Annotated in this window: 52 protein-coding genes, 2 pseudogenes and 2 other annotated features (1 of these 56 cut by a window edge); of the genes and pseudogenes, 46 read left to right on the top strand and 8 right to left on the bottom strand. The window is 37.3% G+C overall.

The features are described 5' to 3' along the window. The first annotated feature begins 125 nt into the window (after positions 1 to 125). The 8 genes from Y7E_RS0107245 to ysxC all read left to right on the top strand — a co-directional run bounded on the left by Y7E_RS0107245 (position 126) and on the right by ysxC (position 10547). Positions 126 to 539 (top strand): group I intron-associated PD-(D/E)XK endonuclease, encoded by a 414-nt coding sequence (locus Y7E_RS0107245; RefSeq protein ID WP_017150617.1) that lies wholly within the window; start codon positions 126 to 128, stop codon positions 537 to 539. Between the two features lie 285 nt (positions 540 to 824). Beyond that, entirely contained in the window at positions 825 to 1073 is a 249-nt protein-coding gene (locus Y7E_RS29405; RefSeq protein ID WP_017150619.1) for a hypothetical protein, read from the top strand. A 248-nt stretch (positions 1074 to 1321) separates the two neighbouring features. After that, positions 1322 to 2320, top strand: coding sequence for a hypothetical protein (locus Y7E_RS0107255; RefSeq protein ID WP_017150620.1), 999 nt, complete (start codon positions 1322 to 1324; stop codon positions 2318 to 2320). Positions 2321 to 2654: 334 nt separating this feature from the next. Then, positions 2655 to 3938 (top strand): trigger factor, encoded by a 1284-nt coding sequence (gene tig, locus Y7E_RS0107260; RefSeq protein ID WP_017150621.1) that lies wholly within the window; start codon positions 2655 to 2657, stop codon positions 3936 to 3938. Positions 3939 to 4203: 265 nt separating this feature from the next. Next, positions 4204 to 5463, top strand: coding sequence for an ATP-dependent protease ATP-binding subunit ClpX (clpX, locus tag Y7E_RS0107265; protein WP_016116501.1), 1260 nt, complete (start codon positions 4204 to 4206; stop codon positions 5461 to 5463). 106 nt (positions 5464 to 5569) lie between these two features. Then, entirely contained in the window at positions 5570 to 7240 is a 1671-nt protein-coding gene (gene lonB, locus Y7E_RS0107270) for an ATP-dependent protease LonB (protein WP_026049131.1), read from the top strand. A gap of 383 nt (positions 7241 to 7623) precedes the next feature. Beyond that, positions 7624 to 9954 (top strand): endopeptidase La, encoded by a 2331-nt coding sequence (gene lon / locus Y7E_RS0107275; protein WP_026049132.1) that lies wholly within the window; start codon positions 7624 to 7626, stop codon positions 9952 to 9954. Further along, the gene (ysxC, locus tag Y7E_RS0107280; protein WP_017150624.1) at positions 9951 to 10547 is read left to right on the top strand and encodes a ribosome biogenesis GTP-binding protein YsxC; all 597 of its coding nucleotides are present in this window, start codon (positions 9951 to 9953) and stop codon (positions 10545 to 10547) included. The genes lon and ysxC overlap by 4 nt, the downstream gene beginning before the upstream one ends. Positions 10548 to 10644: 97 nt before the next feature. Here the strand turns inward: ysxC and Y7E_RS0107285 are convergent, their stop codons facing one another. Together Y7E_RS0107285 and Y7E_RS0107290 are read right to left on the bottom strand one after the other, a co-directional pair. Beyond that, positions 10645 to 11061, bottom strand: a complete 417-nt coding sequence (locus Y7E_RS0107285; RefSeq protein ID WP_017150625.1) for an organic hydroperoxide resistance protein — start codon at positions 11059 to 11061, stop codon at positions 10645 to 10647. Between the two features lie 2 nt (positions 11062 to 11063). After that, complete coding sequence (locus Y7E_RS0107290; RefSeq protein WP_017150626.1) at positions 11064 to 11516, bottom strand: MarR family winged helix-turn-helix transcriptional regulator; 453 nt, start codon at positions 11514 to 11516, stop codon at positions 11064 to 11066. Between the two features lie 439 nt (positions 11517 to 11955). On the opposite strand from Y7E_RS0107290, the gene hemA reads away from it, so the two are divergent. The 8 genes from hemA to ysxE all read left to right on the top strand — a co-directional run bounded on the left by hemA (position 11956) and on the right by ysxE (position 20822). After that, entirely contained in the window at positions 11956 to 13293 is a 1338-nt protein-coding gene (hemA, locus tag Y7E_RS0107295) for a glutamyl-tRNA reductase (RefSeq protein WP_017150627.1), read from the top strand. Positions 13294 to 13310: 17 nt separating this feature from the next. Next, entirely contained in the window at positions 13311 to 14144 is an 834-nt protein-coding gene (locus Y7E_RS0107300; RefSeq protein WP_017150628.1) for a cytochrome c biogenesis protein, read from the top strand. A gap of 15 nt (positions 14145 to 14159) precedes the next feature. Continuing rightward, positions 14160 to 15089 carry a hydroxymethylbilane synthase gene (gene hemC, locus Y7E_RS0107305; protein WP_017150629.1) on the top strand — a complete coding sequence of 310 codons (930 nt, stop codon included), beginning with the start codon at positions 14160 to 14162 and terminating at the stop codon, positions 15087 to 15089. 2 nt (positions 15090 to 15091) lie between these two features. Further along, entirely contained in the window at positions 15092 to 15850 is a 759-nt protein-coding gene (gene hemD / locus Y7E_RS0107310) for a uroporphyrinogen-III synthase (RefSeq protein WP_017150630.1), read from the top strand. 32 nt (positions 15851 to 15882) lie between these two features. Further along, positions 15883 to 16872 carry a porphobilinogen synthase gene (hemB, locus tag Y7E_RS0107315; protein WP_017150631.1) on the top strand — a complete coding sequence of 330 codons (990 nt, stop codon included), beginning with the start codon at positions 15883 to 15885 and terminating at the stop codon, positions 16870 to 16872. Continuing rightward, a complete protein-coding gene (hemL, locus tag Y7E_RS0107320) occupies positions 16872 to 18161 on the top strand; it encodes a glutamate-1-semialdehyde 2,1-aminomutase (protein WP_017150632.1) in 1290 nt (429 codons plus the stop codon). Before hemB ends, hemL begins: the two co-directional genes overlap by 1 nt. Before the next feature lie 318 nt (positions 18162 to 18479). Next, complete coding sequence (gene spoVID, locus Y7E_RS0107325; RefSeq protein ID WP_081584571.1) at positions 18480 to 19574, top strand: stage VI sporulation protein D; 1095 nt, start codon at positions 18480 to 18482, stop codon at positions 19572 to 19574. 222 nt (positions 19575 to 19796) lie between these two features. Next, positions 19797 to 20822 carry a spore coat protein YsxE gene (gene ysxE, locus Y7E_RS0107330; protein WP_026049133.1) on the top strand — a complete coding sequence of 342 codons (1026 nt, stop codon included), beginning with the start codon at positions 19797 to 19799 and terminating at the stop codon, positions 20820 to 20822. Positions 20823 to 20849: 27 nt separating this feature from the next. Here ysxE and Y7E_RS31500 read toward each other — a convergent pair whose 3' ends face one another. Continuing rightward, positions 20850 to 21044, bottom strand: a complete 195-nt coding sequence (locus Y7E_RS31500; protein ID WP_079999563.1) for a hypothetical protein — start codon at positions 21042 to 21044, stop codon at positions 20850 to 20852. 290 nt (positions 21045 to 21334) lie between these two features. After that, positions 21335 to 21566 (top strand) — a binding site (T-box leader). A gap of 37 nt (positions 21567 to 21603) precedes the next feature. Between Y7E_RS31500 and Y7E_RS0107340 the strand changes: the two genes are divergently transcribed. The 24 genes from Y7E_RS0107340 (at position 21604) to pheA (ending at position 46282) form a co-directional block, all read left to right on the top strand. After that, positions 21604 to 24243, top strand: a complete 2640-nt coding sequence (locus Y7E_RS0107340) for a valine--tRNA ligase (RefSeq protein WP_017150636.1) — start codon at positions 21604 to 21606, stop codon at positions 24241 to 24243. 101 nt (positions 24244 to 24344) lie between these two features. Beyond that, positions 24345 to 25646: a bifunctional folylpolyglutamate synthase/dihydrofolate synthase gene (locus tag Y7E_RS0107345; RefSeq protein ID WP_017150637.1), complete on the top strand. Its 1302-nt coding sequence runs from the start codon at positions 24345 to 24347 to the stop codon at positions 25644 to 25646. A gap of 166 nt (positions 25647 to 25812) precedes the next feature. Continuing rightward, positions 25813 to 26772, top strand: a complete 960-nt coding sequence (locus Y7E_RS0107350; RefSeq protein ID WP_017150638.1) for a hypothetical protein — start codon at positions 25813 to 25815, stop codon at positions 26770 to 26772. Positions 26773 to 27050: 278 nt separating this feature from the next. Then, a complete protein-coding gene (locus Y7E_RS0107355) occupies positions 27051 to 27626 on the top strand; it encodes a Maf family protein (RefSeq protein WP_017150639.1) in 576 nt (191 codons plus the stop codon). Positions 27627 to 27673: 47 nt separating this feature from the next. Next, the gene (radC, locus tag Y7E_RS0107360) at positions 27674 to 28351 is read left to right on the top strand and encodes a RadC family protein (RefSeq protein ID WP_017150640.1); all 678 of its coding nucleotides are present in this window, start codon (positions 27674 to 27676) and stop codon (positions 28349 to 28351) included. A 159-nt stretch (positions 28352 to 28510) separates the two neighbouring features. Further along, positions 28511 to 29527: a cell shape-determining protein MreB gene (gene mreB / locus Y7E_RS0107365; protein ID WP_017150641.1), complete on the top strand. Its 1017-nt coding sequence runs from the start codon at positions 28511 to 28513 to the stop codon at positions 29525 to 29527. 41 nt (positions 29528 to 29568) lie between these two features. Continuing rightward, entirely contained in the window at positions 29569 to 30423 is an 855-nt protein-coding gene (mreC, locus tag Y7E_RS0107370; RefSeq protein ID WP_017150642.1) for a rod shape-determining protein MreC, read from the top strand. A 12-nt stretch (positions 30424 to 30435) separates the two neighbouring features. Next, positions 30436 to 30978: a rod shape-determining protein MreD gene (gene mreD, locus Y7E_RS0107375; RefSeq protein WP_017150643.1), complete on the top strand. Its 543-nt coding sequence runs from the start codon at positions 30436 to 30438 to the stop codon at positions 30976 to 30978. A gap of 35 nt (positions 30979 to 31013) precedes the next feature. After that, positions 31014 to 31700 (top strand): septum site-determining protein MinC, encoded by a 687-nt coding sequence (gene minC / locus Y7E_RS0107380; RefSeq protein ID WP_017150644.1) that lies wholly within the window; start codon positions 31014 to 31016, stop codon positions 31698 to 31700. Between the two features lie 2 nt (positions 31701 to 31702). Further along, positions 31703 to 32500, top strand: a complete 798-nt coding sequence (gene minD, locus Y7E_RS0107385; RefSeq protein ID WP_017150645.1) for a septum site-determining protein MinD — start codon at positions 31703 to 31705, stop codon at positions 32498 to 32500. Between the two features lie 177 nt (positions 32501 to 32677). Then, positions 32678 to 33421 (top strand): M23 family metallopeptidase, encoded by a 744-nt coding sequence (locus tag Y7E_RS0107390; RefSeq protein WP_017150646.1) that lies wholly within the window; start codon positions 32678 to 32680, stop codon positions 33419 to 33421. Next, positions 33414 to 34274, top strand: a complete 861-nt coding sequence (locus Y7E_RS0107395; RefSeq protein WP_017150647.1) for a M50 family metallopeptidase — start codon at positions 33414 to 33416, stop codon at positions 34272 to 34274. Before Y7E_RS0107390 ends, Y7E_RS0107395 begins: the two co-directional genes overlap by 8 nt. A 67-nt stretch (positions 34275 to 34341) precedes the next feature. Further along, positions 34342 to 35730, top strand: a complete 1389-nt coding sequence (locus Y7E_RS0107400) for an Rne/Rng family ribonuclease (protein WP_017150648.1) — start codon at positions 34342 to 34344, stop codon at positions 35728 to 35730. Positions 35731 to 35807: 77 nt separating this feature from the next. Further along, positions 35808 to 35885: a sequence feature (ribosomal protein L21 leader region), on the top strand. A gap of 14 nt (positions 35886 to 35899) precedes the next feature. Continuing rightward, entirely contained in the window at positions 35900 to 36208 is a 309-nt protein-coding gene (gene rplU, locus Y7E_RS0107405) for a 50S ribosomal protein L21 (protein ID WP_003200848.1), read from the top strand. A gap of 11 nt (positions 36209 to 36219) precedes the next feature. After that, positions 36220 to 36564 carry a ribosomal-processing cysteine protease Prp gene (locus Y7E_RS0107410; RefSeq protein ID WP_026049134.1) on the top strand — a complete coding sequence of 115 codons (345 nt, stop codon included), beginning with the start codon at positions 36220 to 36222 and terminating at the stop codon, positions 36562 to 36564. A gap of 3 nt (positions 36565 to 36567) precedes the next feature. Continuing rightward, a complete protein-coding gene (gene rpmA / locus Y7E_RS0107415) occupies positions 36568 to 36858 on the top strand; it encodes a 50S ribosomal protein L27 (protein ID WP_017150650.1) in 291 nt (96 codons plus the stop codon). Between the two features lie 64 nt (positions 36859 to 36922). After that, positions 36923 to 37471, top strand: a complete 549-nt coding sequence (locus Y7E_RS0107420) for a sporulation initiation phosphotransferase B (RefSeq protein WP_017150651.1) — start codon at positions 36923 to 36925, stop codon at positions 37469 to 37471. Then, entirely contained in the window at positions 37471 to 38757 is a 1287-nt protein-coding gene (gene obgE / locus Y7E_RS0107425; protein WP_017150652.1) for a GTPase ObgE, read from the top strand. Before Y7E_RS0107420 ends, obgE begins: the two co-directional genes overlap by 1 nt. A 74-nt stretch (positions 38758 to 38831) precedes the next feature. Continuing rightward, complete coding sequence (locus Y7E_RS0107430; RefSeq protein WP_017150653.1) at positions 38832 to 39539, top strand: response regulator transcription factor; 708 nt, start codon at positions 38832 to 38834, stop codon at positions 39537 to 39539. Next, a complete protein-coding gene (locus Y7E_RS0107435) occupies positions 39529 to 40611 on the top strand; it encodes a HAMP domain-containing histidine kinase (RefSeq protein WP_017150654.1) in 1083 nt (360 codons plus the stop codon). The genes Y7E_RS0107430 and Y7E_RS0107435 overlap by 11 nt, the downstream gene beginning before the upstream one ends. Before the next feature lie 93 nt (positions 40612 to 40704). Further along, on the top strand, positions 40705 to 41481 hold the full coding sequence (locus Y7E_RS0107440; RefSeq protein ID WP_017150655.1) for an ABC transporter ATP-binding protein: 777 nt from the start codon (positions 40705 to 40707) through the stop codon (positions 41479 to 41481). Continuing rightward, positions 41456 to 43369 carry an ABC transporter permease gene (locus tag Y7E_RS0107445; RefSeq protein WP_017150656.1) on the top strand — a complete coding sequence of 638 codons (1914 nt, stop codon included), beginning with the start codon at positions 41456 to 41458 and terminating at the stop codon, positions 43367 to 43369. Before Y7E_RS0107440 ends, Y7E_RS0107445 begins: the two co-directional genes overlap by 26 nt. Before the next feature lie 49 nt (positions 43370 to 43418). Further along, a complete protein-coding gene (locus Y7E_RS0107450; RefSeq protein WP_017150657.1) occupies positions 43419 to 45326 on the top strand; it encodes an FtsX-like permease family protein in 1908 nt (635 codons plus the stop codon). Positions 45327 to 45430: 104 nt separating this feature from the next. Beyond that, positions 45431 to 46282, top strand: a complete 852-nt coding sequence (gene pheA, locus Y7E_RS0107455) for a prephenate dehydratase (RefSeq protein WP_017150658.1) — start codon at positions 45431 to 45433, stop codon at positions 46280 to 46282. Between the two features lie 42 nt (positions 46283 to 46324). Here the strand turns inward: pheA and Y7E_RS0107460 are convergent, their stop codons facing one another. The 3 genes from Y7E_RS0107460 to Y7E_RS0107470 form a co-directional block, all read right to left on the bottom strand. Further along, the gene (locus Y7E_RS0107460) at positions 46325 to 46972 is read right to left on the bottom strand and encodes an MOSC domain-containing protein (RefSeq protein WP_017150659.1); all 648 of its coding nucleotides are present in this window, start codon (positions 46970 to 46972) and stop codon (positions 46325 to 46327) included. An 88-nt stretch (positions 46973 to 47060) separates the two neighbouring features. Further along, complete coding sequence (locus Y7E_RS0107465; RefSeq protein WP_017150660.1) at positions 47061 to 47603, bottom strand: transcription repressor NadR; 543 nt, start codon at positions 47601 to 47603, stop codon at positions 47061 to 47063. Beyond that, positions 47603 to 48742 (bottom strand): IscS subfamily cysteine desulfurase, encoded by a 1140-nt coding sequence (locus Y7E_RS0107470; protein WP_017150661.1) that lies wholly within the window; start codon positions 48740 to 48742, stop codon positions 47603 to 47605. The genes Y7E_RS0107465 and Y7E_RS0107470 overlap by 1 nt, the downstream gene beginning before the upstream one ends. 178 nt (positions 48743 to 48920) lie before the next feature. Between Y7E_RS0107470 and nadB the strand changes: the two genes are divergently transcribed. From nadB to nadA, 3 genes are read left to right on the top strand one after another with little or no spacing between them, the layout of a single operon-like run. Next, positions 48921 to 50447 (top strand): L-aspartate oxidase, encoded by a 1527-nt coding sequence (nadB, locus tag Y7E_RS0107475; protein WP_017150662.1) that lies wholly within the window; start codon positions 48921 to 48923, stop codon positions 50445 to 50447. A 19-nt stretch (positions 50448 to 50466) separates the two neighbouring features. Continuing rightward, a complete protein-coding gene (gene nadC / locus Y7E_RS0107480) occupies positions 50467 to 51300 on the top strand; it encodes a carboxylating nicotinate-nucleotide diphosphorylase (RefSeq protein WP_017150663.1) in 834 nt (277 codons plus the stop codon). Positions 51301 to 51329: 29 nt separating this feature from the next. Continuing rightward, positions 51330 to 52436 carry a quinolinate synthase NadA gene (gene nadA / locus Y7E_RS0107485; protein WP_017150664.1) on the top strand — a complete coding sequence of 369 codons (1107 nt, stop codon included), beginning with the start codon at positions 51330 to 51332 and terminating at the stop codon, positions 52434 to 52436. 119 nt (positions 52437 to 52555) lie between these two features. On the opposite strand, the pseudogene Y7E_RS31505 reads toward nadA, so the two are convergent. Beyond that, positions 52556 to 53925 (bottom strand): annotated as a pseudogene (locus tag Y7E_RS31505) (IS1182 family transposase); the annotation flags it as partial. 305 nt (positions 53926 to 54230) lie between these two features. On the opposite strand from Y7E_RS31505, the pseudogene safA reads away from it, so the two are divergent. From safA to Y7E_RS0107505, 3 genes and pseudogenes are all read left to right on the top strand, one after another. After that, positions 54231 to 54399, top strand: a pseudogene (gene safA / locus Y7E_RS34725) (SafA/ExsA family spore coat assembly protein); the annotation flags it as partial. Between the two features lie 458 nt (positions 54400 to 54857). Next, on the top strand, positions 54858 to 56669 hold the full coding sequence (locus tag Y7E_RS35130) for a SafA/ExsA family spore coat assembly protein (RefSeq protein WP_479688695.1): 1812 nt from the start codon (positions 54858 to 54860) through the stop codon (positions 56667 to 56669). A 141-nt stretch (positions 56670 to 56810) separates the two neighbouring features. Then, the gene (locus tag Y7E_RS0107505) at positions 56811 to 57491 is read left to right on the top strand and encodes a YhcN/YlaJ family sporulation lipoprotein (RefSeq protein ID WP_017150667.1); all 681 of its coding nucleotides are present in this window, start codon (positions 56811 to 56813) and stop codon (positions 57489 to 57491) included. A gap of 70 nt (positions 57492 to 57561) precedes the next feature. Here Y7E_RS0107505 and Y7E_RS0107510 read toward each other — a convergent pair whose 3' ends face one another. Next, positions 57562 to 57671 carry the end of a hypothetical protein gene (locus Y7E_RS0107510; protein ID WP_017150668.1) on the bottom strand. It continues 325 nt past the right edge of the window, so only the last 110 of its 435 coding nucleotides appear in the window; its start codon lies off the right edge, out of view; its stop codon occupies positions 57562 to 57564.

Consider the following 57671-nt stretch of genomic DNA (forward strand, 5'->3'; position numbering starts at 1 on the left):
TACGAAAATATACTATCATTTTTTGTGGAAAATTTATATGTTTTTAATGAGAATTTTGAAGAAGGGATTGGAAATGAGTTACCGAATTTAGTTATAGAATAATTTTAAAGGTGTTGAATAGATATATGTATCATCATACAAAAACAAAAGGTGATTTAGGTGTTTTAAAAGCTCAGGTAGATTTGTATGAAAAGGGGTATATGATCTTAATTCCACATACAGAGCATTCTCCGTTTGATCTTGTAATTTATAAAGATGGCTTATTTAAGAGAGTGCAAGTTAAATATCGTGAATTGAATGAGAAGGGAATGCTTGAAATCAGATTTCGTTCTAGTTATTCAACTAAAAATGGGGTAGCTATAAAAAATACAGATAAAGAAGAAATAGATATTTACTGTGTATACTGTCCTCAAACTGATTTGTGTTATTACTTTGATCCGAAAGTATTTTGTAAATCAATTAGTTTACGTATAGACCCTCCGAAGAATCATCAACAAAAAAACATTAAATTTGCTGACGATTATAGAGAAATCCTGTAAAAGCCACTTTCGATTATGTTAGGTGGTTTTTCTTTTCTTTTGAAATCTTACAATTCTGTAAGGTAGATGTAAGGAAGTTCGATGGTAACAAAATGTCAGTTCTTTATAATTAAGGTAACGAAGATGACACGAGGAGGAAAAAATATGAAAGGGTTAGTCGTAACAGCTTTAACAGTAGCTTTTGGATTTGTAGCGTATGAGAAATTAACAGATGTAGTTGAAGTTGTAAAACATTTAGTAGCATAGAGAGAATTGTGATGAGAGGGAAAGGGAATGGGTAAATGAATGGAATGGTTATTCGGAATTATAGGTGTCTGTAGTGTTATATTATTGTTATTTGTCCCAAGTGGAATACTAAGTTCAACTACAAGTTTATTTTTTATGTGTTTACTTGCCTGTATTATGCTCATTATTATGTTTCTAATGAAACAAAGTAAGCCAATCTTCTTTTTTAGCATGATTGTTGTTACAATTATTGTTCTCCAAATTATCACTCTTTTCGTATATCCTACAATTATAAAAGCTTTCCATTAATGAGAAAATCCTCTACGTTATTTGCTGAGGGTTTTTTATCCCGCTATTTGCGGGCAGTAAGCCCCCACTGATGGAAGTTTCACTTTATATGCATAAAGAGATTTTGTTGATGTAAATTTTTCATTTTTAATTATAAAAGTTAAATATTTTCATATTTCAAATAAATGTATTTGGAATGTTGTTTTCTTAACAGTCATTTGTTATATTTACTTTGAAGATACTTAAAATCTAAAAAAAGAGGCGGACGTATGGATAAAAAAGAAAATACGGTCGTATTGTTTCCGCAGTTGTCAGGGCGTTATATTGATCAAGGGTTTATGGCGCTGCGAGAGCGGAAGTTCGAAGATGCATTGCGCTGTTTTGAAATATTGCGTCAGTATAATGGAGAAACAGAACAAACAGAATTAGCTTCGGTTATTTGTTTATTAGAATTAAAGCGAATGGAAGAATCAAAAGAACGATGCGAGCAGCTGCTTGAAACAGGAACAGTCTTGTTTGGGGATATTCTTGAAACATACGTGACAATTTTAGTTCAAACAAATGATTACGTAGGTGTAATTGAAACTGTTGAAGAGGTTTTGCAGAAGAAAGAATTGACCGTAGAGCAAAGAGAAAAATTAGCACAGCTTGCTCAGTTTGCGGAGAATATGCTAAACGGTGAGGAAACAACGCCGATAGAATCTGATTTTGATCTGGAAGAATTTTCGAAGAATCTATTTGTAGAAAATTTTGGGCAGCAATTGCAGGTAATTAATGCTCTATTACTTAAAAACCTCGAAAAAGCTTTGCCAGCTTTACAGAAATTTCTTATTGATGGCACGAGACATCCGTATTTAAAAACTTCCATTATATACAAAATGGTGGAGAAGCGTATGGAAGAAGAAATAGAAGTAGAGAAATTTGGCGAAAGAATAGTGATTATCCCAGCTCATTTGGGTCATAATGATGAGTATTCGAAAAAAGTCATACATATATTATCTAATCGTTTAGAAAGTGATAATCCAAATATGTTTGAGGCAATTATTACATATTGGAGAGAAATGCAAGCTAGTATTTTCCCGTTCCCATTACTAATGGATAAGCACGAAGTTTGGGCAGCAGTTTTAGAGAGAATCGGGAGAAAACGTTTCGGGTTGATAATCGATGAAGAGGAACTTATGGTAGCGTATAATATTACCGTTGAAGAGTTTCATATTGCATATCAATGGTTTTTACGTGTGGAGAGAGAAGGGCATTTACCCGTATAATTATGAAAAAGAATCGTTCAGTTATTGAAACGAGAATATTCTATGTTATAATGTAAGGGTTGCAAAAGGCTGAATTATGCCTGTTTGTAAGAGGAGAGAAGTATAATTCTCTTACTTAATATGTTTCATATTATTCTCGAACAAAATATACCGTGTTTGTCTTATAGACAAATAGTAGATTGAGAATCGCATGTCTTAAAGCTTATTGCTAGAAGATTAGAAAGCTTGAATAAAATTGGCTTCTGTGCTTGCATTGTTTCTAAAAAAGAAAGAATGGAAATCTCAATCTGTAGTGGTATGTGCATACATTATTATAGTTGGAGGGAAAGAATAAATGGCTGCAAAATGGGAAAAATTAGAAGGTAACGTTGGCGTTTTAACAATCGAAGTTGATGCTAAAGAAGTAAACAACTCTATCGACGCTGCGTTCAAAAAAGTAGTAAAAACAATTAACGTACCTGGTTTCCGTAAAGGAAAAATGCCTCGTCCGTTATTCGAACAACGCTTTGGTGTTGAATCTTTATACCAAGATGCTTTAGATATTATCTTACCAAAAGCATACGGTGAAGCAATCGATGAAACTGGTATCTTCCCAGTTGCTCATCCTGAAATCGACATCGAGAAATTCGAGAAAAACGAAAACTTAATCTTCACTGCAAAAGTTACTGTAAAACCTGAAGTGAAATTAGGTGAATACAAAGGACTAGCAGTAGAAAAAGTTGAAACAACTGTAACTGACGAAGATGTAGAGAACGAATTAAAATCTTTACAAGAACGTCAAGCTGAACTTGTTGTTAAAGAAGAAGGTACTGCTGAAAACGGCGATACAGCTGTAATCGACTTTGAAGGTTTCGTTGATGGCGAAGCATTCGAAGGCGGAAAAGGCGAGAACTACTCTCTAGCAATCGGTTCTGGTACATTCATCCCAGGTTTTGAAGAGCAATTAATTGGTCTAAAAGCTGGCGAGTCAAAAGACGTTGAAGTATCATTCCCAGAAGAGTACCATGCAGAAGAACTTGCTGGTAAACCAGCAACATTTAAAGTAACAGTTCATGAAATTAAAGCAAAAGAACTTCCTGCTTTAGATGACGAGTTCGCTAAAGATGCAGACGAAGAAGTTGCAACTCTTGATGAGTTAAAAGCAAAACTTCGTGCAAACTTAGAAGAAGGCAAAAAGCACGAAGCTGAGCACAAAGTTCGTGACGAAGTAGTAGAAAAAGCTGCTGCTAACGCTGAAATCGAAATTCCAGAAGCTATGATCGAAACTGAGTTAGATCGTATGGTTCGCGAATTCGAACAACGCTTAAGCCAACAAGGTATGAACCTTGAGCTTTACTACCAATTCACAGGTACTGATGCTGACAAGTTAAAAGAACAAATGAAAGAAGATGCACAAAAACGTGTAAGAATCAACCTTGTTCTTGAAGCTATCATTGAAGCTGAAAACATCGAAGTTACTGAAGAAGAAGTAACTGCAGAAGTTGAAAAAATGGCTGCAATGTACAACATGCCAGTTGACGCTATCACACAAGCTCTTGGAAGCTTAGATGCTTTATCTGAAGATCTTAAAGTTCGTAAAGCTGTAGACTTCTTAGTAGACAACAGCAAAGCTGCATAATAAAATAACAAGGCACGATTTTTGATCGTGTCTTGTTTTATAAATATAGAAATATATTTATAAAACTTTTCGATGAAGAAGGAAATGATCCTTCTAAAGTCGAATATACATATTTCAAAAGTTTTAAAAATTTTTTATTTGTACATAACTAGTCATATTATTTGTATTTCTCGCCACGTAGTGACATAATATGTATTTACATACGATACATTTATCGTGTACATACGAAGGCAAGAGATTAGCACTTTGTAAGGGGTGTGAAAATATGTTTAAATTTAATGATGAAAAAGGGCAATTAAAATGTTCTTTCTGTGGTAAAACACAAACGCAAGTCCGAAAACTTGTTGCTGGTCCAGGTGTTTACATTTGTGATGAGTGTATTGAGCTTTGTACAGAGATTGTGCAAGAGGAGCTTGCGAAAGACGAGGAAGTAGAATTCAAAGATGTACCGAAACCGGTAGAAATTCGTGAAATCTTAGATGAGTATGTCATCGGACAAGACAATGCGAAAAAAGCACTAGCGGTAGCGGTATATAATCATTACAAACGCATTAATTCTAACAGCAAAATTGATGATGTAGAATTGGCGAAAAGTAATATCGCACTTATCGGGCCAACTGGTAGTGGTAAAACACTATTGGCACAAACATTAGCGCGTATTTTAAATGTTCCATTTGCAATCGCGGACGCAACATCTTTAACAGAAGCTGGATATGTAGGTGAAGATGTAGAAAACATTTTACTAAAACTTATTCAAGCTGCTGATTACGATGTAGAGAAAGCTGAAAAAGGAATTATTTATATTGATGAGATTGATAAAGTGGCGCGTAAGTCAGAAAATCCATCAATTACACGCGATGTGTCTGGTGAGGGTGTACAGCAGGCCCTTCTGAAAATTTTAGAAGGTACTGTAGCAAGCGTTCCACCTCAAGGTGGTCGCAAACATCCGCATCAAGAGTTTATTCAAATTGATACAACGAACATTTTATTCATTTGTGGTGGTGCGTTTGATGGCATCGAGCCAATTATTAAACGTCGCCTTGGTGAAAAAGTAATTGGATTTGGTTCAGAGAAGAAAAATGCTGATGTAAATGAAAAGCATGTTTTATCTCACGTATTACCAGAAGACCTTTTACGATTTGGTTTAATTCCAGAGTTTATTGGTCGTCTTCCAGTTATTGCAAACCTAGAGCCGCTTGATGAAGATGCTCTTGTTGATATTTTAACAAAACCGAAAAATGCGCTTGTGAAACAGTTCCAAAAATTATTGGAGCTTGACGATGTTGAGCTTGAATTTGAAGAAGGAGCACTGATTGAAATTGCGAAAAAAGCAATTGAACGTAAAACAGGTGCTCGTGGACTTCGTTCTATTATTGAAGGCTTAATGCTAGATGTAATGTTCGAACTTCCATCTCGTAAAGATATCGAGAAGTGTATTCTTTCAAAAGAAACAGTAGCGGACAATGCACCGCCAAAATTGGTGTTACAAGACGGTACTGTACTTGATACAAAAACATCTGCATAGTGTAAGAATGAAACAGCAATTTTTATAATTGCTGTTTCTTATTATGTTTAGCACTATTCCTCCCAGGAAATACTAAATGGTAAAACATAGCGGGAGGAAATAAATGATGAGCTGGACAAATATATTCTTACTTGTTCAACTTGTTTTTGGTGTAATCGTCGGATTATATTTCTGGCATTTGCTCCGAAACCAGCGAACACAAAAAGTTTCAATTGATCGAGAATCGAAAAAAGAATTAGAACAACTTCGCAAAATGCGCGAGGTCTCTTTGACAGAACCGCTTGCTGAAAAGGTACGTCCTACATCTTTTTTAGATATTGTAGGGCAAGAGGATGGAATTAGATCATTAAAGGCGGCGCTTTGTGGACCGAACCCGCAGCATGTCATTATATACGGCCCCCCTGGAGTAGGGAAAACGGCAGCGGCACGTCTTGTGTTAGAAGAAGCGAAGAGAAATCAAAAATCACCATTTCGTATGAATGCAACATTTATTGAACTGGATGCAACAACAGCGCGTTTTGATGAGCGTGGTATTGCTGATCCGTTAATTGGATCGGTACATGATCCGATTTATCAAGGGGCAGGCGCAATGGGACAAGCGGGAATTCCTCAGCCAAAAAAAGGTGCTGTAACAGATGCGCATGGCGGCATTTTATTTATTGATGAGATTGGTGAGTTGCATCCAATCCAGATGAATAAAATGTTAAAAGTATTAGAAGATCGTAAAGTGTTTTTGGAAAGTGCATACTATAGCGAAGAAAATTCAATGATTCCAACATACATACATGATATTTTTCAAAAAGGCTTACCAGCAGATTTTCGCTTAGTTGGAGCGACAACTCGTTCTCCAGATGAAATTCCTCCGGCTATTCGTTCTCGTTGTTTAGAAGTTTTCTTCCGTGAACTCGATACAGAAGAAATTCAAAAAGTAGCGAAGAATGCAGCAGAAAAAGTAAAGATGGAAATTGGGGAACAAGGTATTGAAATAATTGGAATGTATGCAAGGAATGGAAGAGAAGCCATTAATCTTGTGCAAATTTCTGCAGGGATGGCGATTAATGAGGGCCGCTCATTTATTAAAGATGAGGATATTGAATGGGTCGTTCATTCTAGCCAGCTTACTCCAAAATATGAAAAGCGTATTTATCCAATTCCGAAGATTGGTCTTGTAAATGGTCTTGCAGTATATGGACCGAATACAGGGGCGTTATTAGAAATTGAAGCAACAGCAATTCCAGCTACGGACAAGGGTTCGATAAATGTTACAGGAATTGTGGAAGAAGAGAGCATTGGTAGTCAAACGAAATCAATCCGTCGTAAAAGCATGGCGAAAGGTTCAGTTGACAATGTTTTGACAGTCCTTCGTTCTCTCGATTTGTTGCCAGAAGGATATGATATACATATTAATTTTCCAGGTGGGATTCCAATTGACGGGCCTTCAGCAGGAATTGCAATGGCAACAGGAGTATACTCCGCTCTGCATCGTGTTTATGTGAATAACGAAATCGCAATGACAGGAGAAATAAGTATTCATGGAGAAGTGAAACCAGTTGGCGGCGTATATGCAAAAGTGAAAGCAGCGAAAAAAGCAGGAGCGAAAAGAGTTATCATTCCTGCTGAAAATATGCAACCATTTTTATATACGATAAAAGACATTGAGATTATTCCCGTTCGAAAATTAAAGGAAGTTTTTGAATTAACATTCGTACAAGAAAATTTGCATCGTGAAATCGATGTGCGCCATAAGGTAGATGAAGGCGATGTACAATCGATGTAATATGAATTTGAATATCTAATAGGTGATTTCGTTTTATCCCACATTAACAGGCAGTAAGACCCCTACCTCAAAAATCAGCAAAAGCAAAGAAGTTAGGTGGGGGGGCGGGCTGCCCGTAAAATCCAGATTGGTGAGGGCTAATAATCAGTGAGGGATGAAGAAAACTAACGCTGATTAAAGTTTCATTTTATGTGAGCGTCTACTAGAGCATAATAATATTTGCCAGACTTCGTTTAAGTTTGTATGCTTAAGCGGGGTCCCTTTTTCTTTTTTGGAACAGAAAAAGCAGGGGATTTGCAATTGCAAGGAATCTCTGCAATTGCATCAAGGTGTATTGTAATATAAAATAGTTGAACAGGAGTTTAATTTATTATGGAGGTGCTATGTCTAGTATGAATACGAACGAAAGAATTGTGCCCCTCCTACCATTAAGAGGCGTTCTCGTATATCCAACGATGGTTCTGCATCTTGATGTAGGACGTGATAAATCGATACAAGCACTAGAGCAGGCAGCAATGGATGAAAATATCATCTTTTTAGCAATGCAAAAAGAAATGAATATCGATGATCCAAAAGAAGATGACATATATAGTGTGGGTACAGTAGCGAAAGTAAAGCAGATGTTAAAACTGCCAAACGGTACGCTTCGTGTCCTTGTAGAAGGTTTACATAGAGCAGAAATTGTAGAATTTATTGAAGAAGAAAATGTAATACAAGTTTCTATTCAAACAGTAGCAGAGGAAGAAGAAGGCGATTTAGAAGAAAAGGCTTTAATGCGCACGTTACTCGAACATTTCGAGCAATATATTAAAGTTTCGAAAAAGGTATCGAATGAAACATTTGCGACAGTAGTAGATGTTGAGGAACCCGGTCGCCTAGCTGATTTAATCTCTTCTCATTTACCAATTAAGACAAAACAAAAGCAAGAAATTTTAGAAATTAGATCAGCAAAAGAAAGATTACATACACTTATTTCCATTATTCAAGATGAGCAAGAGCTACTTAGTTTAGAAAAGAAAATTGGACAACAAGTGAAGCGCTCGATGGAACGTACCCAAAAAGAGTATTTCTTACGTGAACAAATGAAGGCAATTCAAACAGAACTTGGTGATAAAGAAGGTAAAGGTGGCGAAGTGGAAGAGCTTCGCACGAAAATCGAAGAAGCCGGAATGCCGGAAGAAACGAAGAAGGCTGCCCTAAAAGAATTAGATCGTTATGAAAAGTTGCCGGTAAGTTCTGCGGAGAGCGGTGTGATTCGCAATTATCTTGATTGGTTATTAGCGATTCCATGGACAGAAGCAACAGAGGATATGATTGATCTTGAGCATTCTGAAACAATTTTAAATAAGGATCATTATGGTCTTGAGAAAGTGAAAGAGCGTGTACTAGAGTATTTAGCTGTTCAAAAGCTAACCAATTCTTTAAAGGGACCAATTCTTTGTTTAGTAGGACCTCCTGGAGTCGGAAAAACATCTTTAGCACGTTCTATTGCAACATCGTTAAATCGTAATTTTGTCCGTGTTTCCCTTGGTGGTGTTCGTGATGAATCTGAAATTCGTGGTCATCGTCGTACATATGTTGGAGCAATGCCAGGGCGTATTATTCAAGGAATGAAAAAGGCCGAGACAATCAATCCAGTCTTTTTATTAGATGAGATCGATAAGATGTCCAATGATTTCCGTGGTGATCCATCAGCGGCGTTACTTGAAGTATTAGACCCAGAGCAAAACCATAATTTTAGCGATCATTATATTGAAGAGCCTTATGACTTATCAAAGGTAATGTTTGTTGCAACTGCAAATACGCTGGCGAGCATTCCAGGTCCACTTCTTGATCGTATGGAAATTATTTCGATTGCTGGTTATACAGAGATTGAAAAGGTACATATTGCTCGTGAACATTTATTACCGAAGCAATTAAAAGAACATGGCTTGCGAAAAGGGAATCTACAAATTCGTGATGAAGCGCTGCTTGAAATTATTCGCTACTATACGCGCGAGGCTGGTGTTCGTACGTTAGAGCGTCAAATTGCAAAGGTTTGTCGTAAAGCAGCCAAAATCATCGTTACAGAAGAGCGTAAACGTATTATTGTAACGGAAAAAAATATTACAGACCTACTTGGTAAACATATATTCCGTTATGGGCAAGCTGAAACGAAAGACCAAGTTGGAATGGCCACTGGTTTAGCGTATACAGCTGCTGGCGGTGATACACTCGCAATTGAAGTATCTGTATCACCAGGAAAAGGAAAATTAATTTTAACAGGGAAACTTGGGGATGTTATGAAAGAATCTGCACAAGCTGCATTTAGTTATATTCGCTCTCGTGCAGAAGAACTTCATATTGATCCAGATTTCCATGAAAAGAATGACATCCATATTCATGTTCCAGAAGGAGCAGTTCCAAAGGATGGTCCATCAGCTGGTATTACGATGGCAACGGCGCTTATTTCCGCACTGACAGGTGTACCTGTAAGTAAAGAAGTAGGGATGACAGGTGAAATTACCTTGCGTGGTCGTGTATTACCAATCGGTGGTTTAAAAGAAAAAACATTAAGTGCTCACCGTGCAGGCTTAACAAAAATTATTTTGCCAGCCGAAAATGAAAAAGATTTAGATGATATTCCAGAAAGCGTAAAAGAAAACCTTACGTTTGTGCTTGTGTCTCATTTAGACGAAGTATTGGAGCACGCATTAGTAGGAGTGAAACAATGAAAGTAACAAAAGCAGATATTGTCATTAGTGCTGTTAGACCAGAACAATATCCAGATGGCGATTTACCAGAAATTGCATTAGCAGGTCGTTCTAATGTTGGAAAGTCGTCCTTTATTAATAAAATTTTAAATCGCAAAAAGTTAGTGCGTATTTCTTCTAAACCAGGAAAAACGCAAACGTTGAACTTTTTCTTAATTAATGAAATGATGCACTTTGTCGATGTTCCAGGTTATGGATATGCGAAAGTATCCAAATCAGAGCGGGCGGCATGGGGCAAAATGATTGAAACATACTTTACAACGCGTGAGCAATTAGATGCGGCTGTATTAGTAGTTGATTTACGTCATGCCCCAACAAACGATGATGTGATGATGTATGATTTCTTAAAGCATTATGAAATTCCAACCATTATCATTGCAACGAAAGCCGATAAAATTCCAAAAGGGAAATGGCAAAAGCATTTGAAGGTTGTGAAAGAAACGCTTGATATTGAACAAGGTGATGAAGTTGTTCTATTTTCTTCAGAAACAGGCCTTGGAAAAGAAGAGGCGTGGAAAGCCATTCATAAGTTTACAAAAACAAAAAACGCGTGACGATTCGTCGCGCGTTTTTTGTTTCTTACAGTATAAGTTCAAAAAGGAGGATAAAGAAATATGACAGCTATCTTTACCGGATTTTTTGAACATCTTCCTACAGTACGTTTAATGTAACTTCAATATTTCCTCTAGTCGCTTTAGAATATGGACATACGCCATGTGCAGCTTCTACAAGCTCTTGTGCTTCAGTATAAGAAACGCCAACTACACGTATATCAAGTACGGCAGATAAACCAAACCCACCGTCAGTATCTTTCCCAATTGAAATATGAGCTGTCACTTCTGTACTTTCTACTTTTACTCGTTTCGTACGAATAACAAGTTGTAATGCACTATCAAAGCATGCTGCATAACCAGCTGCAAATAATTGTTCTGGATTCGTTGCTTCGCCACCCATACCACCTAATGCTTTTGGCATCTTCACATTAAGATTTAGAATGCCGTCTTCTGAAACAACTTTCCCGTTTCTTCCACCTGTTGCAGTTACAGTTGCTGTGTATAATTTTTCCATTTTCATTCCCCTTTTCTATCATTAATTGTTTTCATGGTTTCAATTAATTTATTTAATTGAATTAATAATGATCGATATTCTTGTTCTGTAATTCCTAAATTGGTAGCTATGGTTTTTGGCAATGAACATGCTTTTTCTTTTAAAGCGTGTCCTTGTTCTGTTAGTTCAATGCACACTTTGCGTTCATCTTCCTTAGAACGAACACGTTTAACTAATCCTAATGTCTCCATACGTTTTAACATGGGTGTTAATGTACCAGAATCTAAAAATAGACGTTCGCCAATTTCTTTTACAGTTAATCCATCTTGCTCCCAAAGCACTAATAATGTAATGTACTGTGGATACGTAATACCCATTTCTTCTAAATAAGGTCGATAAAAGCGTGTTACTTCTCTAGAACAGGCATAAATAGAAAAGCAAAGTTGATTATCGAGATGTAAAGGATTCTCTTTCATGAGCATCCCTCCTTTTTAAATTGTGCACAATTTAATTTTATGAAATCAATATAACGAAAAAGAAATGAGATGTCAAATACATTGCAACGAAAAAAATTGAGTAATGTGTCACATGAAAGAAGTTGTTACATTTTGGAACAATCATACATATTTTTCTGTATTATGAAAGAAGATAAAAAAGATAGTTGCTCTATTCTTATGGAATAGTTTCCATCACTTGATTCTGACAGATTTTTTTGGTAACGTACAAATAGAGTTATTATTTTATAATGATTATAAAGTAAGATGTTTATTCTGGAAGATTTGCTTTGTCTCCTGCAAGTAGAAGACAAAACGAACAAAAAAAACCTGTTGTTCACACGATTGTCAGATTCATAACAGGAAAGTTGTATTATGATAGTAGATAAGGTGATAAAACGGGTGAAGGGGGACATGCTGCGTGCATATTCTTGTTGTTGGTGTAAATTATCGAACAGCCCCTGTAGAATTTCGTGAGAAACTCACATTTCAGGCAGCAGAGCTAGAACAGGCAATGACAACGTTACAAAATCAAAAGAGTGTATTAGAAAATGTCATTGTATCAACGTGTAATCGTACAGAAATCTATGCTGTCGTCGATCAATTACACACGGGACGATATTACATTAAGAAATTCTTAGCTGATTGGTTTCAGCTTGAGATAGAAGAGATTTCGCCATACTTGTCTATTTTTGAACAAGATGGTGCCATTGAACATTTATTTCGTGTAACGTGCGGATTAGATTCTATGGTAGTTGGTGAAACGCAAATTTTAGGGCAAATTCGAAATAGCTTCTTAGAGGCGCAAGAAGTAAAAGCAACAGGTACAATTTTTAATGAATTGTTTAAACAAGTGATTACGTTAGCAAAGCGTGCTCATTCAGAAACAACGATTGGTGAAAGTGCGATGTCGGTTAGTTATGCAGCAGTTGAGCTTGGTAAGAAGATTTTCGGTGATTTAACAGATTGTCACGTTTTAATTCTTGGCGCTGGAAAAATGGGTGAACTTGCATTGCAAAACTTATACGGAAGTGGAGCGCGTAAAGTAACCGTTATGAACCGTACATTTACGAAAGCGGAAACAATGGCCGAGAAATATATGGGGCATGCAAAACCGTTAAGTGAATTGCAGTGTGCGCTGTTAGAAGCGGATATTTTAATTAGTTCAACTGGTGCTTCAGATTATGTAATTACGAAAGAAATGATGACAAGAGTAGAACGGATGCGCTCAGGCCGTCCGCTATTTATGGTCGATATTGCAGTGCCGCGTGATATTGATCCAGCAATTGATGAGCTAGAAGGTTCTTTCTTGTACGATATTGATGATCTGCAAGGCGTAGTAGAAGCAAATCGTGCTGAGCGTTTAAAAGAGGCGGAAAAAATTCAGCTTATGATCGAAGAGGAAATTGTTATATTTAAAGCGTGGTTAAATACGCTTGGCGTTGTTCCATTAATTTCAGCTCTTCGTGATAAAGCATTGGCAATTCAAAGTGAAACGATGCAAAGTCTTGAACGAAAAATTCCAACGCTTAGTGATCGTGAGAGAAAAGTGATTAGTAAACATACGAAAAGCATTATTAACCAATTATTGAAAGATCCAATTTTAGTAGCAAAAGAGTTAGCGGCCGAAGAGGGAGCTACGGAAAAGCTCGCGTTATTCGCGAAAATTTTTGATTTAGAAGTGCAAGAAGAGGCCGTGGAACATACGGAAGAACCAGAGCATAAACGAGCGTGGACAGCATCCGTTCCATCTTTATAACCCGAAAGGATGATCGGATGGGCTTTTTAAATAATAGTATAATTTATCATATCGCAATTGTTTTATATGCTTGTAGCATTAGTTTATATTTTATAGATTATTTCCAAAGTAACCGAAAGGCGAATCGAATTGCTTTTTGGTTACTTGCGATTGTATGGGTATTACAGTCTGTTTTTATGTTACTTCGGGCCACGGAATCAGAGACGAATCCGATTTTAACATTATTATCAGGAATTTATTTTTATGTGTGGTTATTAATTACGATGTCACTCGTAATCAATCGATTTATGCGCATTGACTTTTTAGTCTTTTTTACAAATGTCATTGCTTTTGGCGTAAGCGCTTTTTCTATTTTCACTCCGCTCGGAAAAATGTCGCCGGTACTCGCGCAGCAATTAGTTTCAGAACTTGTATACGTGCATGTAGGAATGGCGATTATTTCCTATGCGGCGTTTACAGTATCGTTTATTTTTTCCATTATGTACTTGTTGCAATATCGATTATTAAAACAGAAAAAATGGAATGCGAGATTAAGACGGTTAGGAAACTTACCGAAGCTTGAGTCGATGTCATATGGATTAAATTTATTTTCTGTTCCGTTTTTCCTATTAGCTATTTTACTTGGATGTATATGGGGATATACAAAACTAGATAATTTCCATTGGTATGACACGAAAGTAATCGGGTCTTTTGTTGTTTTATTTGTCTATTGCATGGGTTTATATTTACGAGGATCAGATATATTGCAAGGTAAGAAGATTATAAATTGGAACATTGGAGCCTTTCTCGTTATGTTAATTAATATTTTTCTATTAAGCAGTTTATCCAATTTCCACTTTTGGTATTTATAATGAGGAGAGAAAATTATGCGCAAAATTATTGTAGGTTCAAGAAAGAGTAAGCTAGCATTAACGCAAACAAATTGGTTTATTGATCAATTAAAAGCGCTTGGTTTACCATATGAATTTGAAGTGAAAGAAATCGTTACAAAAGGTGATGTTATTTTAGATGTAACGCTTTCCAAAGTAGGCGGGAAAGGCTTGTTTGTAAAAGAAATTGAGCATGCGCTGCTTACGAAAGAAATCGATATGGCTGTACATAGTATGAAGGATATGCCAGCTGTACTTCCAGACGGATTAACAATTGGATGTATACCAAAGCGTGTCGATCCACGTGATGCGTTCATTTCAAAAAACGGGGAATCATTTGAGGACTTAGCAGAAGGATCGATTCTTGGTACAAGTAGTTTAAGACGTAGTGCACAGTTATTAGCTGCTAGACCAGATTTACAAGTGAAGTGGATTCGTGGAAATATTGATACGAGATTACGTAAATTAAAAGAAGAAGACTATGATGCAATCATTTTAGCAACAGCTGGATTACAGAGAATGGGCTGGGATGATGATGTAATTACAGAACACTTAGATGAAACATTATGTGTACCAGCTGTAGGACAAGGTGCCTTAGCGATTGAATGTCGTGAGGATGATAAAGATTTATTGCAATTATTATCATATATTAATGATGCTGTAACAGAACGAACAGTGGCAGCTGAACGAGTATTCCTTCATAAACTTGAAGGTGGATGCCAAGTTCCGATTGCTGGATATGCAACGCTTGGGGAGAATAATGAAATTGAATTAACAGCTCTTGTCGGTTCTATGGATGGTTCAGTCTTGTTAAAAGAAATAGTTGTTGGCGAAAATCCAGAACAAGTTGGCTTAGAAGCAGCGGATCGTTTAATTAAGCAAGGAGCAAAAGAGCTCATTCTCGCTGCAAATAAGGAGCAACAGTAATCATGGGTGCTCTTGCTGGCAAAACAGTACTGATTACGCGTGCCCAGCATCAAGCAAAACAAATGAGTGCAGCGGTGAAAAAAGAGAGCGGAATTCCATTGGAAATTCCGCTTTTGCATATAGAAGGTGCATCTCAGAAAGAATTTCAAGGTGTATCGCAGCAGCTACACTTATATGATTGGGTTATTTTTACGAGTAAAAATGGGGTAAGCTTCTTTCTAGATGGCTTAGGTGAGAAAATCCCACCTACTGTTCGCATAGCTGTAGTAGGTAGGAAAACAGGGCAAGAATTAGAAAAGCGGGGTTATAAGGTTCAGTTTGTTCCAACGGCGTTTGTCGCTGAAACTTTTGCAGAAGAATTTGTAAGAGAATTGAATGGGACAGAGCGTATTTTATTTCCAAAAGGGAACTTAGCTAGAGATATTATTCCAAATAAACTTCGCGAGCTTGGTATATATTTAGAAGAGTTTGTTGTGTATGAAACGAAAACAAATCATGATAAGCAGCAAGATCTCATCGCAGCTCTAGAATCAGGTAAGATAGATGTTGTTACATTTACGAGCCCTTCTACCGTTACAAGCTTTGTGAAATTACTTGAGGGCACAAACTGGAGAGAATGGATAAAAAAATGTACAATTGCTTGTATAGGACCGATAACAGAGCAAGAGGCAAGGCGTTATTTTGCCGATGTAATCGTTCCGAAAGAATATACGGTAGAAGCGTTAATACAATGCATTTCAAAATATAATCAAAATGCATAATCTAAATAAAAAAGAATGGGAGATAGAAATCTATGAATTCTTTACAATTTAATCGTCATCGTCGTTTAAGACAAAGCGGAAATATGCGTGCGCTTGTACGTGAAACATTTTTACATACAGAAGATTTTATTTATCCTATTTTTGTACTAGAAGGAGAGAATGTTCGTAACGAAGTTCCTTCTATGCCAGATGTATATCAAATTTCTTTAGATCTTCTGCAAGCTGAAATGCAAGAAGTTGTAGATTTAGGTATTCGTTCTGTTATTGTATTTGGCTTGCCTGCTGAAAAAGATGAAGTTGGATCTTCTGCATTTTGTGAGCACGGCATTGTACAACGTGCAATCAAACAAATTAAAGAGCAGTTTCCAGAGTTAGTAGTAGTTGCGGATACATGTTTATGTCAATATACAAGCCATGGGCATTGCGGCGTTATTGAAAATGGAATCATTTTAAATGATGAATCTTTAGAAGTTCTTGCAAAAACAGCAGTGAGCCAAGCGAAAGCAGGAGCAGATATTATCGCACCATCTAACATGATGGACGGATTTGTAACTGCAATTCGCCATGCTTTAGATGAAAATGGTTTTGCACACGTGCCAGTTATGTCATATGCGGTGAAATACTCATCTGCATTTTACGGTCCATTCCGCGATGCAGCGCACGGTGCACCGCAATTTGGTGATCGTAAGACATATCAAATGGATCCAGCAAACCGCATGGAAGCATTCCGTGAAGCTAAATCAGATGTAATGGAAGGGGCAGATTTCTTAATTGTAAAACCAGCTCTTTCTTACTTAGATATTATTCGTGATGTGAAAAATAATTTCAATTTACCGATTGTTGCTTATAACGTGAGCGGAGAATATTCGATGATTAAAGCAGCAGCGCAAAATGGTTGGATTAATGAAAAAGAGATTGTACTTGAGAAATTATTAAGCATGAAACGTGCGGGAGCAGATTTAATCGTTACGTACCATGCGAAAGACGCAGCACGATGGTTACACGAAGGAGGCGCACAATAATGAAAAAGTTTGATAAATCCATTGAAGCATTTACGACGGCGCAAGATTTAATGCCTGGTGGTGTAAACAGCCCAGTTCGTGCATTTAAATCCGTTGGTATGAATCCATTATTTATGGAGCGCGGAAAAGGCTCTAAGGTGTACGATATCGATGGGAATGAATACATCGATTACGTATTATCATGGGGACCGCTTATTCACGGACATGCAAATGAGCGCGTTGTAGAATCATTAAAAGCTGTTGCGGAAAAAGGAACAAGCTTTGGTGCGCCAACAGAAATTGAAAATAAATTAGCGCAGCTTGTAATCGAGCGTGTGCCATCGATTGAGATTGTACGTATGGTAAACTCAGGAACGGAAGCAACAATGAGTGCACTTCGTTTAGCTCGTGGGTATACAGGTCGTAATAAAATTTTGAAATTCATCGGTTGTTACCATGGGCATGGTGACTCATTATTAATTAAAGCTGGTTCTGGTGTTGCAACGCTTGGTTTACCAGATAGCCCTGGTGTACCAGAAGGTGTAGCGAAAAATACAATTACAGTAGCGTATAACGATTTAGAGAGTGTAAAATATGCGTTCGAACAATTCGGTGATGATATCGCTTGTGTTATCGTAGAACCAGTAGCAGGAAATATGGGAGTAGTACCGCCACAGCCAGGATTTTTAGAAGGTCTTCGTGAAGTGACAGAGCAAAATGGTGCACTGCTTATTTTTGATGAAGTAATGACAGGATTCCGCGTTGCTTACAACTGTGGACAAGGTTATTACGGTGTAACGCCTGACTTAACTTGTTTAGGAAAAGTAATCGGTGGTGGTTTACCAGTAGGAGCATATGGCGGTAAAGCAGAAATTATGCGCCAAGTTGCACCGAGCGGACCAATTTATCAAGCGGGTACATTATCTGGTAACCCTCTAGCAATGACTGCAGGTTATGAAACATTAGTACAATTAACACCAGAATGTTATGAAGAGTTTGAGCGTAAAGCTGAAATGTTAGAAAACGGCCTACGTAAAGCAGCTGAAAAACACGGTATTCCGCATCATATAAACCGCGCAGGTTCAATGATTGGTATATTCTTCACGAATGAACCAGTTATTAACTATGATGCAGCAAAAACTTCAAACTTAGAATTCTTTGCAGCTTACTATCGTGAAATGGTAGAACAAGGTGTATTCTTACCACCTTCTCAATTTGAAGGATTATTCTTATCAACAGCACATAGTGATGCAGATATTGAAGCAACGATTGCAGCAGCAGAAATTGCGATGTCGAAATTAAAAGCGTAAAGTAAAAAAGGTTGTCAGGGAGAGTCCTGGTAACCTTTTTTATTTATCCCGCTATTTGCGGGCAGTAAGATCCCCACCTCAAGATTCAGAGAGAAACGAGAAAGATAGGTGGGGGATAACTGCCCATAAAAGCCCGATTGGTGAGGACTAACTATCAGTGGGGGATGAAGAACCCCCCCACTGATGGAAGTTTCACTTTATCTCTGAAAATCATGTTGTATATTGTCGAAGCGCCGATATATGAAAAATCAATAGGAAGCTCTCATGTGCAGTTCGATTTTTTACTCATAAAATGACTCCCGTGCACATAAATCTGTAATGACATACAGTTTGGGAGGGGGAAAAGAAGTGGCAACAGATCATTCATTACGATTTTCATTAAAAGAATCGGTTTGGTTCCAAAAAGGACAGGAAGTCGAAGAACTTTTGTCAATTTCGTTAGATCCAGACGTTGAGATAGAAGAGCTTGAATACGAGGTAATTGTGAGAGGACAATTGGATTTAACGGGGGAATATATTGCAAGGCAAGATGATTCTGCGTTTTCATTACGAGATTTATCCCCTGCGAAATCCATTGATTATGTAGAAATGCGAGAAGATGGTGTAAACGAACTTGTACACTCTTTTCCGTTAGAAATCTCGATTCCGCGAAACCGAGTGAAACAAGTTGAAGAATTGTATGTTTCCATTGAGGAATTTGATTATGAATTAAAGGAAAACGGTTGTTTACAACTATTAGCGGATGTATCGATATCTGGATTATGTGAGGGTGAGAGAATACAGAATGAAGTGCAAGAGGAAGAAGTTGAAAGAGAGCCGGAAATCACGGTAATGAATGAGGAAGAAGTTGAGCGAGCACCGGAAATCGCGGTAGTGAATGAGGAAGAAGTTGAAAGAGAGCCAGAGATCACGGTAGTAAATGAGGATAAAACACCAGTAGAAGTGGAAGAAGTAACAGTTCATACAGAATCAGATGGATGGGAGGATTATGCATTTGAGCCCTTCCAATTAGAGGCGCGTAAAGAACAAGAGTTAGAAGAGGTAGAGGATTTAAAAGAACATGAAGAGGAAGAACGAGAAGAAGCGAAAGAAACTACACCACAGTTTGAATTGTTTGGCCGGAAGAACTTTAAGAAAGAGAAGGAAAAGGAATTACAGGAAGAAGTAGAAGCTGCATACTCACAACGGGATGAAAATGCATTATACTTAACAAAATTGTTTACGAAAGAGCCGGAAGAAGAGTTTACGAAATTACGTATGTATTTTGTGCAAGAAGGAGATACAATTGAATCGGTTGCGGAGCGATATGAAACATCTGTCCAGCATCTACACCGCTTGAATCAAACAGATGAAGTATATTTAACTGCAGGGCAAATTATATATATACCTGTGCCAAGAGTGAAGACAAAGTGAGTGAAGAAGCTTCTCTTCACCTCTTTTCTTTTTATCCCGCTATTAGCGGGCAGTAATCCCACAACCTCAAGATTCAGAGAGGGACGAGGAAGTTAGGTGTGAGGATAGACTGCTGTAAAAGCCCGATTGGTGAGGGATCATAATCAGTGGGGGATGGAGAAAACCCCCACTGATTAAAGTTTCACTTTATCTTACGTGTTTGAATGAGAAAGGATCATTCGTATGGATATAGAATTGCGAGATCGTTATGCCCCGATAGTACAGCGATATCAATTGGATGCCCATCATATGGAAGAGCACGGAAGTGTCATAAAAATTTATACGAATCAAGGTCCATATGCATTGAAAAAATTACCGTCTCATAGATTGAAACGAAATAATTTAATGTATCATGTTCAATTTTTACGTGAAAAGGGATTTACACATTATGCCCCGATTTACCATGCGAAAGATGGAAATCATATTTTGAGCGATGGAACATATAATTATTATTTAATGCCTTGGCTGGAGCGAGCAGAAGGGAACGGAGAGGACAATGATCAATATCATAAAATGTTTCAGACGCTAGCGCTGCTTCATCAAAGGACGGTAAAGGAAGAAACATATACTGAAGAAGCGTTAGAGGAGCATTATACAAATGTCTCTGATCGTTGGGAGAAAGATGGGGAGCTCTTAGAGGAATTCCTTGTAGAGTCTGAGGCAAAATGGTATATGTCTCCGTTTGAACTACAGTATTGTACGTATTTTCATCATGTGATGAGGGCGCGTGAATTTGCAACGAAACAGCTTTCGGAGTGGCATGAAGCGATGAAAGAGAAAGAAAAAACACGCGTTTCTTTTATTCATGGCAATGTATCGATGAATCATTTTTTATTTGATTATGAACGAAACGGTTATTTTATTAGTTTAGAGAGGTCTCAATTTGCAACACCAGTTCAAGATCTTGTTCGCTTTTATTCCCGCTCATTGAACACATATCCAATTGCGAGAAGTGATCGCTTTGAATGGTATCAGGTGTATCAAAAGAATTTTCCGTTTACGAAAGAAGAACAACTCCTTATGTTTGCTTATCTAACATATCCATCCCCATTTATTCGGCAAATCCAATCTTATACAAGCAAGCAGCAGAGCCGTGGTGAAAAGAAAGAACTTCAAGGTGTGAAAATGTTACAGCAAGCGCATTGGCTTGTAAGTAATATAGAATATTTCATTTCACAATTACAAGCTGCGCAGCAAGGAAATGAATAATAGCCGTAGTCTCAAGACGCTGTGAGGCTACGGCTGAAAATGTAAGCGGATTGTGGCTACAACAAAGATGATAAGGATGATGAAATCTAAGAAGGTTGGAAGCAGTAATGTTCGAATTCCTTGGAAAATAGTAAGTGGAATAGCAAAATCAGAAAAAATCGTTTGTAAATTCCTAACCCATGAAGGGGCTGAAAAATTGTAGGTGCGTCGGTATCGTCGCATAATCAATCATTCCTCCGTACAGAAAGCATTTACTACACATTGAGCTTGAAAGGTGAAGGTGCAATATTACAGTATGCAGGATAAGTACCTAAGGTGCTTGTGCTGCTTTTTTCATTTTTCGTACATAGGTTGCAAAAAAATGCTTACGCTAATTGACGATTGTACACTGTTTTTTTGATAATTAGGAAAGAACGGAGTCTATCAACTGTAGAAATTTGATGAAAAATATTTTTATCTTGACGAATATGGTTTCGTTTTTTACACTATTGTATATAATAAATAACAATTATATAAATACGTTGAAGGGGAAGAGTATAACATTAAACGTCTGCAGAGAGGAGAATTATTAGCTGTGAGATTCTCTAGATAGTCATGTTAGAAGGTAGCCCTGGAGTATCTTTTCTGAACGGAGTCATTCTCATTAGGAAAAGACGGACCTGTCCGTTATCCAATTAAGAGTATAAGCAAATTTTGAATTTGTTTGTAAATAAAGGTGGTACCACGATGTCCCTCGTCCTTTTTGGATGAGGGGCATTTTTTATTTTAAGGAGGGAAAATAATGTCAAACACGGAAAAGAATTTACCGACTAAATATGATCATATGTCCGTTGAAGAAGGCCGTTATAAATGGTGGCTTGATGGCAAATATTTCGAAGCAAAAGGAGATGCAGAAAAACAGCCATATACAATTGTAATTCCACCTCCAAACGTAACAGGTAAATTGCATTTAGGGCACGCTTGGGATACGACACTTCAAGATATTTTAACGCGTACAAAGCGTATGCAAGGATACGATGTATTATGGCTTCCAGGAATGGACCATGCAGGTATCGCAACACAGGCAAAAGTAGAAGGAAAACTTCGTGAAGAAGGTATTTCACGTTACGATCTTGGCCGTGAGAAATTCCTTGAAAAAGCATGGGAATGGAAGGAAGAATATGCTTCTCACATTCGTCAGCAATGGGGAAAAGTTGGTTTAGGATTAGATTACTCTCGTGAGCGCTTTACATTAGACGAAGGTTTATCTGATGCAGTTAATAAAGTATTCGTTCAATTATACGAAAAAGGCTTAATTTACCGCGGAGAATATATTATTAACTGGGACCCAGCAACACGTACTGCCCTTTCTGATATTGAAGTAATTCATAAAGACGTTCAAGGTGCATTCTACCATATGAACTACCCATTAACAGACGGTTCTGGTCACATTCGCCTAGCGACAACTCGTCCAGAAACAATGCTTGGTGATACAGCAGTAGCGGTTCATCCAGAAGACGATCGCTACAAACATTTAATCGGAAAAACAGTTACACTTCCAATCGTAGATCGTGAAATTCCGATTATTGCTGATGAGTATGTAGAAAAAGATTTCGGAACAGGTGTTGTGAAAATTACACCAGCTCATGATCCGAATGACTTTGAAGTAGGTAACCGCCATGACTTACCACGCATTCTTGTAATGAACGAAGATGGCACAATGAATGAAAAAGCGGGTAAATATAACGGCATGGATCGTTTCGAATGCCGTAAGCAATTAGTAAAAGACTTGCAAGAAGCAGGCGTATTAGTAGAAATTGAGCCTCATATGCATGCGGTTGGTCATAGTGAGCGTAGCGGAGCGGTTGTTGAGCCTTACTTATCAACACAATGGTTCGTAAAAATGGCACCACTTGCAGAAAAGGCAGTTGCATTACAACAAAAAGAAGAAGAGAAAGTAACGTTCGTACCAGATCGTTTCGAGAACACATACTTACGCTGGATGGAAAACATTCATGACTGGTGTATTTCTCGTCAATTATGGTGGGGACATCGCATTCCAGCTTGGTATCATAAAGAAACTGGTGAAGTATACGTAGGTACAGAAGCACCAGCAGATATTGAAAACTGGAATCAAGACAATGATGTACTTGATACATGGTTTAGCTCAGCATTATGGCCATTCTCAACACTTGGTTGGCCAAATGAAGATGCAGCAGACTTCAAACGTTACTATTCAACAGATGCACTTGTAACTGGTTATGACATCATCTTCTTCTGGGTATCTCGTATGATTTTCCAAGGTTTAGAGTTTACAGGAGAGCGTCCATTTAAAGACGTATTAATTCATGGTCTTGTTCGCGATGAGCAAGGACGTAAAATGAGTAAATCTCTTGGTAACGGTATTGATCCAATGGAAGTTATCGAGAAGTACGGTGCAGATGCGATGCGCTTCTTCTTATCAACAGGAAGTGCGCCAGGTCAAGATTTACGCTTCAGCATGGAGAAAGTAGAATCTACTTGGAACTTCATCAATAAAATTTGGAACGCGTCTCGTTTCGTATTAATGAACATGGATGATATGAAATATGAAGATATCGATTTAACTGGTGAAAAATCAGTTGCAGATAAGTGGATTTTAACTCGCTTAAATGAAACAATTGAAAGTGTAACACGTAACATGGATAAGTATGAATTTGGTGAAGCTGGCCGTGCGTTATACAACTTCATTTGGGACGATTTCTGTGACTGGTACATTGAAATGGCGAAACTTCCGTTATATGGCGAAGATGAAGCGGCGAAGAAAACAACTCGTTCTGTTTTAGCATATGTATTAGATCAAACGATGCGTTTATTACACCCATTCATGCCATTCGTAACAGAGAAAATTTGGCAGCACTTACCTCATGAAGGTGAATCTATTACAGTAGCAGCGTGGCCAACAGTTCGAGAAGATTTACAAGACAAAGAAGCAGCGGCAGAAATGCACCTTCTTGTTGATATCATTCGCTCTGTTCGTAACATTCGTGCTGAAGTAAATACGCCAATGAGCAAAAAAGTTCAATTGCAAATTAAAGCAAAAGACGAAGCAGTATTAGCACAGCTTACGAAAAACAGCTCTTACATCGAGCGTTTCTGTAATCCAAGCGAATTAACAATTAAGACGGATTTACAAGCGCCAGAAAAAGCGATGACGGCAATCGTATCAGGTGCAGAGTTATTCTTACCGTTAGCTGATCTTATCAATCTTGATGAAGAGAAAGCACGCCTTGAAAAAGAACTTGAGAAGTTTGATAAAGAGGTAGAACGCGTACAGAAGAAACTTGCAAACCAAGGTTTCGTAGCAAAAGCTCCAGCAGCAGTTATTGAAGGAGAGCGTGCGAAAGAACAAGATTACTTAGAAAAACGCGAAGCAGTTCGTCAACGTCTAGCTGATCTTTAAAAATAAAAATCGTTTTAAAGAGATTCACCATATTGGTGAGTCTCTTTTATTTGCGTATAATAGGATTAAGAAGGTTGTTTTTTGAAAGGGGAAAGGCAAGCGTGGTACATACATACGAAGAAGCAATAAGCTGGATTCATAGCCGATTAAAGTTTGGCATTAAGCCAGGATTAGAAAGAATGCAGTGGATGCTAGAGGAACTTGGAAATCCTGAGCGTCATATAAAATGTGTTCATCTTGCAGGAACAAATGGCAAAGGTTCAACTTTAACATATATGCGTTATATGTTAGAGGCGGGAAAATATAAGGTCGGGACATTTACGTCTCCATATATTGAAACATTTAATGAACGAATTGGTGTGAATGGAAAACCAATTGCAGATACAGAGATTATTGAACTTGTAAATATGGTCAAACCAGTTGTAGAAAAATTAGATGAAACAAATTTAGGAGAAGCAACGGAGTTTGAAATTATTACAGTAATGGCAATCTGCTATTTCGGTAAAATGAATTTCTGTGACATCGTCTTGTTTGAAACAGGGCTTGGTGGTCGTTTTGATTCTACAAATGTGGTTTATCCAGTTCTGACGATTATTACAAATATCGGCCATGATCATATGCATATTTTAGGGAATACGTTAGCGGAAATTGCGTATGAAAAGGCGGGAATTATTAAATCGGGTGTTCCTGTTATTACAGGCGTGCAGGATGAAGAAGCACTTGAGGTTATTCAAAAGGTTGCCAAAGGAAAAAATGCAAACCTTTATGAACTTGGAAAGCAATTTATAGCTGTTCATCAGCGTTCAGATGAAGATGGAGAGCATTTTGATTTTTCTTGTCCGTTTGCTTCATTTGAGGAAGTTCAGATTTCGATGAAAGGAAGCCATCAAGTCGGAAATGCAGCATTAGCACTGATGGGGGTTATGTATCTTAAAACATACCTATCATTCTTAATGGAGGAAGAGCATATTTGCACAGGATTAAGTGAAGCATATTGGATTGGCCGATTTGAACGGTTACAAAGTAATCCTGACGTCATTATAGATGGTGCCCATAACCCTGAAGGAATTGCAAGCCTTGTGAAAACAGTAGAAGCTCATTATAACGATAAAAACGTCATTGTTTTATTTACTGCCCTTGGTGATAAACAGCTAGATAATATGGTAGGACAATTAGAAACAATTGCAGATGAAATGATTTTTACAACATTCACATTTGATCGTGCGATTTCTGCTGAGGAGCTTGCAGCCTACTCGCATAAGGAAACAAAACAAGTTTTTGAGAATTGGAAAGAAGCTGTTGATGCAAAGATAAATGATCTTCAAGAAAATGACGTTTTTATCATAACGGGATCACTTTACTTTATTTCAGAAGTTCGAAAATACATTCGTGAAAGAAACTAGGACAGCAACTGCTGTCCTAGTTTTTTGTTCTACAAATGAAGTCAAATGCATACATATAAGATAACTATATGGGGCAATTTGACGAATCCCTCTGACAAATATCTCGTTTTTTTGTGAAATGAATATGATATGATGCGGACAATGATAAGAGGTGAGGTGTGAGGGTATGGACAAGCAATCACGAACAATCTCGGTTAAGGTAAATGGAACGGAAGCAAAGTATGAAGAAAAGAAGAAAGAAAAAGAAGAATTTGATTGGATGGTAGTTGATAGTGAAACGTCACAAAATGTAGTGCCATTTCAAAAAAACAAGTTACCATCTATCCGGCAGCATCGAAAGAAATGGAGTAATATACTTATTTTTACAGTTACTACTGCGATTATCATTGGCACAATGTTAGGGATGGGAATGCTTCACTTGTTAACGGGACAAGGTACAGCTCGGGAAGCTACAGTAACAAGTGGAGAAAAGAATAATGAAGCAGAGCAAAAAGAAGTAACGGCTGAAGAGAAAAAAGAAGAAAAACCAAAGGTGGGGAGTGCATCTGCTTTAGAACCAATCACTTTATATTTCGTGCAAGGAGGTCTCTATTCTTCTGAAGAAAAGGGACAGGCAGCTACTCAGGAGTGGAAAGATAATGGGGGCGTAGCAGCTATTAAACCAAATGATGACAAGTATTCACTTGTAGTTGGAATTTCTAGTGACGAGCAATCCGTAGATAAATTAATTGGACAATATAAGAAAGATGGTGTATCAGTTTTGAAAAAGAAATGGGAAATTACAGATCGGGCATTGCTGAAAAGTGACAAAGAATCTGGTCCATTGTTAAGTAAGTTGCAGCCATTATACATTCATTTTGTAAAATACTCGACTAGTATACAACCTGGAAGTAAAAGTAATCCAAAAGAAATAGAAACGATTGAAAAGGAATGGAAGGCAATTGAAAAAGAGGGGAAATCAATTAAGCGTGAGGATGTAAAAAAAATATATACGTATGCATCAGTAGCTGTACAAACAATAAAAGAAGGAAAGACTGATAAAGAAGCAGTAGCTAAATTGAATCAAGTTATTATTGATGGTTTGCTTTCTTATGAAAAAGTGGTTTCGCAAAAAGCAAAAGAGTAGGATAATGGAGTAAGGAGTAAGGAGTAAGGAGTAAGGAGTAAGGAGTAAGGAGTAAGGAGTAAGGAGGAAGAAGGAAGAAGGAAGAAGTGTGTATACTTCTTTCTCTTCTTTTGGATTATATATCTATAGAAATGTTTTCTTACTATAGCAGATATAACTCTATAGTAAGAAAATATCATTTCCTAAAAAGAAAATGATATTTTTACAATTTGTCGGAAAGGTACTTGTTTGATACGATCAAGCTATATTTTTCTGCTTTATGTAAGAAAGGAGAACACATGAAAAAACTTATTTTAGCATCTGGGTCACCACGCCGAAAGGAATTACTTGAACTAGCAGATGTACCATTTGAAATTGTTGTAAGTGAAATAGAAGAAACCATCGGTGCGTATTCATCACCTGCTGATATTGTGATGTCACTTGCCTTGCAAAAAGCATCTGCTGTAGCCGAAAATCATGGTGATTGTGTGGTATTAGGTGCAGATACAATTGTTACATATGAATCACGTATTCTTGGTAAGCCTTCTGATGAAGCGGAGGCAAAAGAAATGTTGCAACTATTATCAGGAAAAACACATGAAGTATATACAGGTGTTGCGCTTATTGCAAAAGAAAAAACAGTAACTTTCTATGAGCGTACAGAAGTTACATTTTGGGAGTTAACAGAAGAAGAAATTGATGCGTATATTGCATCGAAAGAACCGCTGGATAAGGCTGGAAGTTACGGTATTCAAGGAAAAGGTTCCATCTTTGTTCAACATATTCAAGGAGATTACTACAGTGTAGTCGGATTACCAATTGCACGTCTTGTTCGTGAATTAAAACAGTTCGATAGTGATGCATCCCATGCGTAAAATTGCATGGGGTTTTCTTTGCGAAAGATTGAAAAAGGAGTGAAAATATGAACGGTATTCGTGATGTTTTGAAAGAAGAACAACCACGGGAGCGTTTATTAGTAGAAGGGGCAAGCAATTTATCGAATCGTGAACTTCTTGCAGTGTTACTTAGAACGGGTTCTAAAGAAGAGTCTGTTCTAACATTAGCGGATCAAATTTTATATCATTTTGACGGATTACGAATGTTGAAAGATGCTACAATAGAAGAGATTACAAGCATTCATGGTGTAGGAGTAGCAAAGGCCTCCCAGTTAATCGCTGCTTTTGAACTAGGAAGGAGAATGGTGCGTTTAGAGTACCAAAATCGATATAGTATTCGGAGTCCAGAAGATTGCGCTAGTTATATGATGGAAGAGATGCGTTTTTTACAACAAGAGCACTTTGTTTGTTTATACTTAAATACGAAAAATCAAGTTATGCATCGGCAGACTGTGTTTATTGGGAGTCTAAATGCCTCAATTGTGCATCCTCGCGAGGTTTTTAAAGAAGCTTTTCGCCGCGCAGCAGCCTCTATTATATGTCTGCATAACCACCCTTCAGGTGATCCTACGCCGAGTCGTGAAGACATTGAAGTGACAAAACGATTGGTAGAGTGCGGGAGGATTATTGGAATTGAAGTCCTTGATCACATTATTATAGGTGACCATAAATTCGTGAGTTTAAAAGAAAAAGGTCATATTTAAGACTATTCTTTTTACTTATTTTGTTTTATAATGTGATTTATGAGTTTTTTGTAGGCATTCGCTTACAATAAAGGATAGAAAATATAAAAACGTACTGTTTTATTATAAATATAAAGTAAGAAAATGAGTCCGTGAAAATGAGAAAGGAAGATAGATGACATGTTTGGATTTGGTGGTTTTACTCGTGATCTTGGAATTGATTTAGGAACAGCGAATACGCTTGTATATGTGAAGGGAAAAGGTGTAGTTTTACGTGAACCTTCAGTTGTAGCTTTGCAAACAGATTCAAAACAAATCGTTGCAGTTGGTAGCGATGCGAAACAAATGATTGGTCGTACACCAGGAAACGTAGTGGCTCTTCGCCCTATGAAAGATGGTGTAATCGCTGACTACGAAACAACAGCGACAATGATGAAATACTATATTCAACAAGCGCAAAAATCAAATGGATTTTTCTCTCGTAAGCCTTATGTAATGGTATGTGTACCATCTGGTATTACTGCTGTAGAAAGACGTGCAGTAATCGATGCAACTCGTCAAGCAGGCGCGCGCGATGCATATCCAATTGAAGAGCCATTTGCAGCAGCAATCGGCGCAAATTTACCTGTTTGGGAACCAACGGGTAGTATGGTTGTTGATATCGGTGGCGGTACTACAGAAGTTGCAATTATTTCTTTAGGTGGGATTGTAACAAGTCAATCTGTTCGTGTTGCTGGTGATGACATGGATGATTCTATCATTCAATACATTAAGAAGAGCTACAACTTAATGATTGGGGAAAGAACAGCAGAGGCATTAAAAATGGAAATCGGGTCTGCTGGCGAGCCAGAAGGTGTTGAGCCAATGGAAATCCGTGGTCGTGATTTAGTAAGTGGTTTACCAAAAACAGTATTAATTAAACCTGAAGAGATTGCTGATGCATTAAAAGACACAGTAGAGGCAATCGTTGAATCAGTGAAAAATACATTAGAAAAAACACCACCTGAATTAGCGGCGGATATTATGGACCGTGGAATTGTGTTAACAGGCGGTGGTGCATTACTTCGTAACTTGGATAAAGTAATTAGTGAAGAAACGAAAATGCCAGTTCTTGTTGCAGAAAATCCGCTTGACTGTGTAGCGATTGGAACAGGTAAAGCTTTAGATAATATCGATCTTTTCAAAACTGCTCGATAATATTCCAAAATAAAAATCAATGAAATTAAGAGGGTGTGAACGTGCCACAGTTTTTCTTAAACAAAAGATTAATTGTTTTGCTAGTTAGTATTATTCTTCTCGTGGCATTGATTGGAATCTCATTGAAAGAACGAAAAAGTCTAACATGGCCAGAGCAGTTTGTAAAAGATACTGTCGGTGTTGTAGAACGTGTATTCCAAAAGCCAGCGAATTATGTTGCCGGGTTCTTTGAGAACGTAGAAGATGTAAAGCGCACGTATGAAGAAAATAAAACATTAAAAGAAAAATTAGATAAGTATGCTAAGTTATCCGTTGAAGTAAAAGATTTAAAAAAAGATAATGAAAAGTTACGTGAGGTAATTGACAAAAAAGATTCACTTAGAGATTACAAACCGATTCAATCTACTGTTATTCAGCGTAATCCGGATAAATGGTATGACTTGATTGCAATTGATAAAGGAGCACAGCAAGGTATCCAAAAAGATATGGCAGTTATGACTGCGAAAGGTTTAGTTGGGCGTGTGAAAAGCGTGTCTCAATTTACGTCAACAGTAGAATTGCTGAGCTCACTGAATCGAACAAATCGTATTTCTGCTGTAGTAGAAGGACAAGAGCGTATTTTTGGATTGATTGAAGGATATGACAAAGAAAAACAAACTCTTGTTTTCACAAAGATTCCATCTGATGTAAAAGTAGAAAAAGATCAAACGGTTGTAACATCAGGATTAAGTGATATCTTCCCGAAAGGGTTAGTAATTGGGAAAATTGTAGATGTTGCACCAGATGAATATGGATTAACACAAACAGCTTACGTAAAACCTGCTGCGGATTTAAATGATGTAGACCATGTTATGGTTACAAAAAGAGTTATGCCCTCAGCAGCGTTAGAACAGTAAGGGGGAGAAGATATGGCTATTTTAAAAAGAGCAATTCTTCCTCTGCTGCTTCTTTTTGTGTTTTTATTCGAAAATATGTTTTCTACCGTAGTTCCAACGGAATTATTTTGGAAAGACAGTATTGCAGCTCCGCATTTCTTTATGATTGTACTATGTTTTATTACTGTTTATTTTAGTCCTTTACAAGGTATTTACTATGGGCTATTATTTGGATTTTTATTTGATACTGTATATACAGAACTTGTTGGTGTATATATATTTGCTTATCCAATTTTAGCGTATCTTGTGTATAGTACGATGAGAGTATTGCAATTGAATTTATTCATTCTTTCTTTCATTATATTAACGGGTATTGTGGCATTAGAATATTATGTATATGGATTTTTAACGTTGCTAGGTCGCATTCACGTACCAGCGCATATCTTTTTCTCAGATCGTCTCCTTTCTACTTTATTGTTAAATGGCATTTTCTTATTGCTAGTTTGTTTCCCACTGAGACGATATCTTGTGCGTCTTTCAAAAGCGATGGAAGAAAAAGAAAAAAGGATTTTCTGATTTTATGTCGAATTGAATCGTTGGGGTGAACTTTAGTGGAAGAAAAAAAGCAACAAAATGTAACGATAAAAGGGACAAAAGATGGACTGACATTACATTTAGATGATTGCTGTTCATTTTCTGAATTACTGCAAGAACTGGACGAAAAACTTTCCACTCACTATTACGATGGTGATGGACGTTCATTAATCGAAGTACATGTTAAAGTTGGCAATCGCTATTTGACAGATGTGCAGCAAGAAGAAATTCGCACTTTGATTCGGAATAAAAAAAATCTTGTTGTGGATTCAATTGAGAGCGATGTTATCACGAAAGCTGAAGCAATAGCGTGGAAAGAAGAAACAGAAATTGTCCCTGTTTCCAAAATTGTTCGCTCAGGTCAAGTATTGCATGTAAAAGGAAATTTATTATTAATTGGAGATGTTAATCCAGGCGGAACGGTTATCGCTGGGGGAAATATTTTTGTCATTGGATCATTACGAGGTATTGCACATGCAGGATATTATGGGGATACAGATGCTGTAATTGCGGCATCTGTTATGAATCCGATGCAACTTCGAATTAGTGATGTGACAATGCGGGCTCCGGAAGAGAAAGAAGACGGAGCAGAGACGGCAGAATGTGCGTATATTAATGAGAACAATCACATTGTTGTCGATCGCCTGCAACTTCTCACTCATCTTAGACCTAATTTAACAAAGTTAGAAAGGGGAATTGTATAGCTGTGGGAGAGGCAATAGTAATTACATCTGGAAAAGGCGGAGTAGGAAAAACTACAACGTCTGCAAACATTGGTACAGCCCTAGCATTATCCGGGAAAAAGGTTTGCTTAATTGACACGGATATTGGTCTAAGAAATTTAGACGTAGTAATGGGGCTAGAAAACCGTATTGTATTTGATCTTGTTGATGTCGTCGAAGGTCGTTGTCGTTTACCTCAGGCTCTTATTAAAGATAAGCGCTTTGATGAGCTTTATTTATTACCTGCAGCACAAACGAGTGATAAATCAGCGGTAACACCTGAACAAATGGATGAATTAATACAGGTATTACGTCAAGACTATGATTACATATTAATTGATTGTCCTGCTGGTATTGAGCAGGGATTCAAAAATGCAGTGGCAGGTGCAGATAAAGCAATTGTTGTAACGACACCTGAAGTATCTTCTATGCGCGATGCGGATCGTATTATCGGGCTTTTAGAAAAAGAAGATATCGAACCACCAAAACTTGTCATCAACCGTGTACGTAGCCATATGTTGCATGAGCAGGATATGTTAGATGTAGATGAAATTGTACGTACACTTTCAATTGAACTACTTGGAGTAGTCGAAGATGATGATGAAGTTATTCGTGCTACAAATACAGGAGAGCCTGTAGCATTGCAGCCGAGTGGAAAAGCAGCATTAGCTTATCGGAATATTGCAAGACGTTTGTTAGGTGAATCTGTACCTTTACAAGCGTTTGAGCAAGAAAAAGTATCCGTATTTACAAAAGTAAAGAATTTCTTTGGAATTCGTTAAAAGCACTTCGCATGTATGCGAGGTGCTTTCTTTTTTTCTTCTCATGAATATCTTCCCTTCAGGGTTCATACACATGTACAAACTGTATAAAGTTTAGAAAATAGAGAACTTTTATTTACTAGAAGTTTCACTTTACTTGCTTCTCGCAAGAAGAGGTGGCAAAAGGAAGGGGACAGGATGAAGAATAGACGTGTAGAAGAGATTAAAAAACGGATTGCAAAGAGAAAAGAAGAACAAGAGAGGCTCGAGGAAGAACAGTATTTTTCAGAAGGAAACTTTGATGGAGAAACGATGTTCATTGAAGAAGGTGAAAAAGAGGTGCATCCTCTTTTTCGAAAGGAAGTATTTTTATTTAAATTTTTATTAGCGGCAATTCTCGTTCTCTCGGTGGCTATTTTATTTAAAAATGCACCGGCTTCTTTTGATGGAGCAAAAACGGTTGTAAAACAAGTTATGCAAGAAGAATTTCAGTTTGCTACTGTATCTAAATGGTACGAAGATCAATTTGGAAAACCGCTCGCCTTTCTATCTGCAAATGAAAAGAAGCAATCGGCGCAGCAAAAAGATTATGCAGTTCCAGCTTCAGGGAAAGTCATGCAAAGTTTTCAAAAAGATGGCCAAGGTGTATTTGTACAAACAGCTACGAATACAGCTGTTGAATCTGTAAATGAAGGGGTTGTCATCTTCGCTGGTAAGAAAGAGGGATTTGGGAATATAGTTGAGATCCAACATGCAGATGGTACGGAATCCTGGTATGGAAATTTAGGTGAGACATCTGTAAAATTATATGATTATGTTGAAAAGAAACAAAGGATTGGAACAGTTGGGAGCAGTGTAGATAACAAGAATGGTAAGTTCTATTTTGCAATCAAAAAGAATGAAAAATTTATCGATCCGATTCAGGTGATTTCATTTGAATAAATATAGTGAAGTATTGTCAAAAATTACAGTGCATCCACTGTTTTGGGGAATTATAGCTATTGGAATTTTTACAGCGCGTTTTAAAGAATTACTACTTTTATTTTGTATCGTTCTGATTCACGAACTTGGGCACGCCTTCGCAGCCGCGCATTATAAATGGAGAATTAAGCAAATAAAACTTTTGCCGTTTGGCGGCGTGGCGGAGCTTGAGGAACATGGGAATAAGTCGTTAAAGGAAGAATTAGTCGTTGTAATAGCGGGACCTATTCAACATGTGTGGATGATTGGGCTAGCTTATGTCTTGGCTAGGACAGGATGGGTTAGTGAGGACCTGTATCATTTTTTTGTATGGAACAATGTAATTATTCTAGGGTTTAATTTATTACCAATTTGGCCACTAGATGGTGGGAAAGTATTGTTTAATATTTTATCGCATCAATTTCCTTATTTACAGGCGCATGAGAAGATGATGAAAATATCATGTGTTTTTTTTAGTGTAATATTAGGATGGCAACTCCTTTGGAATAGTAATAATATTATGATGTGGGTGCTTCTTCTGTTTTTAGCTATTTCTTTATATCAAGAATGGAAGCAACGGCGCTATGCGTTTATACGTTTTTTACTAGAACGTTATTATGGGAACAAGCGAGATATTGAAAAAATTGCTCCCATTGAGGTGAAAACAGAAGATCGATTATATACGATTTTTACAAAGTTTCGGAGAGGATATAAGCACTCGATTATCGTTCATGGTAAATATAAAGAACATTATACATTGGATGAAAATGAATTGCTTTATGCGTATTTTACTGAAAAACGAACAACTTCATCTGTAGCAGAATTAATCGGTTAGTGTTGACGATGACACTAACCTTTTATATTGTAAGAGGAAAAGAAAATAAAAAAGTGAGGAAAGTATTTTGAAGACGTTATACATCAACTATACTGGTTCGGAAAAACGGGTTGCTGTAGAGGAAAAACAAGAGATTGTTGAACTTTTATGGCAACGAAATCAAGAGCAAGAGATTGTTGGGCATATTTATGTGGGACGCGTCGTACGGACGATTGCGGGGATGAATGCAGCATTTGTCAATATCGGTTTAGAAAAACATGCCTATCTTTCATATGATGATGTTCCATCAGTATATCGAGTGCATGAAGGACAGGCATTGCTCGTACAAGTGGTAAAAGAAGCAATTGATACAAAAGGTCCAAAATTAACAGCGAATGTAGAATTTACCGGGAAATATGTCGTGTATATGCCTTATGACGAGATGCGTGCTGTTTCCCGGAAAATAAAAAATTATAAGAAACGACAACAATTGCTTGAAATTCAAGTAGGGGGAACGGGAGGATATATTTTCCGTTCAGCTTGTGACAAAGGTGCAATCGATGAAGTGCAACTTGAAATGCAACATTTTCAAGATTTGTTTAAAGAATTAAAAAGAAAAGAAGACTGGGGCAAGGCACCATTATTACTCCATCGTCCAGCTACTTTTTTAGATCGCGTATTTAAAGAAAATCCGATTGAAACAATTGAAAAAGTAATTGTAGATACACACAGTATAGTACCAGAATTGCAAGAAAAAGTAGGAAAAGAAAAAGTTTCGTTTTACAATGAAAAAACTTCTATGTTTAGTCACTATGGTGTAGATCGCGAAATTGAAAAAGCACTGCAAAAAATAGTGTGGTTACCAAATGGTTCTTATTTAATCATAGAGCAAATGGAAACAATGACAGTTATTGATGTGAACACTGGTAAATTTACTGGAAAGCAGAATTTGCAAGATACGGTATTACGGACGAATGAAATAGCTGCGGAAGAAATTGCTCGTCAATTAAGGCTTCGTGATATTGGTGGTATGATTTTAATTGACTTCATTAATATGAAAAAACAAGAAGATAAAGAGAAGGTAAGAGAAAGACTCATTTCTTCTTTACAAAGGGATCGTACATATACACGTGTTCTTGGGTTTACAGAGCTAGGTATTTTAGAAATGACACGTAAGCGTAAGAAACACTCGCTGCGTGACGTATTACTAGAAGACTGTTCGCAGTGCAAAACGACAGGGTACGTCATTTCAAATGAAACAATTGCATATGAGCTAGAAAGAGAGCTTATTACATATAACCATGTAGAAGACGAAGCGGTGTTAATTGCAGCGTCAAAAGAAGTACAAAAAATATTTTTACAAAAAGAATTGCAAAAAAATATACCATTTCAAATTTATTTCACAGATGAAGAAACTGAGAAGTATAGGATTGTTCGATTTGGAACGAAGAAAGAAATCATGAATCGGAAAAAATAGTTAGCAGAACATTTATTGACAATAGTCCATGTTTCATGATAACATCTCTATGTTATAGTTTATAGCACCTAAACTGCTATATACTACAACCGCACAAGACAGGTTCTCAAAAGACATTCTATGTCTACCTCGTTTTGGCGAGTCTTAGTAATTATGAGGAGGTGCAAGTATGTACGCAATTATCGAAACAGGTGGAAAACAAATCAAAGTTGAAGCTGGTCAAGAAATCTACATTGAGAAATTAGATGCTGAAGCTGGTGAAACTGTTACTTTTGACAAAGTTCTTTTCGTTGGTGGCGAAAACGTGAAAGTTGGTAGCCCAGTTGTAGAAGGTGCAACAGTTACTGCGAAAGTTGAAAAACAAGGTCGCGCTAAGAAAATCATCGTTTTCAAATACAAAGCGAAAAAGAACAATCGTAAAAAACAAGGTCATCGTCAACCTTACACTAAGCTAGTGATTGAAGCAATCAACGCTTAATTCTGGTTAAGATGATTAAAGTTACGATATGTCGCACGAAATTAGGAAGTATCCAATCATTTAAAATGACCGGACATGCCGATTATGCGCCGCATGGACAAGATCTTGTCTGTGCTGCAACAACTGCGGTTGTGTTTGGATCTATAAATGCAGTGGAAGTACTTTGTAGTGTGCAGGCAACTATTGAACTCGGAAGTGATGGCGGATTCTTAACGTATGAATTGCCTAATGATTTAGACGTTCATGCGATGGAAAAAGCACAAACACTTTTAGAAGGATTAGTTGTTTCGCTTAAGACGATTGAACTTGATTACGGAAAGTATATCCGTTTAATAGAAAAAGTGCAGGAGGTGTAACGTATGTTAAGATTAGATCTTCAGTTTTTCGCATCTAAGAAAGGTGTAGGTAGTACAAAGAACGGTCGTGACTCTCAGTCAAAACGTCTTGGTGCTAAACGCGCAGATGGTCAAATGGTTTCAGGTGGTTCAATTCTTTACCGTCAACGCGGTACAAAAATTTATCCAGGTGTTAACGTTGGTCGTGGTGGCGATGACACTTTATACGCGAAAGTTGACGGCGTAGTACGCTTCGAGCGTCTTGGCCGTGACCGCAAACAAGTGAGCGTATATCCTGTTGCTCAAGAAGCATAAGAAACTCACGGAAAGCTCTAACCTGGGTGCAGGTTAGAGTTTTTCTATATTAAGGGGTATCTGAATGAAAGAAAAATGGACAATTATAGATGCGCTGCGCCATTCGAGACATGATTGGCTCAATCGTATGCAGATGATTAAAGGAAACCTTTCCCTTGGAAGAGTGGAAGAGATTCATGGGCTCATCGATCGTTTTGTCCAAGAAGCGAGACAAGAATCCAATCTGATGGGGCTATCGATGCCTTTATTTTCAGAATGGATTTTAACATATAATTGGAAACAGCAACCGTGCTTATTGGAGTACGAAGTATTAGGGGAATTACATAACTTATCTCATTTCGATGAGGCGGTTTGTACATGGACGAATCAGTTTTTCTCAATGCTTCAGCATAGTTTAGACGTTTATGTTGAAAATTATGTTTGTATCACAATTGAATGTGACGCGGAGAATGCTCGTTTCTTTTTTGATTTTCGTGGCAAGCTAACGGATGTAGAAGAACTACAAACGTGGCTTACAAACCAAAACAATGAATGGTATTCCATTTCTTATACAGTGCGAGACGATGAAGTCTCGGTTATATTACAACCAATTGAAAAAAGTGTGGTGAAATAATGTTTGTAGATCAGGTCAAGATATATGTAAAAGGCGGCGACGGTGGTAACGGAATGGTTGCGTATCGTCGTGAGAAGTATGTTCCAAAAGGTGGCCCAGCAGGTGGCGATGGTGGTAAAGGTGCAGATGTTGTTTTCGTTGTTGACGAAGGCTTACGTACATTAATGGACTTCCGCTACCAACGTCATTTCAAAGCTGATCGTGGTCAACACGGGATGAGCAAAGGGCAACATGGTCGTAAAGCTGACGATTTAATCGTAAAAGTTCCACCAGGAACAGTTGTAAAAGATGAGGCAACTGGTCAAATTCTTGCGGATTTAGTAACGCATGAGCAATCAGCAGTTATCGCAAGAGGTGGTCGTGGTGGCCGTGGTAACTCACGTTTTGCAACACCGACGAACCCAGCACCAGAAATCGCTGAGAACGGGGAACCAGGTCAAGAACGTGATGTAATCTTAGAATTAAAAGTATTAGCGGATGTTGGACTTGTTGGATTCCCAAGCGTAGGTAAATCAACATTATTATCCGTTGTATCATCAGCGCGTCCGAAAATTGCAGAATATCACTTTACAACAATCGTTCCAAACCTAGGTGTTGTTGAGACAGGCGATAACCGCAGCTTCGTTATGGCTGACCTTCCTGGATTAATTGAAGGAGCACATGCCGGCGTTGGACTTGGACACCAATTCTTACGTCATATTGAGCGTACACGTGTTATCGTGCATGTGATTGATATGTCTGGTTTAGAAGGCCGTGAGCCATATGAGGATTATGTAACAATTAATAATGAATTAAAAGAATATAATCTGCGTTTAACAGAGCGTCCACAAGTTGTTGTTGCAAACAAAATGGATATGCCAGATGCAGAAGAGAACTTACAAGCATTTAAAGAAAAAGTGGGAGACGAAGTGAAAATCTTCCCAATCTCTGCAGTAACAAAGCAAGGTGTTCGTGATCTATTATTTGAAGTAGCAAACTTATTAGAAACGACACCAGAATTCCCAGTACACGAGGTTGTAGACGAATCTGAAGCAAGTGTAATGTACAAGTTTGAAACTGAAGGTGTTAAATTTGAAATTACACGTGAAAGCGACGGTACGTTTGTTATTTCTGGTTATGACATTGAGAAAACATTCAAGATGACAGACTTCTCGCGTGATGAATCTGTACGTCGTTTCGCTCGTCAAATGCGTGGTATGGGTATCGATGAAGCTCTTCGTGCACGCGGTGCAAAAGACGGCGACATTGTAAAAATTCTTGAATATGAATTTGAATTTATCGATTAAGACTGCCAAAATACGGCAGTCTTTTTTATAATGGAAAAAGGAGTGAATTTATTGAAATAAAAGGATGGGGAAAAATGTATAAAGTATTTATTGTAGAAGATGACGAAAAGATTGCAGAAATATTAGAGGAACATTTAGAAAGATATGGATATCAATCATTCAGGGCGACCGATTTACGTCAAATAAAAGACGAGTTCGTAAAAGTAAATCCTCATTTAGTGTTACTTGATATTAATTTACCGTACTTTGATGGCTTCTATTGGTGCCGCCAAATTCGTACAGTATCAAATGCGCCGATTATTTTCGTTTCTGCAAGAACAGGAGAAATGGATCAAGTGATGGCCATTGAAAATGGTGGGGATGATTATATTACAAAACCGTTCCATTTAGACGTCGTAATGGCAAAGGTAAAGAGTGCACTGCGCCGCGGATACGGTGAGTATGCTTCATCAACAGAAAGCGATTGTTTAGGTGTTAATGGGCTATTACTTTTTCCGTCGCAACATATAGTAGAGTGGAAAGGACAACAAACTGAACTTACAAAAAATGAGTTTTATTTACTCGAATGTTTAATGAAACAGGCCAATCAATATGTAATGCGTGAAGAGTTATTAGAGGCGCTATGGGATGAAGTAGCTTTTGTTGATGATAATACATTAACTGTGAACGTAAAACGCGTGAGGAAGAAATTAGAGGAGCTTGGAATCAAAAATGCAATTGTGACAAAACGTGGGTATGGTTATGCGCTTCTTACAGACTGGGGAGATGGATATGAAGCTTAGAAGTTACCTCATGGATCGTTTTCCTTTAATCCTTTCTTATATTGTAAGTCTTTGCTTATTTGGGCTCGTATTACAGTTACAAAGTCTTTTAGAAAAGAAGTCACTTGACTGGAGTACGTGGTTATATGGACTTTTATTAGGGGTAGTCTTGTTTCTCGTATACCTCATGTATGATTATCGAAAACGTAGCGTGTTTTTAAAAAGAATAGAACAATATATTGCTGATGGGCATACGTTACATGACTCTTTACTCGTTGACGCTTCTTATACATCGGAACAAGAAATGATTGTAGAAGCATTCACTTTGCTGAGACAGCAATATATGAATGAGATTCATAAGCAGCATACGAAAGAACAGCAGCAAATGATTTTCATGAACCAATGGATTCATCAAATGAAAACACCGGTATCAGTTATTGAATTATTGTTGCAGAAATTTGGCAAAGCGCACCGTGAAGCAAGGGAAACAGTTGAAAGTATTCGGGAAGAAAATAACCGTATTTTAAATGGTTTAGATTTAGCATTACATATGGCAAGGCTAGAGCAGTTTGCGAAAGATTATAAAGTAGAAGTAGTAAATGTCATAGATGTCGTTCGAGATATTATTAATCAAAATCGAAAGTCTTTCATTCAATCTTCTGTATATCCGAAATTAATGTTTGAAGAAGATACTTGTATGGTTGCATCTGATAGAAAGTGGATTAGTATCGCAATTAGTCAAATTGTAGTGAATGCAATTAAGTACACAAAAATCTCACAAGCGGATAAAAAAGAAATTCAGTTTCGAATAGAGGAGAAGGATCAGAAGATTTTATTACATATTCGTGATAATGGAATTGGTATTCCGAAGCAAGATGTAAAGCGAATATTTGATCCGTTCTTTACTGGGATAAATGGTCGAAAAACGAGGGAAGCAACGGGGATGGGCTTATATATTACGAAAGAAATTTGTGATAATCTTCATCACGGAATTTACGTGCAATCAACAGAAGGCGAAGGTACAACATTTACATTCAAATTTGCAAAAGACGAAGAATATCATGCATTGATGAGAAAAATGACAAAATTGTAAGATAACAAATGGTTTTGTAAGGGAAATCACTCGTTTCTTTTTCTCATTTTTCTTATAGTAAATGTAAGAAGAAAACACATAGGGGGATTAGAAATGAGTGTTCTTGAAGTAAAAGGGTTAACGAAGGTGTACCAATCAAAAGGTTCAGTGGCAACGACCGCTTTACATGATATAAATTTTAAAATTGAAGAAGGCGAATTTGTAGGGATTATGGGGCCTTCAGGAAGCGGGAAAACAACGCTTCTTAATTTATTAGCAACAATTGATAAACAAACATCAGGTCATGTTTATGTGAATGGTGAAGAAATTAGCCAAATGCGTGCAGCAAAACTAGCAGAATTTCGTCGTACGCACTTAGGCTTTATCTTCCAAGACTTTAATTTGCTTGATACGTTATCGATTAAAGAAAATATTATTTTGCCACTTGTTATGGCGAAACGTCCTGTGAAGGAAATTGATACGAAAATACTTGAAATTGCGAAGTTTTTAAATATCGAAGGAATTTTAAATAAAAAAGTATATGAAGTTTCAGGTGGACAGCAACAACGTGCCGCAGCTGCGCGTGCCATTATTCATGAACCGACATTAATCTTAGCAGATGAACCAACAGGAAACTTAGACTCTAAATCAGCAAAATCATTAATGGGCGCACTGCAAGATTTACATGAGAAAAAGAAAGTAACGATTGCGATGGTAACGCATGATCCAGTAGCCGCTAGCTATTGCGAGCGTATTCTCTTTATCCGCGATGGAGAAATCTTCTCGGAAATTCATAAAGGAAAAACAAAACAAGCCTTTTTCCAAGAAATTTTAGACGTACTTGCGATGCTAGGAGGAGAATATCATGAACTTTCGCCAGCTCGCGCTTAATAATGTAAAAGGAAATTGGCGTAATTATAAAGCCTTTCTTATTAGTAGTTGTTTATCGATTTTAGTATTTTTTATGTATGCTTCCTTCATTTATCATCCAGATGTAGTGAGCGGAAATATTAGCATGAAGACGATGATTACAAAAGGGTTAGAATCTATGAACTATATCGTTGTCATCTTTTCGGCACTCTTTATTTTATATGCGAATTCAACGTTTTTACGAGCAAGAAAAAAGGAGTTCGGTTTATTAACATTAATAGGTGGGACAAAAGCACAGCTTGGCCGTATGATTATACTAGAGCAAATGATTTTAGGTGTAATCGCAATTGTAATAGGGATTGCTCTTGGTATGCTTGGTTCAAAGTTGTTTTTTCAAGCTTTAAGTGTATTGCTGGGTATAGATAAAACCCTTCCGCTCGTCTGGAATGGAAAAGCAGTTTTGATTACAGCTAGTGTATACTTCATTCTCTTCTTTATCTTATCATTGTTTGGTGTTTGGACAGTGGGACGCTTGCAAATTATTGATTTATTAAGAGAAGCAAGAAAACAAAAAGTAGAGCCTTTTGCATTTACATGGTTATGTGTAGTCGGGATATTATGTATTATTGTCGCATATGTACTTTGTTTCCAAGTAACGCTTATGAATTTTTTGATATACTTTTTACCGATTGTAGGATTGACAATTGGAGGAACGTACTTACTATTCACACAAGGTAGCACCGTTGTATTAAAGGCATTACAAAAAAGAAAAAAATCATTTTATACATATCCAAATATGTTTGTCCTTAGCAATCTTATTTATAAAATGAAAGATAATGCTCGTTTTCTATTCGTTATTTCCATTATTACAGCTGTTGTCTCTTCAGCGATTGGTACGCTATACGTATTCTTTCAAGATATGAGTTATAAAACAGTAGCTAGTACTCCTCATGCAATTTCATATGAGGAAAAGGGAGTAAATACACATAATGTTATTAGCGACGAGAAAATGCAAGAGCTATTGAAAAAACACGGGTTTGAAGATGTACGAAAAGTAACATATGTAAAACTTCCTGCAAAACAAAAACTAGCGTTGTTAAATGGTGAGCATGAGATGCCGTTAGCTATTATTTCAGAAAAGGAATATAATGCAGAAGCGCGTAAGCAAAAGAAAGAGGAAGTTCATAATGCACCAGGAAGCGCAACGATGGTTTTAATTGATATGATGAATGACTTTGTGAAGATAGATCGTACGAAGCCGTTTGAGTTTATGCTGAACGGACAAAAACAGTCTATTAAGCTAAAGGATCCAATTTCGCAATCTGTTTTTAATGATGAAGGATATCTCATTGTGAATGATCAAGACTTTGTGAAATATGCACAGCTCGTATCAGATGAAGAAAAGACGAAATATTACGGCTATTATATTGGAGATTGGAAAGGAACAGAGGATCTTGTAGTAGACTTGAAAAAAGAAATTGCACCAGAACAACAAGAGAATTTCCATAATTCCGTTCTTGCGTATAAAGCGATAAAGGAACAAGGGGCAATTACAATGTTCATCGGTTTCTTTGTAGCAGTACTCTTCTTCTTCTTTGCTTGCAGCATGACATATTTTAAATGGTTTAATGATAAAGAACAAGATCGTATCCAATTTAAATCATTAAGACGAATTGGTATGACGGATAAAGAAATTCATAAAATCGCGATTCGCCAAATGGGAGCAATTTTCTTTATCCCAATTCTTATTGGTACTGTGCATAGTGGATTTGCTCTTCATACATTAGGGAAAATGCTTTATTTAGATTTATGGAAATCAGGTGCGATTGTAATTGGAGCATATATTGTGGCTTCGGCAATTTACTTTATGATTGCACAAAGAGGATATTTAAAACACGTAAAAAGCTAGGGAAACCTCTAGCTTTTTACCTATGTAACAAGTTACAGGGGGGATGCAGATGAATATCAGGCAGCTAGCGATACAAAATGTAAGGGGGAATTGGCGGAGTTATAAAGTATTTTTCTTGAGTAGTTGTTTTGCTATATTTGCTTCTTATGTATATATGTCAGTAATTGTGCATCCTTATATGCAAGAAACGATGTGGTATCAAAATGTACGATGGGGACTCATTATATGTAATATCATTATTATTTGCTTCTTTGTTTTATTTATTTTGTATTCCAATTCTATTTTCATACAAGCGCGTAAGAAAGAATTAGGACTATATATGTTAATGGGAGCAACGAAGTCTAATTTAATTGGTATGATAATGGCTGAACAAATTTTGATGGGGCTTTTTGCTAACATTTTTGGTATTGGAATTGGCATGATATTTTTAAAGCTCTTTTTTATGGTATTTAGTATGTTTCTTAGACTTCCGCAAGAGTTAACACTTATTTTTGATATAAAAGCTATGTTCATAACATTTATTACATATGTCATTGTCTTTTTTGTTTTATCATTTGTGAGTGCACTACATATATGGAATATAAAAGTCATTCGTTTATTAAAAGAATTTCGTATGGATAAAAGCGAAGCCAAAAGTTCGAAATGGCTCTGTTTGCTAGGATTCGCTTGTTTAGGGATAGGCTACGGCTTAGCTTTACAAGCGACGTTGCTAACAATGGCTTTATATTTTATTCCAGTTATTATTTTAATTTCTGTTGGAACATACTTTTCATTTACACATGGAGTAATACAAATACTGCAAATGATAAAACGAAATAAAAAAATGATGTATACATATCCTTATTTATTTATAGTGAATCAATTGTCATATAGAATGAAGGAAAATGGACGCTTTTTCTTTCTTTTATCTATGGCAACGACTGTTGTTGTTACGGCAACGGGTACGATTTTCTTATATTTTTCGGGCATGCAAGATATGTGGCGCGGAGGAGGGCCACAAGCCTTTTCATATGTAGAAAGAGGTACTCAATCTAATGAAAATTTTGATAAGGACACAGTTGAAAATCTATTACATAAACATGGATTTCATAAATTTCGTTATACAACTTTTGTAGGATTACAAACAACATTTCAGTCTAATAATCGGGAAAATACAGAGGCAACTATAATAAGAGCGAGTGAATATAATAAAGAGGCAAGAGAGCAAGGACAGAAAACATATTCTCCAAAAAGAGGAACGGTTACCCTTGTTTATTATGATAAGTATAGATCTCTCTTATATAATAAGAAAAAGATTCGATTAAATGTGTTTGGGCAGACGTTCAATTATACATTTAACGGACAAAAAGAAGGATCGCTATTTAATTATCATGCGTATCAAGTAAATGGGATGTTTTTTGTCATGAATGATCAAGACTTTATTAATATAACGAATACAATTCCTGACTCTGAAAAAAGTATATATCGAGGCTACACATTAGGGAATATTGAAAATACAAAGGAATTAAGCGAAGATTTACGTAAAAATATGAAACAAAACAAGGACGGTGCATTTCGAAATAATATGGAATTATATGTGAGTATGAAAGAGATAGGTGAATTTACTTTGTTTATTGGTTCGTTTATCAGTATACTATTCTTTCTTACTTCATGTAGCATCGTGTATTTTAAGTGGTTTCATACTATTTCATCTGACCGGAAGCAATATCAAGCACTATCTAAAATCGGAATGACGAAGCAAGAAGTATGGAAAATTTCTCGTTGGCAATTAGGCGTGCTATTCTTTTCCCCTATTTTAGCAGGAAGTATGCATAGTGCGGTTGCGTTATATACGTTCTATAGGACAGTTTTTATGGAGGACTCATTTCTAAAAGTATGTGTTGTCATTGCGTTTTATCTTTTAGCGTGCGTTATTTATTTCTTCTTCGCCCAAAAAGAATATATGAAACATATATAGACTAGCAGAAAGTGCTAGTCTTTTTAAAATATTCGAAATTTGCATAGAAGAATATAAATATTTATGGTATAACAGTAAGAAAACGAAAAAGAGGGGAAAAGACGATGATTCGAGTTGGCTATTTAGGACCAGAAGCAACATTTACAAATATGGCGGTGAGTCGTTTTTTTCCGGAAGCAGAGCATGTACCGTATCGAACGATTCCTGATTGTATAGATGCTGCGGCAAATGGAAATGTTGATTTCGCTGTTGTACCACTTGAAAATGCAATTGAAGGATCGGTCAATATTACGGTTGATTATCTTGTGCATGAACAACCGCTATTTATTGTAGGGGAAATTACAGTGCCCATTCAGCAGCATTTGCTCGTCCACCCAAATTATGAAAAAATATGGAATGAAGTATATGCAGTGCATTCTCATCCACATGCGATTGCGCAGTGCCATAAGTTTTTAAATGAGGAATTAAAGGGTGTAACAGTCCGTGATATGACATCGACAAGTGCAGCAGCGCAGTATGTGAAAGAACACCCGGAAGAGAGGATTGCGGCAATTGCAAACGAAGCAGCAGCAGAGAAGTATGATTTAACAATTGTGCAGCGCAATATTCACACGCATAAAAATAATCATACGCGTTTCCTCGTGTTACATAAAAAACAGCGTGCATTATTGCCGAAAAATGGTGAGAACCGCGGTGAGAAAACGACTTTGATGGTAACGTTACCTGCTGATTATGCAGGGGCACTTTATCAAGTATTATCGGCTTTCGCATGGCGAAAATTAAATTTATCGAAAATCGAATCCCGTCCGATGAAAACGGGTCTTGGTAATTACTTTTTCTTAATTGATGTTGATAAGGCGTATGATGATGTGTTATTGCCAGGAGTAACGATGGAGTTGGAGGCACTAGGATTTTCTGTTACGGTGCTGGGGAGCTATTCGTCGTATTGGTTGTAACCATAAATAAGTCCCACCGGGTGAAAAGGTGGGACTTTTATATTACTTCAATTTCGTCAGTCGCTCTGTTAGTTGCTCGCGCCAAGCTTCTGCTAGCTCTGGAACAGCAAGAATTTTTTCCGTTGCCTCTTTATCTTTCCGTCTATGAAAATATACTTCGTTAGAAAATAGAATAGACACTTGATGTGGATGGCGCTCTAGTAGTTGTAGTTGTGAGTCTTTGCGAACGACACCTTCTTGAAGAACTCGACATAAATAGCCGGTATAACCAGTTTCTACAATGCGTGGTAAAATGCTAGGGATGCCGACTCTTTTTGAGATAGTACTACATGGTACGCGTCCTTGTGTAATTTGAATGACCGCCTCGCCTAATTGAAATGTATCACCGATGAAAACATTACGTTCTAACATATTTGTTACGGTAATATTTTCGCCAAATGTAGAGGGTGGGAGATTTGTTTGAAATTCTTGTTCCCATAGTGCGTAATGTTCATGTGGGTAGACACAAACAGCGCGATCAGGCCCACCATGAAACCTTAGGTCAGCTACACCATCTCCGTGAAAGCCATCTTTTGATAGAAAGGCTTCTTCTGTAAGCTCTTTACAGATGCCTGTTGTCATTTCTTTGTTTTCTCCATATTGCATTTGTTTCGGTTTGCCGGTGCTAAAGTGAATAAGTTCAATCCCCATATATTATCCCCCTTTATAATAGATTTCAATATTATATCATTTCACAAATAAAAGCACAGAGAAGAATGAAACTCTCTGTGCTTTTATTTTAATAAACAAGAAATCCAGCGCGGTCTAGTGCATCGCAAGCAGCGTTTAATTTTTCAGTGGAATCTGCTTCAATTGTATGCAAGTGAATCCCATCTGTTAATTGAGATAGATAAGATGCCTTTGTATCTTCAATCTTTTGTAAATATTGTTCAACATCAAAGCGGTTGCTTACCATAATCGAAGCTGTTAAGTCGCCGTATACAGGATGTTCTACTTTCACATCTTTAATGGTAACCCCATGATCAACAAGAGTTGTTAGTTCTTGGCGGACTTCTGCTGGTTTATGCTGGCAAACGATGACGCGTTCAAATGTATGTTGCTTCGCCTGCGGTTTTAAATATAAGTACCCTTGTGCAGTTGCGATAATTGGTTCATTTCGTGCTTTTAGCAAGGAGATATCTTGCACAATAACTTGCCTGCTAACATTTGTTTTCTTTGATAACTCACTCCCCGATAACGGTTCATTAGCTGCAAGGAGCCACTCGAGGATGAGCTGCCTTCTTTCTTCTCCTAAAATTTTTTTTTGATCATTTTGTTTCATTATAATTTAACACCTCTATAAAATTGATTTCCAATTGTGTGTAGTGCATGAATGGTTGTATCAATATGTTCTTTTGTTGTGTGAAGTCCAAATGAAAAGCGGACGTACTGTTTTGCCTCTTCATACGTTTTTCCAATTGCAAGCATTGTTTTTGAAGGTTCTTGTTTGCCGACTTGGCATGCGCTTCCTGTTGAAATGGCAATGCCATGGCGATTGCATTCTAACATCGTGTACTGACCTTCTATTCCCTTTATTGTAACCCCAATAATATGAGGTAAACAAGCAGTAGAATGTCCTTCCACTTGAATTTCTATCGGTAGATGCTGTAACTGTTCGATAAAATAACTTCTCAATTGTTGAAAGCGAGCACGTTCTTCTTCGCGATTATGCAATATATCTTGCGCTGCTGTTAAGAAAGACGCAATGCCAGGAACATTGACAGTACCAGGACGAAATCCTTTTTCATGAGATGTCCCTGGGAAGACTTGCCCCCAGCGAACTTGCGGGTTTATATAGCAAGCTCCTACACCTTTTGGTCCGTAAATCTTATGGGCGGACACGGAAAGGCTATCAATTTGCATCGCTGTAACATCAATAGGGAGTTTACCAAATGTTTGTACACAATCTGTATGAAATAAAATATGGTGTTTTTTTAGGAGTGCGCCAATTTCACTGATAGGTTGAATCGTTCCAATTTCAGAATTACCGTGTTGAATACTTGCTAAAACGGTATCGTCTGTTATTGCTGTTTCTAAAGCTCCAAGGTTAATAAGGCCGCATGAATCCACAGGAATTTCTGTAATTGTATATCCTTGCTTTGTTAATGATTGAAAGTAGCTGCGAATCGATGCGTGCTCCATTGGCGATGTGAGAATGTGCTTGCCGTTTTTTGCATTTAAGAGCGACTGTATTGCAAGATAATTAGATTCAGAACCACCGCTTGTGAAAAATACGCCTTGTTCTTTTCCTCCAATCATTTGTGCAAATGATGCCCTGCAAACTTGTAGTAAAGAAGAAGCTGTTCCCCCGATATCGTGTAAGCTTTGTTCATTACCAAAATATTGCTCTGCTGCTTTTGTATATGTGTCAATCGCTTCTTTGCTCATTGGTGTTGTTGCTGCATAGTCAAGATATATCATAACGTATAGTCCTCTCTATAGTAGAGTTACATTCGTTTTTTATTTTAAAGTAGCGTGAGGATTTCTCTGAATTCCGTAATGAAAATATTACTTTCTAAAAAACTCTTGTCATTATTTTAAATCTATGTAAATATAGGTGTCAAGACAGTTGAAAAGTGTAAACTAGGAGGCAATGATCATGCCAAGTGCAGATGTCTTAATTATCGGAAGTGGTGTTGCAGCACTTAGTGTTGCGAAAGAGATTTGTCACGAAAAGAATGTGATGATTATCACAAAAAAATCAAAGCGAAATAACAACACGCATTTAGCACAGGGGGGAATTGCAGCAGCTGTAGCTACCTATGACAATGCGAATGCTCATTACGAAGATACGGTAGCGGCTGGTTGTGGCTATAACAACGAAGAAGCAGTTCAATATTTAGTTGAAGAAGGGCCGAAAGAGATTCGTAAGCTCATTACAAATGGAATGAAATTTGATGGGGATGAAAAAGGGCCTCATCTTGGAAAAGAAGGTGCGCATCGAAAACGACGTATTTTACACGCTGGGGGAGATGCAACAGGAAAAAACTTATTAGAGCATTTGATTAAGGAAGTAGCTCCTTGCGTTACGGTAGTGGAGCAGGAAATGGTGCTCGATTTAATTATAGAAAATGAAACATGTTACGGTGTTGTAACCCGTGATAGTGAAGGCAATATACAACGTTACTATGCTGAACATACTGTATTAGCTACAGGTGGTATTGGAGGTGTGTATGCATTTACGTCTAACGATAAGACGATTACAGGTGACGGACTAGCAATCGTGTACCGAGCTGGTGGAGAGCTTGTTGATTTAGAATTTGTCCAATTTCACCCAACGATGTTATATGTAGGCGGACAGTGCTGTGGACTTGTTTCAGAAGCGGTGCGAGGTGAAGGGGCTGTCCTGTTAAATGAAAAAGGACAGCGTTTTATGCTGGATGTACATCCGCAGCACGATCTTGCACCACGTGACATAGTGGCGCGGGCGATTCACGAACAACTTCTTGCAGGTGAAAGTGTATACTTGGATATTTCTTCTATTCAAAACTTTGAAGAGCGTTTTCCTACTGTATCAGCATTATGCAAAAAGAATGGTATAGATGTAAACCAAAATAGAATACCGGTTGTACCTGGTGCTCATTTTCATATGGGCGGTGTGAAAACGAATTGTGACGGAGAAACATCCATTGCACAATTATATGCTGTCGGTGAAGTAGCCTGTAACGGTGTTCATGGTGCGAACCGATTAGCGAGCAATTCGTTGTTAGAAGGGCTTGTGTTCGGGAGACGAATTGGAACACATATTTTAGCTCATCCAGTACAAGGAAAGATAAATAGTAACGAAGGGATACATGGAAATCCCGTAATTCCTCAGTTACCAACAAAAAGAGAAATACAAGAGTACATGATAAAGTATGTCGGAATTGTGCGAACAGAAAAGAATTTATTGTATGCGCAGACATGGTTTGATCAGTATCGTGTTCAAAATATGCAATTACAATACGATGCTCTTACAAATGAAGAGATAACAATTATAAACATGTTAACAGTTTGTGGGCTCATTGTAGAGGCTGCACTGCAAAGAAAAGAGAGCATAGGTGGTCACTATCGTGAAGATTACCCAAGCCGAAATAAAATAACGCAAGAAATTATTGTTGCAAATAAAAAATTACAATTTGTGTAACGAGAGGAAGAGGGGTTTTATGAACACGTTAAAGGTAAGAAAAGCATTAGAAAGTTTTTTTCTAGAAGACATTGGAGAAAGGGATGTAACATCGCAGCTTATCTTTCCTGATAACTTAAAGGCAAAAGGGACATTCCTTGCGAAAGATACAGGAGTATTTGCCGGGACAGCGGTAATTGAACAAGGGTTTCGATTAATAGATGACAGAATCCAAATCGCGCTTCATAAAAAAGATGGGGATTTCGTAGAAAAGGGCGACACTTTAGCGACTGTACAAGGCCCGATTGTCTCGTTATTAACAGCAGAGCGCGTTATATTAAATGTGATTCAGCGTATGAGTGGCGTGGCGACGATGACACAAAGAGCGGTTCGTGCGTTAGAAAGTGACCATACCCGCATTTGTGATACGAGAAAAACAATACCAGGACTACGCATGTTTGATAAATATGCGGTTGTATGCGGAGGTGGATTTAATCATCGCTTCGGATTATACGATGGTGTCATGATTAAAGATAACCATATTGCTTTTGCAGGGTCTATTACAAAGGCAGTCACATCTGTAAAAGAAAAGCTTGGACATATGGTGAAAGTTGAAGTGGAAACGGAGACCGAAGAACAAGTGCGCGAAGCGGTTGCTGCAGGAGCAGACATTATTATGTTCGACAATCGTACACCGGAAGAAGTTCGAGAGTTTTCTAAAATTGTTCCAAGTGCAATTGTGACAGAAGCATCGGGGGGCATTACAATTGAAAAATTATCAAAATACGGCAAAACAGGGGTAGATTATATTTCACTTGGGTTATTAACACATTCTGTAAAGGCGTTAGATATTAGCTTTAATATTGAAGTTTAAGGCGAGAGGGTTAGAGGGGGAGATTATCGATGAGTATTTTAGAGAAGGTTCAGCCAATCGAAACAATGTTACCAGAGCGTTATCAAATGATGTCTGTGCGAGAAATGGAAGAGCGTGTTCGTGAAATTAAAGAAAAACTGGGGGAAGCGTTATTTATTCCTGGACATCATTATCAAAAGGATGAGGTCGTTCAATTTTCAGATGCTGCAGGCGATTCATTGCAACTTGCCCAAGTAGCAGCTAGCAATAAAGCGGCAAAATATATCGTATTTTGTGGTGTGCATTTTATGGCTGAAACAGCAGATATGCTAACGACAGATGAACAGGTTGTTATTTTACCAGATATGCGTGCTGGCTGTTCCATGGCGGATATGGCAGATATTGAACAAACAGAACGAGCTTGGAAAGAACTTACGCAGTTATTTGGAGATACGATGATTCCATTGACATATGTTAATTCTACGGCAGCTATTAAGGCATTTTGCGGTCGTAATGGCGGTGCAACGGTAACGTCTTCCAACGCTAAAAAAATGGTGTCTTGGGCATTTACTCAAAAAGAGCGTCTTGTCTTTTTACCAGATCAGCACTTAGGAAGAAATACAGCGTATGACTTAGGTATTCCATTAGATAAAATGGCGGTTTGGGATCCGCATACAGATTCATTAGAGTATGATGGGGATATAGAAGAGGTAAAGGTGATTTTATGGAAAGGACATTGTTCTGTTCATCAAAATTTCACTGTCAAAAATATTGAAAGTGTGCGGAAAAATCATCCTGATATGAATATTATTGTTCATCCAGAATGTTGTTATGAAGTGGTAGCAGCTTCTGACTATGCAGGATCAACAAAATATATTATCGATATGATTGAACAAGCACCATCTGGGAGCAAGTGGGCAATTGGTACAGAGATGAACTTAGTCAATCGGATTATTCATCAACACCCTGATAAAGAAATTATTTCATTAAATCCTTTTATGTGTCCTTGTTTAACGATGAATCGCATTGATTTACCACATTTGTTGTGGGCGTTAGAAACGATAGAGCGTGGAGAGGAAATCAATGTCATTCAAGTAGATAAGCAGGTGACAAGAGAAGCAGTCCTTGCTTTAAATCGTATGTTAGAGCGTGTGTAAAAGCGACGGGTTTCCGTCGCTTTTTTCAGAGTGTTGGGAAACCCTTTAGGGTTTCCGACACTCTGGAATTTTTTTAATATTTTAGTGAATGAAAACAATAAAAAGTGATAGAAGCTAGAAAAATAGCCCTTCACCTGACCCTTTTTGGTCAGGTGAAGGGCTATTTTTTTCATGTTTTGGCAAGCTGCGGTGAGATAAGCCTGCATTTGGACAGACTTCAGCCCCCGGAACCGAGCGTATCGATAGCCATGTAGCTCTTTGGCATCCGCGAAGCTTCGTTCAATAGTAGAACAGCGTACCTTATATAGTTTTTTACCTGTACTTGTTAATTTGTTTTTTCGTGCAATATCTTTATACTCTTCCCAAATGTGATGTGTAATGACCTTCTGTTTTTGTTTCTCTGAGAAACATTTGTTACGCAACGGACAAACTGCGCAATCTGTTGGATTAGACTTATATTGGCGATATCCTTCTCGATCGGTTGTCGCATATTCTAAAATACATCCCATTGGACAGGCAAATACATCTGTTTCTTTTTCGTATTTAAATTGGCTTTTTGGTACGTCTTTATTTCTTTTTCCAAACCGGCGATACCCCATCACCATAAATATATTCTGTTCCGATAATTTTTTGCAGATATAACCTGTAAAGTAGCCAGCATCAAGTGCCACTGCTTCTATTTGAAATCCAAACTTATCAACTTGTGCTTGAAGTCGCTCTAAATACGGCTCGGAATCCGCTACATTTCCAGCCGTAATAAATGTATCTGTAATCACATTATATTTCGCATCCGTTGTACGATGATCTAAGAAATGAAAACCGTTCGGTTTTCCATCTCGCATTAAAAAGCCACTATCTGGATCTGTTGTACTTACACGTGTTTTTTTGATTGGGGTATCACGTTCCTTTCTTGGTTTTAATTCTTTTTTCCGTGTTTTTCCCTATCTTTTATAACTGCCGCTTCTAATTCTTCCATATATAATTTAGGGCGCTCTTTTTTTACTTTGTGTACAAATTTATTTTTATTTGCGTTTGCTTTCACATGAGTTGAATCTGTCATCAATGCGCGCCCACCCACCATACGATGTTCCATCGCTTGACGTACAATTTCATTAAAGATTTCTTCAAAAATATTTGTATGAATAAAACGAGTACGACGGTTCCAACTGATTGTGGAGTGGTCTGGTACTGAATCCGATAAAGAAAACCCTAAAAACCAACGATACGCAATATTAGTTTTAATCTCTTTTTCTAATTGACGTTCAGATCGAATACCATAAAAATAGCCAATAAACATCATTTTGAATAAGACGATAGGATGAATAGAAGGGCGACCATTGTTTTCACAATAATAAGGACGTAACTTTTCCTCGATAAAATCAAAATTAATAGTCGCTTCAATTGCACGAAGAAAATGATCTTGTGGAACTAACTCTTCAACAGAAACTGATACACGCTCATCGCGATGATTTTTCAATGCACCCATCATAATAAATCGCTCCTTTTCCTCTTTTTATCATTGTTGACAGATAAAAAAGGGTTCAGACACAAAAATAGGCTGTGGAGCAAACTTTCTCCACAGCCTGGTAAAAGCGACGGGTTTCCGTCGCTTTTTTATTAAACATAATTAGTTAATTATAGTCATACATTGTGTTGAGGGAATCATTGTATTTTTTCATATTCGTACAACATTGTGTATGACTAAACGGTAAGAGTTAGAGTGGTTAACCATAGAGGAGAGTTTCACTTTACGTTATTTTTGTTTATAGATAAGTAATACAGGAGGGGGAAAATTTGAAAATTCATATCGTGCAAAAAGGGGATACCCTTTGGAAAATTGCGAAAAAGTACGGGGCAGATTTTGAAGCGTTAAAAAAGGCGAATACGCAGCTCAGTAATCCCGATTTGATTATGCCAGGTATGAAAATAAAAGTGCCATCTAGCAGTGTGCATGTGAAAAAAAATATGGGTGCTGGCTCAGCTCCTCCAAAAGAATATGTAAAAGAGGTACAACAAAAAGAATTTGCAGCGACACCTACGCCGCTTGGAATAGAAGAGGAAGAAGAAACTCTATATCCATCTGCACCAATTACGCAGCAACCGGCTATGCAGCAAACACAAAAAGAAGTGCAAATAAAGCCGCAAAAAGAAATGCCTGTCCAAAAAGAAAAGCCGATTCAGAAAGAAGTACCAATACAAAAAGAAAAGCCGATTCAGAAAGAAGTACCAATACAAAAAGAAAAGCCGATTCAGAAAGAAGTACCAATACAAAAAGAAAAGCCAATTCAGAAAGAAGTACCAATTCAAAAAAAGGTACCTATTCAAAAGCCTCCTGCCATTGAAAAACCAGCTGTAATTGAAAAGCCACCAGTTATAGAAAAGGTAGAGAAGCCTGTGGAAAAAGAAAGTACAAAGTTTTCAGTGAATATATTACCACAGCCACCCCAACCACCAATTAAACCTAAAAAAGACTATAAAATTTCAGATGTAATCAAAAAAGGAAGCGAGTTAATTGCCCCACAAATTAATAAGATGAAACCTAATAATATAGTGTCACCGCAAATGAAAAAGGAAAATGTAGGTAACATAGTGTCACCGCAAATGAAAAAGGAAAATGTAGGTAACATAGTGTCACCGCAAATGAAAAAGGAAAATGTAGGTAACATAGTGTCACCACAAGTTCAAAAAGAAAATGTAAGTAATGTTGTTTCGCCACAAGTCCAAAAAGAAAATATAAGTAATGTTGTTTCACCACAAGTTCAAAAAGAAAATGTAGGCAATATAATGTCACCGGATGTAACAAAAGAAAACTTTGTTATTCCAAAAGTAACACCACCAAATATTACGATGCCAATGATGGATAATAATCCACCACCGAATATGATGCCAATGATGGATAATGATCAAATGCCGAATATGATGCCAATGATGGATAATGATCAAATGCCGAATATGATGCCAATGATGGATAATAACCAAATGCCGAATATGATGCCAATGATGGATAATAACCAAATGCCGAATATGATGCCAATGATGGATAATAACCAAATGCCGAATATGATGCCAATGATGGATAATAACCAAATGCCGAATATGATGCCAATGATGGATAATAACCAAATGCCGAATATGATGCCAATGATGGATAATAACCAAATGCCGAATATGATGCCAATGATGGATAATAACCAAATGCCGAATATGATGCCAATGATGGATAATAACCAAATGCCGAATATGATGCCAATGATGGATAATAACCAAATGCCGAATATGATGCCAATGATGGATAATAACCAAATGCCGAATATGATGCCAATGATGGATAATAACCAAATGCCGAATATGATGCCAATGATGGATAATAACCAAATGCCGAATATGATGCCAATGATGGATAATAACCAAATGCCGAATATGATGCCAATGATGGATAATAACCAAATGCCGAATATGATGCCAATGATGGATAATAACCAAATGCCGAATATGATGCCAATGATGGATAATAACCAAATGCCGAATATGATGCCAATGATGGATAATAACCAAATGCCGAATATGATGCCAATGATGGATAATAACCAAATGCCGAATATGATGCCAATGATGGATAATAACCAAATGCCGAATATGATGCCAATGATGGATAATAACCAAATGCCGAATATGATGCCAATGATGGATAATAACCAAATGCCAAATATAATGCCAATGATGGATAATAACCAAATGCCGAATATAATGCCGATGATGGATAATAACCAAATGCCGAATATAATGCCAATGATGGATAATAACCAAATGCCAAATATGATGCCAATGATGGATAATAACCAAATGCCGAATATGATGCCGATGATGGATAATAATCCACCACTGCCAATGATGCCACAACAATATCCATATTATCAAATGCCATATCAACAACAGCAAAATCCGTATTATCAAATGCCGTATACACAAGGTGTACCAATGGTACCGCACCAAATGCCAATGCAACATACTTCAATGCCATATCCACCACCTACAGATAATAACATTCCGCCAATGATGCCAGCAGAAGAAGATTGTGGATGTGGTGAGGAAAGAAATCTATATAGCCCACAGCCAGGTGGGCCATATTATCCAACAGCCCAAGTTGCATATGCGCCGCAGCCGGGTGCGGTGAATTATCAGCAAGATCCGCCAGGAATTTTTGGAGAACCACTTGCAGAAGATGAGGAATAGAAAGAGTTGTGCTAACGATAACGAGGTAGTGTTAGAAAATTCCTAGTGAAATATTAACAAGTGTAAAAACCTCCTTTGTTACCCATTATAAGAGGGAGCTTTTCGAGAGAAAAGTTCAACCTAACAAGGGGGGTTTTTATATTGAGTAAAAAGATTAAAATTATTGCCGCTTCTTTGTTAGTTACCAGTGCGTTAGCTGCATGTGGTACACCTGATAATAACAATGCGATGGATGATCGTAATGCAACTTACAATTATGAGCGTACATCGTATGATGATATACGTCCATATAGAAATAATGTGACGCGTACCGATCGATATACTGATTATGTAACATATCGTAATGGTAACCGAATGAATAATAATGTTTACGATCGTCGTGATGATGTTGGATATAATTATTACCGTGATGTAAATTACCATGGTCAAATTGCAAATCCTTATCCAACTCGTAACATTACAATGAATAATTCATACATTAACAACGATGGTAGAACAGCAGAAAGAATTACAAATCGTGTTAAGCGTATGAATAATGTAGATCGTGTTTCTACTGTTGTACGCGGAGATGACGTAGTAATTGCGGTAAAACCACGTGGTGCAGTAACAAATGAAACAGCAATGGCAAATGAAATTCGTCAAGCGGTTGCTCAAGATGTAAGAAACCGTAATGTCTATGTAACTGTTAAAAATGACATGTTTGATCGTGTTGATGCAATGAATACACGTTTGCGTAATGGAACAGTTACAAACGATTTAAATCGTGATATAACAGAGTTGTTCCGAGACATCCGTAATGGTCTAACTGGTACAGTGCGATAACGAAAAAAAGGGAAAGGTCTATGCCTTTCCCTTTTTATTTTCGTAAATAATAAAACGGCGGTGGAGAAGATTATTCCTCCATATCCTGTATCCGTTTTTTCTTGATAAAGTAACTAACAGAATAAGAAGCTAAAAAGCATAAGAAGAGAATACTTCCCATAAGAATGGCTTCCCATATCG

The organism is Bacillus bingmayongensis (genome assembly GCF_000299035.1).
Lineage (GTDB): Bacteria > Bacillota > Bacilli > Bacillales > Bacillaceae_G > Bacillus_A > Bacillus_A bingmayongensis.

What these genes read in the sequence shown, in the direction of transcription:
- Y7E_RS0107245 (WP_017150617.1), top strand. Translation starts at nt 126, where the DNA reads ATGTATCATCATACAAAAACAAAAGGTGATTTAGGTGTTTTAAAAGCT.
- Y7E_RS29405 (WP_017150619.1), top strand. Translation starts at nt 825, where the DNA reads ATGGAATGGTTATTCGGAATTATAGGTGTCTGTAGTGTTATATTATTG.
- Y7E_RS0107255 (WP_017150620.1), top strand. Translation starts at nt 1,322, where the DNA reads ATGGATAAAAAAGAAAATACGGTCGTATTGTTTCCGCAGTTGTCAGGG.
- tig (WP_017150621.1), top strand. Translation starts at nt 2,655, where the DNA reads ATGGCTGCAAAATGGGAAAAATTAGAAGGTAACGTTGGCGTTTTAACA.
- clpX (WP_016116501.1), top strand. Translation starts at nt 4,204, where the DNA reads ATGTTTAAATTTAATGATGAAAAAGGGCAATTAAAATGTTCTTTCTGT.
- lonB (WP_026049131.1), top strand. Translation starts at nt 5,570, where the DNA reads ATGAGCTGGACAAATATATTCTTACTTGTTCAACTTGTTTTTGGTGTA.
- lon (WP_026049132.1), top strand. Translation starts at nt 7,624, where the DNA reads ATGTCTAGTATGAATACGAACGAAAGAATTGTGCCCCTCCTACCATTA.
- ysxC (WP_017150624.1), top strand. Translation starts at nt 9,951, where the DNA reads ATGAAAGTAACAAAAGCAGATATTGTCATTAGTGCTGTTAGACCAGAA.
- Y7E_RS0107285 (WP_017150625.1), bottom strand. Translation starts at nt 11,061, where the DNA reads ATGGAAAAATTATACACAGCAACTGTAACTGCAACAGGTGGAAGAAAC.
- Y7E_RS0107290 (WP_017150626.1), bottom strand. Translation starts at nt 11,516, where the DNA reads ATGAAAGAGAATCCTTTACATCTCGATAATCAACTTTGCTTTTCTATT.
- Y7E_RS0107300 (WP_017150628.1), top strand. Translation starts at nt 13,311, where the DNA reads ATGGGCTTTTTAAATAATAGTATAATTTATCATATCGCAATTGTTTTA.
- hemC (WP_017150629.1), top strand. Translation starts at nt 14,160, where the DNA reads ATGCGCAAAATTATTGTAGGTTCAAGAAAGAGTAAGCTAGCATTAACG.
- hemD (WP_017150630.1), top strand. Translation starts at nt 15,092, where the DNA reads ATGGGTGCTCTTGCTGGCAAAACAGTACTGATTACGCGTGCCCAGCAT.
- hemB (WP_017150631.1), top strand. Translation starts at nt 15,883, where the DNA reads ATGAATTCTTTACAATTTAATCGTCATCGTCGTTTAAGACAAAGCGGA.
- hemL (WP_017150632.1), top strand. Translation starts at nt 16,872, where the DNA reads ATGAAAAAGTTTGATAAATCCATTGAAGCATTTACGACGGCGCAAGAT.
- spoVID (WP_081584571.1), top strand. Translation starts at nt 18,480, where the DNA reads ATGACATACAGTTTGGGAGGGGGAAAAGAAGTGGCAACAGATCATTCA.
- ysxE (WP_026049133.1), top strand. Translation starts at nt 19,797, where the DNA reads ATGGATATAGAATTGCGAGATCGTTATGCCCCGATAGTACAGCGATAT.
- Y7E_RS31500 (WP_079999563.1), bottom strand. Translation starts at nt 21,044, where the DNA reads ATGCGACGATACCGACGCACCTACAATTTTTCAGCCCCTTCATGGGTT.
- Y7E_RS0107340 (WP_017150636.1), top strand. Translation starts at nt 21,604, where the DNA reads ATGTCAAACACGGAAAAGAATTTACCGACTAAATATGATCATATGTCC.
- Y7E_RS0107350 (WP_017150638.1), top strand. Translation starts at nt 25,813, where the DNA reads ATGGACAAGCAATCACGAACAATCTCGGTTAAGGTAAATGGAACGGAA.
- Y7E_RS0107355 (WP_017150639.1), top strand. Translation starts at nt 27,051, where the DNA reads ATGAAAAAACTTATTTTAGCATCTGGGTCACCACGCCGAAAGGAATTA.
- radC (WP_017150640.1), top strand. Translation starts at nt 27,674, where the DNA reads ATGAACGGTATTCGTGATGTTTTGAAAGAAGAACAACCACGGGAGCGT.
- mreB (WP_017150641.1), top strand. Translation starts at nt 28,511, where the DNA reads ATGTTTGGATTTGGTGGTTTTACTCGTGATCTTGGAATTGATTTAGGA.
- mreD (WP_017150643.1), top strand. Translation starts at nt 30,436, where the DNA reads ATGGCTATTTTAAAAAGAGCAATTCTTCCTCTGCTGCTTCTTTTTGTG.
- Y7E_RS0107390 (WP_017150646.1), top strand. Translation starts at nt 32,678, where the DNA reads ATGAAGAATAGACGTGTAGAAGAGATTAAAAAACGGATTGCAAAGAGA.
- rplU (WP_003200848.1), top strand. Translation starts at nt 35,900, where the DNA reads ATGTACGCAATTATCGAAACAGGTGGAAAACAAATCAAAGTTGAAGCT.
- Y7E_RS0107410 (WP_026049134.1), top strand. Translation starts at nt 36,220, where the DNA reads ATGATTAAAGTTACGATATGTCGCACGAAATTAGGAAGTATCCAATCA.
- rpmA (WP_017150650.1), top strand. Translation starts at nt 36,568, where the DNA reads ATGTTAAGATTAGATCTTCAGTTTTTCGCATCTAAGAAAGGTGTAGGT.
- Y7E_RS0107420 (WP_017150651.1), top strand. Translation starts at nt 36,923, where the DNA reads ATGAAAGAAAAATGGACAATTATAGATGCGCTGCGCCATTCGAGACAT.
- obgE (WP_017150652.1), top strand. Translation starts at nt 37,471, where the DNA reads ATGTTTGTAGATCAGGTCAAGATATATGTAAAAGGCGGCGACGGTGGT.
- Y7E_RS0107430 (WP_017150653.1), top strand. Translation starts at nt 38,832, where the DNA reads ATGTATAAAGTATTTATTGTAGAAGATGACGAAAAGATTGCAGAAATA.
- Y7E_RS0107435 (WP_017150654.1), top strand. Translation starts at nt 39,529, where the DNA reads ATGAAGCTTAGAAGTTACCTCATGGATCGTTTTCCTTTAATCCTTTCT.
- Y7E_RS0107440 (WP_017150655.1), top strand. Translation starts at nt 40,705, where the DNA reads ATGAGTGTTCTTGAAGTAAAAGGGTTAACGAAGGTGTACCAATCAAAA.
- Y7E_RS0107445 (WP_017150656.1), top strand. Translation starts at nt 41,456, where the DNA reads ATGAACTTTCGCCAGCTCGCGCTTAATAATGTAAAAGGAAATTGGCGT.
- Y7E_RS0107450 (WP_017150657.1), top strand. Translation starts at nt 43,419, where the DNA reads ATGAATATCAGGCAGCTAGCGATACAAAATGTAAGGGGGAATTGGCGG.
- pheA (WP_017150658.1), top strand. Translation starts at nt 45,431, where the DNA reads ATGATTCGAGTTGGCTATTTAGGACCAGAAGCAACATTTACAAATATG.
- Y7E_RS0107460 (WP_017150659.1), bottom strand. Translation starts at nt 46,972, where the DNA reads ATGGGGATTGAACTTATTCACTTTAGCACCGGCAAACCGAAACAAATG.
- Y7E_RS0107465 (WP_017150660.1), bottom strand. Translation starts at nt 47,603, where the DNA reads ATGAAACAAAATGATCAAAAAAAAATTTTAGGAGAAGAAAGAAGGCAG.
- Y7E_RS0107470 (WP_017150661.1), bottom strand. Translation starts at nt 48,742, where the DNA reads ATGATATATCTTGACTATGCAGCAACAACACCAATGAGCAAAGAAGCG.
- nadB (WP_017150662.1), top strand. Translation starts at nt 48,921, where the DNA reads ATGCCAAGTGCAGATGTCTTAATTATCGGAAGTGGTGTTGCAGCACTT.
- nadC (WP_017150663.1), top strand. Translation starts at nt 50,467, where the DNA reads ATGAACACGTTAAAGGTAAGAAAAGCATTAGAAAGTTTTTTTCTAGAA.
- nadA (WP_017150664.1), top strand. Translation starts at nt 51,330, where the DNA reads ATGAGTATTTTAGAGAAGGTTCAGCCAATCGAAACAATGTTACCAGAG.